56 protein-coding genes, 1 tRNA gene and 2 pseudogenes (2 of these 59 only partly in view) are annotated in these 56,900 nt (G+C 51.9%); 27 read left to right on the top strand and 32 right to left on the bottom strand.

Features of this window, described 5'->3' with window-relative positions; translation table 11 throughout:
* Window positions 1–357: the 5' portion of a hypothetical protein gene (locus CPH80_RS04380; RefSeq protein WP_096275790.1), read on the bottom strand. Its footprint begins 243 nt before the window's first position; 357 of the gene's 600 nt are visible here — the first part of the coding sequence; its start codon is at window positions 355–357; its stop codon lies beyond the left edge, outside the window.
* Between the two features lie 347 nt (window positions 358–704).
* On the opposite strand from CPH80_RS04380, the gene CPH80_RS21505 reads away from it, so the two are divergent.
* A complete protein-coding gene (locus CPH80_RS21505) occupies window positions 705–947 on the top strand; it encodes a hypothetical protein (protein ID WP_134035150.1) in 243 nt (80 codons plus the stop codon).
* Between the two features lie 220 nt (window positions 948–1,167).
* On the opposite strand, the gene CPH80_RS04375 is transcribed toward CPH80_RS21505, so the two are convergent.
* The 4 genes and pseudogenes from CPH80_RS04375 to CPH80_RS04360 form a co-directional block, all read right to left on the bottom strand.
* Window positions 1,168–2,529: a nucleotide-binding domain-containing protein gene (locus CPH80_RS04375; RefSeq protein ID WP_096275789.1), complete on the bottom strand. Its 1,362-nt coding sequence runs from the start codon at window positions 2,527–2,529 to the stop codon at window positions 1,168–1,170.
* A 2-nt stretch (window positions 2,530–2,531) separates the two neighbouring features.
* Entirely contained in the window at window positions 2,532–3,077 is a 546-nt protein-coding gene (locus CPH80_RS04370) for a Pycsar system effector family protein (protein ID WP_096275788.1), read from the bottom strand.
* Window positions 3,078–3,427: 350 nt separating this feature from the next.
* Window positions 3,428–4,138, bottom strand: a pseudogene (locus CPH80_RS04365) (transposase).
* Window positions 4,139–4,670: 532 nt separating this feature from the next.
* Window positions 4,671–5,078, bottom strand: a complete 408-nt coding sequence (locus tag CPH80_RS04360; protein ID WP_096275787.1) for a hypothetical protein — start codon at window positions 5,076–5,078, stop codon at window positions 4,671–4,673.
* 621 nt (window positions 5,079–5,699) lie between these two features.
* Between CPH80_RS04360 and CPH80_RS04350 the strand changes: the two genes are divergently transcribed.
* Window positions 5,700–6,380: an SOS response-associated peptidase gene (locus CPH80_RS04350; RefSeq protein ID WP_096275785.1), complete on the top strand. Its 681-nt coding sequence runs from the start codon at window positions 5,700–5,702 to the stop codon at window positions 6,378–6,380.
* 353 nt (window positions 6,381–6,733) lie between these two features.
* Here the strand turns inward: CPH80_RS04350 and CPH80_RS04345 are convergent, their stop codons facing one another.
* Window positions 6,734–8,266 (bottom strand): relaxase/mobilization nuclease domain-containing protein, encoded by a 1,533-nt coding sequence (locus CPH80_RS04345; protein WP_157746847.1) that lies wholly within the window; start codon window positions 8,264–8,266, stop codon window positions 6,734–6,736.
* The gene (locus CPH80_RS21500) at window positions 8,263–8,661 is read right to left on the bottom strand and encodes a plasmid mobilization protein (RefSeq protein WP_157746846.1); all 399 of its coding nucleotides are present in this window, start codon (window positions 8,659–8,661) and stop codon (window positions 8,263–8,265) included. Before CPH80_RS21500 ends, CPH80_RS04345 begins: the two co-directional genes overlap by 4 nt.
* A gap of 464 nt (window positions 8,662–9,125) precedes the next feature.
* On the opposite strand from CPH80_RS21500, the gene CPH80_RS04335 reads away from it, so the two are divergent.
* The gene (locus CPH80_RS04335) at window positions 9,126–10,145 is read left to right on the top strand and encodes a hypothetical protein (RefSeq protein ID WP_096275782.1); all 1,020 of its coding nucleotides are present in this window, start codon (window positions 9,126–9,128) and stop codon (window positions 10,143–10,145) included.
* Between the two features lie 68 nt (window positions 10,146–10,213).
* Here the strand turns inward: CPH80_RS04335 and CPH80_RS04330 are convergent, their stop codons facing one another.
* On the bottom strand, window positions 10,214–10,750 hold the full coding sequence (locus CPH80_RS04330) for a hypothetical protein (protein ID WP_096275781.1): 537 nt from the start codon (window positions 10,748–10,750) through the stop codon (window positions 10,214–10,216).
* 2 nt (window positions 10,751–10,752) lie between these two features.
* Window positions 10,753–11,095 (bottom strand): annotated as a pseudogene (locus CPH80_RS04325) (ATP-binding protein); the annotation flags it as partial.
* A 493-nt stretch (window positions 11,096–11,588) separates the two neighbouring features.
* On the opposite strand from CPH80_RS04325, the gene CPH80_RS21960 reads away from it, so the two are divergent.
* Window positions 11,589–12,347: a PEP-CTERM sorting domain-containing protein gene (locus tag CPH80_RS21960; protein ID WP_096275780.1), complete on the top strand. Its 759-nt coding sequence runs from the start codon at window positions 11,589–11,591 to the stop codon at window positions 12,345–12,347.
* Between the two features lie 119 nt (window positions 12,348–12,466).
* On the opposite strand, the gene istB is transcribed toward CPH80_RS21960, so the two are convergent.
* The 10 genes from istB to CPH80_RS04265 all read right to left on the bottom strand — a co-directional run bounded on the left by istB (window position 12,467) and on the right by CPH80_RS04265 (window position 22,781).
* On the bottom strand, window positions 12,467–13,225 hold the full coding sequence (gene istB / locus CPH80_RS04315) for an IS21-like element helper ATPase IstB (RefSeq protein WP_096275779.1): 759 nt from the start codon (window positions 13,223–13,225) through the stop codon (window positions 12,467–12,469).
* An 11-nt stretch (window positions 13,226–13,236) separates the two neighbouring features.
* A complete protein-coding gene (gene istA, locus CPH80_RS04310; protein WP_096275778.1) occupies window positions 13,237–14,778 on the bottom strand; it encodes an IS21 family transposase in 1,542 nt (513 codons plus the stop codon).
* A gap of 156 nt (window positions 14,779–14,934) precedes the next feature.
* Entirely contained in the window at window positions 14,935–16,623 is a 1,689-nt protein-coding gene (locus CPH80_RS04300) for a DUF262 domain-containing protein (protein WP_096275777.1), read from the bottom strand.
* Window positions 16,620–18,440, bottom strand: coding sequence for a DUF262 domain-containing protein (locus CPH80_RS04295; RefSeq protein WP_096275776.1), 1,821 nt, complete (start codon window positions 18,438–18,440; stop codon window positions 16,620–16,622). Before CPH80_RS04295 ends, CPH80_RS04300 begins: the two co-directional genes overlap by 4 nt.
* Window positions 18,441–19,287: 847 nt before the next feature.
* A complete protein-coding gene (locus CPH80_RS04285) occupies window positions 19,288–19,503 on the bottom strand; it encodes a hypothetical protein (RefSeq protein WP_096275774.1) in 216 nt (71 codons plus the stop codon).
* 109 nt (window positions 19,504–19,612) lie between these two features.
* Window positions 19,613–19,711 (bottom strand): hypothetical protein, encoded by a 99-nt coding sequence (locus tag CPH80_RS23135; protein WP_319823053.1) that lies wholly within the window; start codon window positions 19,709–19,711, stop codon window positions 19,613–19,615.
* Entirely contained in the window at window positions 19,674–19,865 is a 192-nt protein-coding gene (locus CPH80_RS23130; protein ID WP_319823051.1) for a hypothetical protein, read from the bottom strand. Before CPH80_RS23130 ends, CPH80_RS23135 begins: the two co-directional genes overlap by 38 nt.
* Before the next feature lie 392 nt (window positions 19,866–20,257).
* Window positions 20,258–20,344, bottom strand: a tRNA-Leu gene (locus CPH80_RS04275).
* 239 nt (window positions 20,345–20,583) lie between these two features.
* Window positions 20,584–22,146 carry a c-type cytochrome gene (locus CPH80_RS21955; protein ID WP_096275773.1) on the bottom strand — a complete coding sequence of 521 codons (1,563 nt, stop codon included), beginning with the start codon at window positions 22,144–22,146 and terminating at the stop codon, window positions 20,584–20,586.
* Window positions 22,146–22,781, bottom strand: coding sequence for a class I SAM-dependent methyltransferase (locus CPH80_RS04265; protein WP_096275772.1), 636 nt, complete (start codon window positions 22,779–22,781; stop codon window positions 22,146–22,148). Before CPH80_RS04265 ends, CPH80_RS21955 begins: the two co-directional genes overlap by 1 nt.
* A gap of 176 nt (window positions 22,782–22,957) precedes the next feature.
* Here CPH80_RS04265 and CPH80_RS04260 point away from each other — a divergent pair, with 176 nt between their 5' ends.
* Genes CPH80_RS04260 through cydC form a run of 4 tightly spaced genes read left to right on the top strand, consistent with a single transcriptional unit; the run spans window position 22,958 to window position 28,720 of the window.
* On the top strand, window positions 22,958–24,394 hold the full coding sequence (locus CPH80_RS04260) for a cytochrome ubiquinol oxidase subunit I (RefSeq protein ID WP_096275771.1): 1,437 nt from the start codon (window positions 22,958–22,960) through the stop codon (window positions 24,392–24,394).
* A gap of 2 nt (window positions 24,395–24,396) precedes the next feature.
* Entirely contained in the window at window positions 24,397–25,398 is a 1,002-nt protein-coding gene (gene cydB / locus CPH80_RS04255; RefSeq protein ID WP_096275770.1) for a cytochrome d ubiquinol oxidase subunit II, read from the top strand.
* Window positions 25,399–27,111: a thiol reductant ABC exporter subunit CydD gene (cydD, locus tag CPH80_RS04250; RefSeq protein ID WP_096275769.1), complete on the top strand. Its 1,713-nt coding sequence runs from the start codon at window positions 25,399–25,401 to the stop codon at window positions 27,109–27,111.
* Entirely contained in the window at window positions 27,104–28,720 is a 1,617-nt protein-coding gene (gene cydC / locus CPH80_RS04245) for a thiol reductant ABC exporter subunit CydC (protein ID WP_096275768.1), read from the top strand. Before cydD ends, cydC begins: the two co-directional genes overlap by 8 nt.
* Window positions 28,721–28,730: 10 nt before the next feature.
* Here the strand turns inward: cydC and CPH80_RS04240 are convergent, their stop codons facing one another.
* Window positions 28,731–29,972, bottom strand: coding sequence for a saccharopine dehydrogenase family protein (locus CPH80_RS04240; RefSeq protein WP_096275767.1), 1,242 nt, complete (start codon window positions 29,970–29,972; stop codon window positions 28,731–28,733).
* Between the two features lie 168 nt (window positions 29,973–30,140).
* On the opposite strand from CPH80_RS04240, the gene CPH80_RS04235 reads away from it, so the two are divergent.
* Both CPH80_RS04235 and CPH80_RS04230 read left to right on the top strand, forming a co-directional pair.
* Entirely contained in the window at window positions 30,141–30,482 is a 342-nt protein-coding gene (locus CPH80_RS04235; RefSeq protein ID WP_096275766.1) for a hypothetical protein, read from the top strand.
* Between the two features lie 12 nt (window positions 30,483–30,494).
* The gene (locus CPH80_RS04230) at window positions 30,495–30,989 is read left to right on the top strand and encodes a hypothetical protein (protein WP_227520349.1); all 495 of its coding nucleotides are present in this window, start codon (window positions 30,495–30,497) and stop codon (window positions 30,987–30,989) included.
* Here the strand turns inward: CPH80_RS04230 and CPH80_RS04225 are convergent.
* The 3 genes from CPH80_RS04225 to CPH80_RS04215 form a co-directional block, all read right to left on the bottom strand.
* Window positions 30,986–31,828 carry a putative RNA methyltransferase gene (locus tag CPH80_RS04225; protein ID WP_096275765.1) on the bottom strand — a complete coding sequence of 281 codons (843 nt, stop codon included), beginning with the start codon at window positions 31,826–31,828 and terminating at the stop codon, window positions 30,986–30,988. The genes CPH80_RS04230 and CPH80_RS04225 overlap by 4 nt on opposite strands.
* A 107-nt stretch (window positions 31,829–31,935) precedes the next feature.
* A complete protein-coding gene (locus CPH80_RS04220; RefSeq protein WP_096275764.1) occupies window positions 31,936–32,877 on the bottom strand; it encodes an electron transfer flavoprotein subunit alpha/FixB family protein in 942 nt (313 codons plus the stop codon).
* Window positions 32,878–33,627 (bottom strand): electron transfer flavoprotein subunit beta/FixA family protein, encoded by a 750-nt coding sequence (locus tag CPH80_RS04215; RefSeq protein WP_096275763.1) that lies wholly within the window; start codon window positions 33,625–33,627, stop codon window positions 32,878–32,880. It abuts the gene before it with no gap.
* Between the two features lie 527 nt (window positions 33,628–34,154).
* Here CPH80_RS04215 and CPH80_RS04210 point away from each other — a divergent pair.
* A complete protein-coding gene (locus CPH80_RS04210; protein WP_096275762.1) occupies window positions 34,155–35,807 on the top strand; it encodes an electron transfer flavoprotein-ubiquinone oxidoreductase in 1,653 nt (550 codons plus the stop codon).
* Between the two features lie 149 nt (window positions 35,808–35,956).
* Here CPH80_RS04210 and CPH80_RS04205 read toward each other — a convergent pair whose 3' ends face one another.
* From CPH80_RS04205 to CPH80_RS04180, 6 genes are all read right to left on the bottom strand, one after another.
* On the bottom strand, window positions 35,957–36,418 hold the full coding sequence (locus CPH80_RS04205; RefSeq protein WP_096275761.1) for an FKBP-type peptidyl-prolyl cis-trans isomerase: 462 nt from the start codon (window positions 36,416–36,418) through the stop codon (window positions 35,957–35,959).
* A gap of 93 nt (window positions 36,419–36,511) precedes the next feature.
* Complete coding sequence (locus tag CPH80_RS04200) at window positions 36,512–37,078, bottom strand: DUF1285 domain-containing protein (RefSeq protein WP_096275760.1); 567 nt, start codon at window positions 37,076–37,078, stop codon at window positions 36,512–36,514.
* 11 nt (window positions 37,079–37,089) lie between these two features.
* On the bottom strand, window positions 37,090–37,542 hold the full coding sequence (gene sixA / locus CPH80_RS04195) for a phosphohistidine phosphatase SixA (RefSeq protein ID WP_096275759.1): 453 nt from the start codon (window positions 37,540–37,542) through the stop codon (window positions 37,090–37,092).
* A 25-nt stretch (window positions 37,543–37,567) separates the two neighbouring features.
* Window positions 37,568–38,635 carry an NAD(P)H-dependent glycerol-3-phosphate dehydrogenase gene (locus CPH80_RS04190; protein WP_096275758.1) on the bottom strand — a complete coding sequence of 356 codons (1,068 nt, stop codon included), beginning with the start codon at window positions 38,633–38,635 and terminating at the stop codon, window positions 37,568–37,570.
* Between the two features lie 63 nt (window positions 38,636–38,698).
* A complete protein-coding gene (locus CPH80_RS04185; RefSeq protein ID WP_096275757.1) occupies window positions 38,699–39,190 on the bottom strand; it encodes an STAS domain-containing protein in 492 nt (163 codons plus the stop codon).
* A gap of 14 nt (window positions 39,191–39,204) precedes the next feature.
* Complete coding sequence (locus CPH80_RS04180) at window positions 39,205–40,425, bottom strand: PP2C family protein-serine/threonine phosphatase (protein WP_096275756.1); 1,221 nt, start codon at window positions 40,423–40,425, stop codon at window positions 39,205–39,207.
* 113 nt (window positions 40,426–40,538) lie between these two features.
* Here CPH80_RS04180 and CPH80_RS04175 point away from each other — a divergent pair, with 113 nt between their 5' ends.
* Window positions 40,539–42,023, top strand: a complete 1,485-nt coding sequence (locus CPH80_RS04175; protein WP_096275755.1) for an HD domain-containing protein — start codon at window positions 40,539–40,541, stop codon at window positions 42,021–42,023.
* Here the strand turns inward: CPH80_RS04175 and CPH80_RS04170 are convergent.
* Complete coding sequence (locus CPH80_RS04170) at window positions 42,013–43,056, bottom strand: NAD(P)/FAD-dependent oxidoreductase (RefSeq protein WP_096275754.1); 1,044 nt, start codon at window positions 43,054–43,056, stop codon at window positions 42,013–42,015. The two genes, CPH80_RS04175 and CPH80_RS04170, sit on opposite strands and share 11 nt — an antisense overlap.
* 67 nt (window positions 43,057–43,123) lie before the next feature.
* On the opposite strand from CPH80_RS04170, the gene CPH80_RS04165 reads away from it, so the two are divergent.
* From CPH80_RS04165 to CPH80_RS04120, 10 genes are all read left to right on the top strand, one after another.
* Window positions 43,124–44,080 (top strand): acyl-CoA desaturase, encoded by a 957-nt coding sequence (locus tag CPH80_RS04165; RefSeq protein WP_096275753.1) that lies wholly within the window; start codon window positions 43,124–43,126, stop codon window positions 44,078–44,080.
* Window positions 44,077–44,544, top strand: a complete 468-nt coding sequence (locus tag CPH80_RS04160; protein WP_096275752.1) for a nuclear transport factor 2 family protein — start codon at window positions 44,077–44,079, stop codon at window positions 44,542–44,544. Before CPH80_RS04165 ends, CPH80_RS04160 begins: the two co-directional genes overlap by 4 nt.
* Window positions 44,541–45,341, top strand: coding sequence for an SDR family NAD(P)-dependent oxidoreductase (locus CPH80_RS04155; protein ID WP_096275751.1), 801 nt, complete (start codon window positions 44,541–44,543; stop codon window positions 45,339–45,341). The genes CPH80_RS04160 and CPH80_RS04155 overlap by 4 nt, the downstream gene beginning before the upstream one ends.
* On the top strand, window positions 45,338–46,603 hold the full coding sequence (locus tag CPH80_RS04150; protein WP_096275750.1) for an NAD(P)/FAD-dependent oxidoreductase: 1,266 nt from the start codon (window positions 45,338–45,340) through the stop codon (window positions 46,601–46,603). The genes CPH80_RS04155 and CPH80_RS04150 overlap by 4 nt, the downstream gene beginning before the upstream one ends.
* 2 nt (window positions 46,604–46,605) lie before the next feature.
* Window positions 46,606–47,490, top strand: a complete 885-nt coding sequence (locus CPH80_RS04145; RefSeq protein WP_096275749.1) for a DUF1365 domain-containing protein — start codon at window positions 46,606–46,608, stop codon at window positions 47,488–47,490.
* Window positions 47,478–48,752: an SAM-dependent methyltransferase gene (locus CPH80_RS04140; protein WP_096275748.1), complete on the top strand. Its 1,275-nt coding sequence runs from the start codon at window positions 47,478–47,480 to the stop codon at window positions 48,750–48,752. The genes CPH80_RS04145 and CPH80_RS04140 overlap by 13 nt, the downstream gene beginning before the upstream one ends.
* Window positions 48,749–49,270 (top strand): DUF2878 domain-containing protein, encoded by a 522-nt coding sequence (locus CPH80_RS04135; RefSeq protein WP_096275747.1) that lies wholly within the window; start codon window positions 48,749–48,751, stop codon window positions 49,268–49,270. The genes CPH80_RS04140 and CPH80_RS04135 overlap by 4 nt, the downstream gene beginning before the upstream one ends.
* The gene (locus tag CPH80_RS04130; protein WP_172898582.1) at window positions 49,267–50,013 is read left to right on the top strand and encodes a hypothetical protein; all 747 of its coding nucleotides are present in this window, start codon (window positions 49,267–49,269) and stop codon (window positions 50,011–50,013) included. The genes CPH80_RS04135 and CPH80_RS04130 overlap by 4 nt, the downstream gene beginning before the upstream one ends.
* Before the next feature lie 93 nt (window positions 50,014–50,106).
* On the top strand, window positions 50,107–50,919 hold the full coding sequence (gene xthA, locus CPH80_RS04125) for an exodeoxyribonuclease III (protein ID WP_096275745.1): 813 nt from the start codon (window positions 50,107–50,109) through the stop codon (window positions 50,917–50,919).
* 18 nt (window positions 50,920–50,937) lie between these two features.
* Window positions 50,938–51,567 carry a TetR/AcrR family transcriptional regulator gene (locus tag CPH80_RS04120; RefSeq protein WP_096275744.1) on the top strand — a complete coding sequence of 210 codons (630 nt, stop codon included), beginning with the start codon at window positions 50,938–50,940 and terminating at the stop codon, window positions 51,565–51,567.
* 6 nt (window positions 51,568–51,573) lie between these two features.
* On the opposite strand, the gene CPH80_RS04115 is transcribed toward CPH80_RS04120, so the two are convergent.
* Window positions 51,574–51,990, bottom strand: a complete 417-nt coding sequence (locus CPH80_RS04115; RefSeq protein ID WP_096275743.1) for a phasin family protein — start codon at window positions 51,988–51,990, stop codon at window positions 51,574–51,576.
* A 339-nt stretch (window positions 51,991–52,329) separates the two neighbouring features.
* Here CPH80_RS04115 and CPH80_RS04110 point away from each other — a divergent pair, with 339 nt between their 5' ends.
* From CPH80_RS04110 to CPH80_RS04090, 5 genes are all read left to right on the top strand, one after another.
* A complete protein-coding gene (locus CPH80_RS04110) occupies window positions 52,330–52,767 on the top strand; it encodes a YeeE/YedE family protein (protein WP_096275742.1) in 438 nt (145 codons plus the stop codon).
* A gap of 4 nt (window positions 52,768–52,771) precedes the next feature.
* A complete protein-coding gene (locus tag CPH80_RS04105; RefSeq protein WP_096275741.1) occupies window positions 52,772–53,242 on the top strand; it encodes a YeeE/YedE family protein in 471 nt (156 codons plus the stop codon).
* A gap of 87 nt (window positions 53,243–53,329) precedes the next feature.
* Complete coding sequence (locus CPH80_RS04100) at window positions 53,330–53,758, top strand: TIGR01244 family sulfur transferase (protein WP_096275740.1); 429 nt, start codon at window positions 53,330–53,332, stop codon at window positions 53,756–53,758.
* A gap of 45 nt (window positions 53,759–53,803) precedes the next feature.
* Window positions 53,804–54,913: a ferrochelatase gene (hemH, locus tag CPH80_RS04095; RefSeq protein ID WP_096275739.1), complete on the top strand. Its 1,110-nt coding sequence runs from the start codon at window positions 53,804–53,806 to the stop codon at window positions 54,911–54,913.
* An 89-nt stretch (window positions 54,914–55,002) separates the two neighbouring features.
* On the top strand, window positions 55,003–56,046 hold the full coding sequence (locus CPH80_RS04090; protein WP_096275738.1) for a fatty acid desaturase: 1,044 nt from the start codon (window positions 55,003–55,005) through the stop codon (window positions 56,044–56,046).
* Window positions 56,047–56,093: 47 nt separating this feature from the next.
* On the opposite strand, the gene CPH80_RS04085 is transcribed toward CPH80_RS04090, so the two are convergent.
* Window positions 56,094–56,900 carry the 3' portion of a histone deacetylase gene (locus tag CPH80_RS04085; protein WP_096275737.1) on the bottom strand. 327 nt of this gene lie beyond the right edge of the window, so only the last 807 of its 1,134 coding nucleotides appear in the window; its start codon lies off the right edge, out of view — the gene reads right to left on this strand; its stop codon occupies window positions 56,094–56,096.

Here is a 56,900-nt window from a genome sequence, read left to right as displayed (position 1 = left end):
GTGAATACCCGAAGAATAATAACCAGGCTTTGTTTCAATATCCGTTAGTTTCTCAAGAGTACTAATGTCAGTGAATTTCTCGTCGATATTGAGGTGTAGAGATTTACCGGATTGGATAGAGTGAGTGCCACCAATGTTAAGTTCGAGAGAGGCTTTTTTAGACTTGGAAAGGTTGGTGTCTTGATAAAGATCAAAGGTAATCGGATCACACCAAATGCTCTTTACCTTTATCCATTTGGTTCCATCAAAGGCCGACTCTCCTGTCTCAGAAACACTATACATGCTTGCCACCATATTTGAGGTGTTTGCAGCACAACCAACTAACAAAAGAATCATAACAAAAAGCAACGATCTCATTTTAACTCCCATGAATCCTAACGCGGAGCGCACCGGTGGCCTTTTTGGAGCGAAGCGGAGAAAAGGACATCCGAGTGACGCGTATTGTGTACGCCCAGCATGGGCATGAACTAATGGGGTGAAAGTCCCCTGTGGGAAGATCACCGATCAGCCGGTTTTAACCGATTGAACGCTAACCACTAGCGCATGGCAAGGGCCAATCCGCGAGGCACGGTCTGGAGGAAGCCGCTAGTAAAACTGCGAGCTGATGAACAAGAACATCATATGAGGCGTAGGCCGGAGGCGAGTTGACACCAGACGACGAAGCCGCGTGATCTGACGGCCACCGTAAATGATGCAGTTGTGCGATGAAAGTTCATGCTCTTATCTGGGGCGGTCCGACGCATCGGGATCTGCTCAACGAGCGATCGGTCAATTACCAGTCAGGCCACTGGTCGATCAAGCCTGGGCGCAGCCGTTGCCATCGGCGGTTGCGAGCGAGCGAGGTGGACACCGATAGCGCCGATGGGGGCAACCCCGCCGGTGATTTAGCAGAAGTCAGCAGGCGGCATAGCAGCCAAACGCCCATCGGGATGGTTGGGACAGGGTGAAGGCCTGAACCCGAAAATCAATGAGGAGTCTGTGCAGTTTAACGATTCCATATCCGACCGGACTGAGGAACGTTGGCGCAAAATCAGAAGCCATCATTGGGGTAGGGGGAGGTAATCAGCCATCTTACTCTGAACGTTTTCGGGAAACGCCCTGTGCGGATCCGCATGCAGGGTGTTGTGGGGGCTGGGGGTTAGATACCCCCGGCTACCCGATTATATCTTACTTGATCATAACTCCTATCCAATCGCGAAATATCAAAGCTCCATTGGAGTCATAAATATCACATTTCATGGTATGCAAGCCACGATAAAGCGTAGATTCGGATAGCTCAACTTTAGATAAAGGAGCAAAAGACTTATTGTATTGACTGACTCTCTGTTTTTTTAGGTATTTAACCACTCCTTCTTGTTCAATGTCTCTTTCATCTTCAGGGACTGCTGCTCCATGATTCACTTTTTTGAAAACTACTTTAAGAGGAAAACTCAACCTATTATTTGTTCTAGACCCGGCTTCAAATATTAATGAAACATGAGGCTCAAGGAATCTAGAAGCAGATATATATTCTATTTTCTCGTTATTTTTTACCGTAAAACACCTGTAGTCCAATTCTGTGTGATCTTTTACAGAATTACCACTAATGCTTTCTCGAAAATTTCTAGGCAATGCAGAAAACTCCAAGCTCTTATCGTAAGATAATATCCTCATATTATAATTTAATGGATCACCCTCAGAATTAGTGATATTAGGGGTGACAGTTGGGAGGTTTTCTCTTTCACCTTCCTTTCCTCTCATTTTAATTTTACAATACTTCTCTGGCCAGTTTACAAAATCCAATAAACCTTGCCCGAGCATTGTTTGATTTTTTCCGGCTAAACCTTGAAGTTTCGAAGCCATGTCCACCGGTAGACCTGTTGCGGAAACTTCCCCAACGTTTTGATAGCCGTAACTTCCCCATAATATTTCATGATCATCACCAAAATCACAACCAACTCTAAAGCCAAAGTCTTTAGAGTCTAGTCCTTCGCGTTCCATCCAAGGCTTAATGCTTCCTTCTAAAATAGCTCTTAATGTAATGGAGCAATTTATTGCATCAGCAACTGCATCTTCCTTTTCAATGTGATTTCCACCAAAAAAAGCCATGACAGCATCGCCCATTAGTCTATGGACATGACCATCGAATGAACGGATGACTTCGACACAAGCTTGAATTACGGAATTTTTAAAAATAAAAACAAAATCTAGTGGGTACAGAAGAGAAAGACGAGTAGACCCTTTAATATCTACAAATAAAGTACAAGCGTAATGGTTAAGCGTATTAACAGTGCCTTCAAGAGCTATAAAGTCTGGATGTGTTCCAATGGCTGATTCATTTACGCCCTTTTTTCCAAAGTGAGGACGTATCTTTTTTTGAAGAAAAAATTCCTCCTGAGGCCCAGATGGTAGCGTATTTAGCGACCCTTTTATTGGATGGGAATCCGAAGATTCTATAGAAAGAGACTCTGACTTGTTTGTGACTGTTGTTGTGGATCGATTTTTAACAGAATCGTATAAGTCCTCAAACATTCGTTCAAAATTTGCCATTTTTATTTAGATCCTTCTAATATAAGAAGTAGCAATGATACCGCGAATAGTGGTACGACACCGTAAATCGTTATTTTAATCGCGAATTTCAAAACTCTAAATTTTTCGTTAATAATATCAGCTACGATATATGTCTGTTTGGCAAGATCTTCGACAAGATCTTCGGCCGTGGCGTCTTCTATTTTTTTAAAATATCCATCTGCACCGTTTTCACAAGTTGCAACATCCCCAAAGAAAATTAAAGACTTATCGCCATCATGAGTTTTAGTGTTAGGAAAAACTGTCCGTAAAAGATTTACAGCAGAAAAAAGTGAAAAAGCAATTGTTAATGCAGAGAAAATGATTACAGTATAATAGATGTAATTGCACCCCGATGGTTCTGGCGATATAGACATAACTCGAATTGTCAGACCATAAATAATTACGCCAAGAAACGACATCATTAGGCCAACTTTGAAATTTGTCGTTGCAACGTAATGGTCGTACCTTTTTAGAACATCGAATAAAAATGCTGACTTTTCTGTCAAGGTTTCATTTCCTTCGCTCAAATCTATCTCCTATCTCTTGGGTAACTCGGGAATATAACACCTAAGCATTTAATGGTTGTGCGCAGCATGACCATTAAATGTCTGTTGGACTAAGCCGCCAACTCCGCAGCTATCGAACGGTGCCTAAGGATAAAGTAATTTGGAGGCGAAGCCTGAACGGTATATCTGGGGCCGGGCTCGAAGCAATGCCGGCGGGGTTTGGTCTCATTCGATCCTTCATGAGGCGGTTCCTTGTTGTGATGCCCCTCAGATTACCTCTCAGGTACCCGTTTTTCCAGCCTTCGGCCGCAGAGAGATCCAGCTCACTAAGAACTGTAGGTTTCCCCCGGCGGATCAAGAAGGCCGTGAAGCTAACCCGTCGGCACAGCCGTTATTCTGAACCGTGGAATCTGGCGAACCATACGCACCAGGCCATCATCACATTCTGGGCAGGGCCAGCATCGCTGGGATGTTGGACTCTCCGCTGTAGCTTCTGATCGGGGCAGCTGCGAGAGGCAGTGCCGGATAACAGCCAGTTTGCGTCGTCGTGTTCGGTTGCTCAGGTAGCCAAAATGACGGATGCGCATGAAGCCTTTGGGCAGGATGTGCATCAGGAACCGCCGCACGAACTCCTGTCCTTCCAGTCATTGGGTCTTAATCCGGGAGCCATCATGGTAATCCTTATATCGGAACGAGATCCGGTCACCGTCCATCGACAACAAGCGCCCGTTACTGATGGCGATTCGGTGAGTGTATCGAGCGAGATAATCTACCACGCTCTCGGCCTGGTTCAGGCAGTGTCGGGTGTAGACAACCCATTCCTGTTGCATCAGGCCGTTGAGTACGCCATCAACCTCACCGCTGTGGGTAACCCGGTGCAGTTCGCCGGCGTTCACCGCCGCTCTCAGCATCGACACCATTCGCCCTCGAAAACGTCGGGACAAAGCCCGTGCCGGAAACAGGTAATGGCCTTTTGCCTTGTGCCAGTCACCACTGCCGGTCAACACTCCGCCGGGGATCAGGCAATGCACGTGAACATGACGGCTCAGGTTCTGTCCCCAGGTGCGGAGCACCGCCGTCATGCCCAGTTCGCCGCCAAGGTGCCGGGTGTTGCGCCCAAACTGGTTAAGCGTGTCCCAGACTGCGGCGAACAGACAGCGGTAGATCACGTCGGGATGGAGCTGAACCCAGCCGTTCAAGGTGTGAGGTAGCGTAAACACCAGATGTCGGATTGAACCGGTGCGGCTTCAACCTGAACTCCACCGGTTCAACAGTCTTTCTCAGACACCTTTTAGTTTTGAGGTGCAGGCCAAGCTCATCATGCTCATTGAGTCTGGATCGAAGATCACTCTAAGGAACCGTCTCTCTGAGTCAATACATAGCCGCAGGTGAAGAAATTCACAATTAGTCAGCTCAATGAAATGAAGCACTAGGACTTTTAACAAGTGAAAGCACAACGACGCCCTTTTCATTACACTTTTGACTCCGTTCCACTTCTTTTCACTCTGGTGAGAAGTGCGTCATGGTTGTCCTCTGAAATAATCAGGTGACAACTACCCTACGCTGACACATAGGGTTCCTGTCTAAACTTGACACTAAAGAGAGCTACAGGGTTCAGTCGTAATAACCTTCTAACTCGAAGGCTCCTATTGTTCGACTCAAGAACGCAGAAAGCTCCTCCGCCTTCATTTCAAGCCCTTTGATCAATACGTCACGCTCACCTTCTCGAGTGTTATCGCGCGTTGTTTCCGTAATGAACCACCCAGAGGAATGCCGGGTTACCGTGACAAACGTCGCCATCGGGATGCCGTTATAAGACGAAGCTATTCGAAACGGAGATTTCGTCACGGAGAGGGACAGGCCTTTCCAGTGGCATTTCGGCAAAATCTTTTGAAGCCGAGCTTCACTTTGACGTACTGCTTCTTCAATGAAGTCTGCATCCAGAATTCTTGCTGAACACTTGTGTTGACTAACAGCTAATGTAGCGTTAATTTTTTCGCGGTTTTGTACGTTGATTTTCAATTTTTGTTACCAGTCTTACAACCATCTTAATAACTTTATTTAAAACAATCAATTAGAAACCTAGTATATTCCCCTTAAAACCGTTAAAAATTGTAAAACCTTTACACATCTTGCAGGTACCCCCAAAGCGAGAGTTCACCCAGGTCTGACTAAACAACGCATAAATACACGGCCTCGCTGACCGCATAACAAGTTCCATCTACTGACCAGAGTGGTTACGTCATTCATTTTGCGCGATTATGGGACAAGACGACCTTATGTCACTGTCTTCCGAGACCGAATGATGGAAGTCGTATTGGGATGTCACCTGGACTGGATAGTGCTCAACAGGAGAAATGCGTACAAATTTAGCTCAGGAGAGTTAACAACATGGGGCGCAAATACTAAACGAAACGGGATCTACTTGAAGGCCTGAATGCCACGAAAGCGTATCAGGATGAATTGACAGAACCGCTCCCGAAGGAACTGGAGCCTCTGGAAAAGCTGAGGGGATCTGTAAAAAATTTCAAAAGGCCGCTCGATGGTTTCGAGGATGAATTCTTCGGTTCAGCAGAACGCTGTACAGACGAATATCTTCAAGAAGGAGATCAGCCAGAACGGGGCAGATAAAGGAGGTGAGGTATGTGCGGACGGTACAACGTAATCGACGATCCATTGGTCCAAGGATTACTGGAAATCCTGGGCATCCCCATTCGCGCACAAACCCGCCTCAACATAGCTCCAGGCGCAAAAGGTCAGATCGTCTACGAAACCAATCAAGGCCGAACCCTGGAAGATGCAATCTGGTCACTCTTGATAGAACGCAAACCTGACGGCACCGGATACCGCCCTTCCGCAAAATACAGCACCTTCAACGCCCGATCGGGAAGCCTTGGAACCAGTCCACTTTGGAAAAAACGCTTCCATTCACAACGAGCCATTATACCGGCCAGCGGTTTCCATGAATGGACCGGAGAGAAAGGACATAAACAGTGTTACAACATACACCCGACCAACAACGCGATAGCCTTTGCGGGACTATATGAGCTTTGGGATTTTGATGGCGAAGTTGTGCCCTCGTACACGATTATTACCCTGCCATCACACCCCAGATTCAGCCATATACACCCAAAAAGCATACCGCTGATGCTGATGTCGGAAGACTTCGATATGTGGCTAGACCCTCATCTTACAAACACGGACCCACTACAGCATCTGCTCAAGACTCAGGTAAGGCAACCAATCTCAGTAGAGCCCATCAGGTCACCAGTTGACCTAGAGCCCACAGAGCTGGGGGAAGAGATAACAGCTGATAACGGTTGAAAACGAACCAGCGTAAGCTTTCTCTTACGCGACCTTCAGAGATCGCCGCTAGTGCACCCTTACAGAATCCGTACACTGGTTGTGAGCCATTTGGTCAGGATGACTAAGGCTCACCGCCGGCAGGGATGCCAGGCAAACGCGACACCTGCATAGTGGTGTGACCGGTCAGGGAGAGACCTGCCATTTACCTACCACTCGACTCTTAAGCGTAAGCGCGGATACTCCTCAGCAACAGGCATTATCTTTTTGCTGTCGTGAGTTCTACCCCGTTACTGCGGACACTTCTAAACAGAGGCACACTGTGCCAAAGGAGTGTTCATGTCCAAACGCAGGAAATTCAGTCCAATTGCAGATCAAAGATTGAGGTCCATGTCATTGTCGAGAGTATCGCCATCGCCCGAAATTTTTGGTTTGATCCATTCGCCGTGTTCGGCCAGAATCATTTCACTCGTCTCGATTTTGATCTTCTCCAATTCCTTCCTGTCTGGCTTGTCGCTCGCTAATATTGTCCAGGCTTGATCCGGATCGGTGTCGTCTTGAATTAGATCCATGCCGTCTGGGACTTCGTTGTCTCGGGTTTGAGTTGCCGGAGCTGCCCAGCCTCTATCCGTGCCAAATAGCAACGCAAGAAGGTCCCGGACGAGCTTGAACATTTGATCGTGCATCATCTCCTCGTGCCGCTCTTTTCCACTTTTCAGCAACTGCTCAAACCCAAACCGGACATGGTGAACCTTGCCGCGCTTGTAAAGTCTGACCTTGATTTTTGAGCGCTTGAGGGCTGCAAATTGGATCCGGTTGATCGGCTGGAATGCATCAGCACGAACCAAAGTACCCGGAGCGGGTGGAAGACCCAGGGCGGCGTTGTGCTTGTGCAGATCGTAGGTGATGCCCTCCTTTTCGATAAGATTCCGCCATGTCAGCCGGGTCGCTTTCACTTTTGAGCCAGATATCCAGGCCTTCGATCCATGGGCTTGATAGCTGATCCCCTCTGGCTCGCCAGCCTTGTTTGTTCGAACTTTAACGTCAACCCCTACCGCCCGCAGAGCACTCACCAGCTCGCCCATATTGCGCGGTTTTTGCTTGCCCCATGCCTCGTTCACCCTTGCCCGGATAACCGCCGCCCAATCCTTCCGTGGGCCATTCAGCATGGCTTCGTTTGCCTCTTCGCGATTACCGCCCAGGTATTTGAATTGCTCTTTTTTGATGTCAACGCCCCATGAGTCCTCTGGGTTCGCGACGATTTGCAGGCCAAACCTTTTCTCAAGCTTGCGCATGGCTTCCATGCCTTTTGCATAGTCGTTGCTGCCATCGACCAAAGGGCCGCCCGGTTTGAGCTGAACTCGGCAGGTTAGGATGTGCAGATGCTCGGACGAGGTCTCACGATGAATGAAGCCGCAGTATTTGCAAAACTCGTCATAGCCCATGGAATCCATATATTCCTTCAAGACCTCACCCCATTGCTCTGGGGTTAGGGTTTCGCCTGGGGCTAGGCTTATGATGTAATGCCCGAACAATTTCTCACCTTTCCCGCAGTGCATGCTTGCGGCGGCTTCGAACTCATTATCTAAGTCGCTGAAGTCTACTGCGGGGGCACTGGCAGCGGTTTTGCCTTTTGTGACACTTGAATTGCCACTGTTGGCACTCGAACTGCCACTGCTGGCAGTAACTTCTGGAATGGCGTTCAGAATGTCATCTATGCCTTCAATGATGAACATCGGCTCGGGCTCTTGGGCTTGCGCTGGTTGGTCGATGAATTTGAGGTCAGAGGTCATGGTTCCTTTTATGAAGCCCAAACTCTCAATCGTGTGCTCGTGCCCTATTCCGCCTGCTGCGTAATTCAGACGCCCGTAGGCGCTGGAGTCGAACTCCTTTTTTTTGTGGATCATTTTGCGGGTCCTTTTGTTGCGAGCAATTTGTTCACTTTTTGGTTTAGCTCGTTGACAATTTTCGCGGTCATTTTTGCTTGATCGACCCATTCGCGAGGATAGCTCTCCCCCGCTGCAAGGTGCGCCACTATTGCGTTTGAGTTGCGGGCCAGCTTTGACACGGTCATCAAGTCGCCTGGAGTTATTGATGTCTGGGCGTTCCTGTTGCTCAGCACTCTGCAAAGATACCTAGAAGTGAATTTGAAGCCTTTGTCGGTGGCTTGCTGCTTGATACCCTCTGCCTGGGCTGGGGTGAAGCGGAGCCTGATGACAACCGTTTTTCGGTCCTCTGGGGCTTTTGGTGGGCGTCCGCCCCTGTTCTTTACTTGCTTATTTGCTTTCTTGATTGGTTGCATAATGCACCTTTATTATTTTTATTATATGGTTTTGTATTGATAGCGCAGAACCCGAAGGGTTTGAGCATCCAGCGTTTTCGAGAGCCTGCAAACACCGGGAGGGGTTTCCAGGCTCTCGAACACATAGCTGGCTCCATTTTCTTACTCTTTAATTGCCCTCATCTCTGTGCTTATTCTGCTGATCTTTTCGGGGTCCAGAGTTTTGAAGGCATACATATATATTCGCATATATATTATAATTCGGTAATCTTTTACCGCTGCAAAGTTATACATGCCGGGCTGGTGCGTATTTTGTTCATTGCGCAAAGCATCACTATACAGCGGGCGATTTTAAAGTCGCAGGGTGCTGGTTCATGGTTTGCAGAGTGTCGTGTGATGCTTACTTGTGCGATATTAATATTTACAAACCCATAAATTAATCTATAATTATAATATTGACGTATTTGGAATTTATAGAATATTAAATGGATCAAGATATGACGGACGGAAAAAGACAGAAAGGACGCCCGAAACTTTCAGTTCTTGAGAAATCAAAAAGTCGGGCCGCTCGTGATTATCGCGCATATCTTCACACCTTCGGATCAGAATTTGATGACGAGATCGAGCGCAAGCGGGTCCAGTTTTACGAATCAGACGAGCAGATGGGACGCCCTCCCCTGTCTTTAAAACAACATCAGGAGAAGGCTCGGACGGTTTGGGATGGCTCATGGACTGCCTATGTTAAGCAATGCGAGGTCGATAGCGTGGAGCCTGAGAGCCCCAAGGATTTGGAAAAACACAAGGCCAGAGACAAGGCGGGGCGGCGGGGCAATGATCGAATTGTTTATCTCTTGAAGTATGCCAGGCAGCAAAAACGAAAGGCAGAAAATGCGGAGGCGGTTCCAGACTTAGACTATAACGAATCCCTAAAAAACACACGCGGGCGGGTTCCAATGACGAAGCTCGAGAAAGTTGCACACTACAATCAAAAGGCAAAATCGGCGGAGCTTGAGATTGTTGAGCTGATTGCGAATCTCCCAAAGTCGGAACAGCTTTATTATAAAATTCATGACTTTAAGATCGAGCGACGCCAGACGTTAATGTGCATAACAAATCCAGGCAACCCGCAAGCACTAACGATGGCACTTTCTGCGGAGCAGGCAACCCAAAACATCATGGAGCTGGACACTGCCATCGGAGCGCTCGAAGTCGAACGACATGAAGCAATAAAAAAAGAGACGCCAAAAAAATCAAAACCAAAAAAGATGACACCGAACGAGATATCAGAAAAAGCTCGGGCGATTTTGTCCAATGCTCACGAAAACGCTTCCGACGAAATGAGGACGCAAGCGGATCAGGATTTAAAAGAAATGCAGGACAAATCGAAAAGACTGGATGAGTTACTGAATAAAGCCAGGGCTGACCGACTGCGCAAAAGGATACAAGAGCAAGAGCAGGAATTGATTGAAATGGGAATCGACCCAGCCAAGGTCATGAACGGCTAATCAGGTTTGTATTTGCTCGCCCCATCGGGGCGAAAATGGGCCAGTGCTGCTGTTACCCCCCCCCATTTTTAGCGTGGTGGGGAAAACTGAAGTATCTCAGAAAGTTTCGCCGGGTTGCCGCCTTTAAAGTCGCCCTTGGTGTTTCTAAACGCTTTCTTCTCCGGAAACACCTCATCTGGGTCATTTTCACTACCGTCACCAATCGCTATTGAATTACCTTGGCCCCACATCGATTCATGCAAAAAGTGGTTGTACCAGAGTAGCTGAGATCGCAGGTCTGGCGCTTTTTGGTTTGGCGAGTAATGCCCACGCTTTAGGGCAAGGACTGTCGAAACGTCGGTGCCCGAGTCAATAAGATCGTTCAAAAAACGGCGAAAGATATCGTTTCGAGGTTTTCCTGAAATGGGCGATCCTCGAATGATGGACTTCCATTCATCGAACTTATAGTTCTCGTAGTACAAAGGCGTCTTTCGTTGCCAAAAATCACCATAATGAAGCAGGAGTGCGTAAACCGCTGAAGGTTGCCACCCATTCCACCTGAAGCCTGCCACCCGGACCGGCGCAAGGCTGCCACCCATCGGAGCGTAGCGACGCGGGGATTTCATTGTTACTCCGAAGCTGTGGTGCCCGTCAACTTTGCTTGTCGTTTTCGCATGGATTCACCCCTGAGATTGATCTTGTAGGCGTTGTGAACCAGCCGATCCAGAATGGCATCCGCCAGAGTGGCGTCACCGATGACGTCGTGCCATTCCTCGATAGGGAGTTGGCTGGTGGCGATGGTGGAGCGACGGCCGTAACGGTCTTCCAGCACTTCCATCAAGTCTCTTCGGTTCTCTGCACTCAGTTTCATAAGACCCCAGTCATCCAGGATCAGCACATCGACTTTGGCGAGGTTGGTCAGGAGTTTGAGGTAGGCGAATGTACTGAGCGGTGTAGCCTTCCCGGCAAGCGTCCAAAAGTAGGCGTACATTTAGGACCTGCGCCACGACCCAGATACTTGAGCTGAGATTGGCTCCAGCTATATGTCCGTTAAACTACTTTTGCGACCTTCAACCGGTGTCAATTTTTTTACACTGGACTACTTCGCTTCGTTAGCTTCTGGACGTCAGATTGGAGCTGTAATATCCGAAAGTGCCATTTTCAGCCGTCGCATTTGGTGTCAGTTTTTTACAACCATCAGAGCCTAACTATTTTAACCAGGATAATGGGTTTCACTCTGATAAAAATAGTATTTATGCCTCAGTTTGGCACTCGAAGTCGCCATTTCACGCATTTAAGGCCATATTTCACTGCGGACATTAAGCGAGTGTCAGGTAATTTAACAGTTAGATATTATAACTTTAAGATAATCTCACTAAATAATTGAATTATATCGTTTAATTTATGTTGGCTTAAATTATGCATTCTGACATAGGCTTAATTTAAAACTATTTGGGGTAAAATATGAAAACTTCTAACTTATTTGGTGCGGTTCTTGCGATGTCGTTTGTCAGCTCTTCGGCGTTTGCATCCGTTATTACCTTCGCTGACGTTACCTTTGATTCGAACAACGGCCCGACTTCCGCGGTTCTGAGTGGCAAAACGAGTCTTTTCGGATCGGGCGCACGTGACACCTTTGGTGACAACAATAAGTCAGTGGGCTCGCTTGCGGCTTCCGATGAATTTTTAGCAGGCAAGGCTGGGACACAAGCATTTTTTGCTGCTATTGGCAATGATAAAGAAGTCGGTCGCGTAACGCTTAAGTTTGGGGAGACCCCTTTCACATTCTCCAACTTTACTGTGTTTGAGAATGGTGGGTTTGATCCAGCTGGTCCTTTTGCAGAGGTGTTTACCGCACAGTTACTGCTTGATGACGGTTCGTCTACAACCCGCCAGTATCGCACGGCTAGCAGCTTCGAATTGTATGCGCCAGTTGGCAACGCTGATACGAGTGTAGCAGGGGCGGCAGCCACGACATTTAGCGCACTTGATTTCGGGATTACGTCAGACAGTTTAGTAAGGGAGTTGATCATCGAGAGCGTGCTTTTTAGCCAAGCATCAGATTTTGGCGTGTCCTCTGCCTTCGGTGCAGGTGATTTTGACCCCGACATCACCTATGTAGCGCTGAACACAAGCTCTACTGAAGTTCCAGAACCTTCTACCCTCGCCTTGTTTGGCCTCGGACTCGCTGGCCTTGGCTGGTCCAGGCGCAAGAAAGCGTAAGCAAAAAAGAACAGTGATTAGCCCTCTTCGTGAGGGCTTTTTATTGCCTGAGATTTGAGGTGACTGATGCCCCTTCATGGCACATTCCGAACACCACCGGGGCTCAATGCCCCGGCTGGCTAGACTTCTGTCCTATTGGACGGAATAAAGATTACCTGCCGTTTTCGCATGGATTCACCCCTGAGATTGATCTTGTAGGCGTTGTGAACCAGCCGATCCAGAATGGCATCCGCCAGAGTGGCGTCACCGATGACGTCATGCCATTCCTCGATAGGGAGTTGGCTGGTGGCGATGGTGGAGCGACGGCCGTAACGGTCTTCCAGCACTTCCAGCAAGTCTCTTCGGTTCTCTGCACTCAGCTTCATGAGTCCCCAGTCATCCAGGATCAGCACATCCACTTTGGCGAGGTTAGTCAGGAGCTTGGGGTACTGGCCATCTCCTTTGGCGATGGTCAGTTCTCGTAGCAGCCGAGTCAGACGAACGTACTGGGCGGTGTAGCCTTCCCGACAAGCTTTGTGCGCCAAGGCACAGGCCAGCCAGGTTTTGCCAACGCCGGTGGGGCCGGTGACGAGCACATTCAGGTGTTCCTTCACCCATTGGCAGCTTGCCAGGGATTGGATTAATCCCTTATCCAGGCCGCGCGAGTTCCGGTAATCCAGGTCTTCGAGAACGGCGGTGTGTCGCAGTCCAGCCCGGCGCAGCCGGCTGGTCAGGCGTCGGTTATCTCGTTCGGTCATCTCCCGATCGACCAGCAGTCCAAGGCGTTCCTCGAAGCTCAGTTCTGTGATGTCAGGCGTGGCTGACTGATCAGCCAGTGCGGCGGCCATGCCTGTCAATTTGAGGGCATGGAGTTTGTCCAGAGTCGGATGTTTCAGCATGTCAGGTTCCCTCAGTGGTAGTAGGCTGGGCCACGGATATTGTCGTGGGTATCGGGTAAGGCCAGCTCTTGCTGTTCTTCCAGGGGCTGCTGGTCCAGGCGATGTTTGAGGATGGATTCAATGCTTTTATAGCGGCAGCTTCCCAGCATCAGGGCGCGCTGGCAGGCGGCTTCCAGTCGTGCTTCGCCGTAGCTCTTTCCCAGCCGGAGAATGCCCAGACAGGAGCGGTAGGCCTGCTGTGGGTGTTTGCGGGCACCCAAGGCGGTGCGGATGAGCTTTTCCGTCGCGGGTCCGGTCTTGGCCGCCCAGGCAATCAGCCGTTCCGGCGACCACTCACCCGCCTGCCGATGGGATTCGGGCATATGGGCGGAGATGGTGGTATGCCGCCCCTTCTGGTCAGAGCGACGGTGGCTGGCGATCCGGTTGCCCCGGTAAAAACACTCAATGGTGTTGTGGGTAATCCTGACCTCCACCTCCTTCTTGATCAGGGTGTAGGGTACCGAGTAGTAGTGCCCGTCGATGGCCACGTGGTAGTCGATGTTCACCCGTGCCTTCTTCCACTCTGCGTAGACATACGGCTCTGCCGGTAGCGGCTGTAGAACGGGCTTGTCCAGTTGTTCGAAGTGGTCACGCCGGCAGCCGGGCAGCTTTCGGAAGGGGCGACGATTGAGCTTTTCCAGCAGCTCACGGAGGGTTGCATTGAGCTGCCCCAGGGAGAAGTGCTGACGGTGGCGCAGCGCCGCCAGGATCCAGCGTTCGACGATCAGCACACCGCCTTCCACCTTGGCTTTATCTCGGGGCTTTCGGACCCGTGTAGGGACAACGGCCACGCCGTAATGGGCGGCCATGTCCTGATAGGTTGGGTTGAGGTCTGGCTCGTAGCGGTGAGCTTTGGTCACACCGGATTTTAGGTTGTCGGGGACCACCAGTTCAGGCACTCCCATGAGGAATTCGAAGGTTCGGATGTGGGAGCCAATCCAGTCTGGCAACTTCTGGCTCCAGGTGGCTTCGGCGTAGGTGTAATTGGAAGCGCCCATAACCGCCACAAAGATCTGCGCCTCGTGGATCTCTCCGGTAGTGCGGTCAATGACGGGCACGGTCTGGCCGGCGTAGTCCACAAACAGCTTCTCACCCGCTCGATGGTCCTGGCGCATCACCAGATCCAGCTTGCCCTGCCAGGCCCGGTAGCGCTCGCAGAACCAGCTGTACTGATACCCCTCTGGGTTTGCCTGCCGGTACTCCTGCCAGAGCAGGAACAGAGTGACGTATTTACCCTTCAGTTCATCGTGAATCTGCTTCCAGTCCGGTATGCCTCGGACCTGAGCCGGCAAGTCTGGGGGTGGCGGAAACAGCATTTTTTCTAGGCGAGCCTCCCCCAGATCCTCCGGCAATGGCCAGTTCAGACCGGCTTCGGCTAAACGCCGAAGATACTCGCTTACCGTGGGGCGGCTGACGCCGCAGGCCGCCGCAATCTGTCGGTTGCTTAGCCCTCGCTCCCATTTGAGGCGAAGGACTTCTTTGATCTTACGCATGGATAACCTCTTCGCAGGCATCTGGTCTTCTCCGGATGAAAAGACTCAGAGTACCGTTAAGTTATCCCGCGCCGGACGGTTTCGATGGGGTGAGTCAGACAGCCTGCCGGGGTGGCAGCGTTGCCGTGGAATCAGTGGCAGCTTTCGCGTGGAATGGGTGGCAGGCTTCGTCTGGAATCAGTGGCAACCTTGGTCTGGAATACGCAGCAGGAGACTTTGAAGCTCCTTATTGCTAGAGGATGAACCGGGGAAGCACTGAAAAAACGCGTTTTTAATAGAGTTCAACTTATCGAGTGATAAATCAGCATCAAACGTTACGAGGTGAGTGATGTTAATTGCACCGACGTCGGACCCATCTAAATTCAACGGATGATCTTCAATTTCCCAAATGATAGATTCGGCTTGACGCCGCTTTTCAGTATCATCAATTGCCCTCAACCAGTTTTCCCGCTGGTACTCTTCGTGCAACTCGTCACTAGTAACGAAACCTTCGCCCAGAAGATTTTCAACGCTGTCCTTTACCTGCTGTGCTGCTCGCACGTTATTGTGGAATCGAAGGTAGAAAGGTCTCAGATTCCGATATAGACACTCCAAACCCACACCTCTATCCAATGAAGCTACAACCGAATGTAATACCCCCCAGGCTAAAACCATGCGATTGGTCTCGGAGGAGAATACTTCAGGCCTATGGTGGTCAATGAACCAATCGGTTGAATCCAGGTTCCAGAGTGACCAAAGCTCTTTCAAACATTTTTCGATCCAATCTGAGTAATCGTATAAAGCTTCGAATTCTGCCCTATGATGGTCGAGGAACTCTAGGGCCTTGACGTATTTCTCAATATCATTCAGGTCGAGGATACTCGAAAGCACAGAAAGAGAGGTTTGCCGATCCCGTCGCTTTTCAGACGCGATGTATTGTCTGTCTCTTAGAAGGTATTGTTTCAACGCCGCGACGCAAAAAATGAACCCGTTGAATCCCTTGTCAGCATTGAGGCTCCTTTGCCTTGCACCAAGTTTTCGGTGCTTCCAAAAAAGATCCTGCCATTGCTCCCACTTCTTGCCCCAATCATTCTTCTGCGAGTCTGTCGCAATATGCGAGAGCAGTTCCGCCTTCAGGTTCTCATTGCTTTGGACTTGCTCTCCACGAGCATTCAAATAAATATAAAGGTTTTCACCTTGTGCGCTGATATTGGTATCGAAGTACCAGAACTCTGTTAGGTTCTGGACATACTCAAAAAACTCCGCTTCTGAAAGTTCCGCCGAATCAAGCCAAGAGGATATTGACTTCAGATTATTGAGCATCGTCCGGATACTGGCATCTTCGCTATAAGCATCGAGATACCATGCTTGGTCTTCTATCTCGACTTCTGGATTTTCAAGCACCAGTTGCACGATGGCCCCGAGAAAGTAACTGGTTGCATCACGAACCCGGTAATCAAGCAGGGGGTGCCCTGCTCGGCAATAATGTTTCGTGAAAGTACCTTCCTGACCACACCGGCTAGCCAGGATCAATAGCAGGAGGTACAAGCTTGTTATCCGCTGTTGTCCGTCGATCAGGAAATATCGCCCTTGGTACTGCTCGTCACTGTAGGCGTAGATGAAGCCGATGTTCGCCGAGAAATTTCGCTTGCGGAAAAAGTCCTCAAAATCTTTCTGTAAAAGTGCGCCAGAATCGCTTTGGATGTCGACATTGATCTCTGGGATGCAAGCATCCTGAAATTTACAGAACTCTTCGGCGATCGAAGAAAAAAAACTAAGAAGCTGGTCTTCTTGCCAAACATAATCCCGCTGTATTTCAGGAACGATAAGCTGGTCGATGTACCTGTTAACGAAAAGCTCTTTGAAGCTGTACTTACCTGCTCTCATAGCTCTTCTCTTTCCGTAATAGCCCGCAATGAGTTGCCAATGTGCCTTGAATGGACAGCGATATCGCGCGCAGTCCAGCTCTCTAGGTCATCAGTTAGTCCACCAATCATCTTGGAGAAAACATCAAAGGTGTGCTTGGGAACAAAGCTACCAGCTTGAATGCCACGCAGGATAGCCTGCCGCTTTTCATGGAAAAATCCATTACCTAACGCGCTGTTGTCCTTGCGAGCCAAAAGGCAAATATTGCCAATTTTGTTGATACAGTCTGTAGCCTCAAGCGCGTTCTCGTATACCTTGCGCTGATCAGTGTCCCTTTCCTTCAGTCGAAGCACTTCTTCCACGTCTTCACTGATAAACTCTGAGCTACTCGATTCAAGAAGCAATTGCCGAATATTATCTTTTTGATTTTCAGACAATACTTTCCCTTTTCCTTCGGGAGTTTGTGGGAAAACATGCTCCAAAGACCAGTCTTCTTTGTAAAAGACCTCGAAATTGAAACGTCCCGAATGGTCGCCTCCAGGGAACACACTGAGGGCCAACAAGACCGCATGAATTCTCTCGTCGTCTTCCCCATACCTGAGCGACTCAACAGCCGCTAATTCATCTTTTTTCACGCCCAATTTGGACAATACGCGTCCGTCTAGCCATACACGTAAAGCTGTTTTGGTTGGGTGTTCGAGGCACGCCTTGAGAAAACTGAGCCCAGTGCCTCGGCTGTTTTTGACAAAACGACAGAAACCAATTCTTCTATAGAAATCATTGTTTTGGAAAAAATCCGACAATCGCTGCTGGGCGCTGATCAGGGCTTCAAAGGCATGACTGGCGTCGTTGCGCTGATTGAAAAAATCAAAGAGTGGGTTGCCAGGTTTATTCTGTAAGAAACTCGGACTCGACGTATCTTGCAGAACCATTGCACAAAGCGTAAGTAGCTGGTGCATACCATCATCAGCCTCACCAAAATAAAAGCGGCAAATATCTGATCGCCGAGCCCAGCTCTGTATGTGCTCCCAGTCTTTTCCCAATCCAAGCCGAACTTCCATGACTTCTCTGAAGTGGCTGTCGGCATTGTCAACGCGTTTCCGGCCGGCGCGAGTTATCAACAACCCCTTGATTAACTCTACTTCGGTAAGAGGGACTTTGTTGCTATTAAGATTTCTGAAAACCGTTTCACTCTCGATGTGTGGTTCGACAGAGTTGACAATGACCTTTACCGATTCCTTTATATAGTTATCAAACGCTTTCAGAGACTCGGCCTCTTCAAGGTGGAATTCCCGAAACTCGTCACACTCTCTAAGCGCCCCATGTAGGTAGAAAATGTCTTGGCGGTCCAACTCAGGAAAGTCAGAAATAAGCTTATCCCAACTCAAATCAGCGAGTTCAAGTACACGTTTAGAAGGATAGATATTCTTGTCAAAAAAGTTCTCGCGAACCGCATAATGGAGCTTGCCGGTTGTGGGATTCGAACGCTCGACAGTTGCTTGATTTAACCGGGCGCTGATTACCGATAGCAGAATTGAGAGGGTTGTGAGGCGCTGTTGGCCATCAATCACCTCTAGGCAACTGATCTCATTCCCGTTCTTTTCTAGCCTCTTCCGCTTAACAGTGATGTATTGGAGATAGTACTCCGACTCTTTCTTCTCGAATGCGGATAGAAGGTCCGCAAGTAAAACCGGCACAGGGCCACCCGGCTCTGAGGACCATTTGTAGCCCCGCTGATAGGCGGGGATGTGGTAGCAACTTGCCTCGTATTGAGAAAGGCAGCCAGAGCTAGTTTCTGCGTTGAATACATCCTTGAGACTAAAAATGAGTTCCTTCATATCAAACCAGCGCTTCTTATTTGTTTTTAGGCTCGACTACCCCTTGGGAAGTCAGGATTGTGAATTTTATGTTTCAGTGTTTCCTCAAAATCGTAAAGTTCCTCAACCGAAAAATCTGGATTTTCATCAAATTCAAAGCGAAAGTCATCAATTGAACCGGTCGTAGCGTAGTTCTCTAACTCAGGCTTGTCCGCAGAAACTCGTACAAGTATCGTTCTGTGCCCAAATCGTTCAAGAGTTTGAACCTCAACATTTGCCAGTAGCTAACCACTGATGAGTTCATTTTGACCTCAATCGCGACATGCTTATCGTCTTTGTATCCGATGAAGTCATAACGTCCTGGATGCCCACCAGGAAAAGATTTATCACGATTTCTAGCCCTGATAGCTTCTCGATTTTCTTCCTTAAGTTTCTCCGCCTCCGGAGTGTTGAGCCCAGCTTTCCTTATATCATCGCCAGAATACGGTAAAGTATTTTCCTCATTGTGTCGGCTAGACACTCGGTCTATATATCCCTGAACGAGCGCGTTGTCTCTCATAAAGCCGCCTCGTGGAATAACTGATCCCTCATTGTCGATACTGAGCAGTGCATTGAATCTGCGGGAGCAGTGAAATGCCACTGAGCAAGCGTTCATCTCCCCTATTTCACCACCATATTTGATGTTTGGAACCTCGGGATAACTACTGCTCAAATTCAATTCTGAGAATAAGTTGTCGGGATTGGCACAAGGAACTTGGTCTGGGCTGTTGTCTCACATTCCACAAATTGATTGTCGTTTGCATGTTTGGGCTAGGTAACTTACTTCCAGTGCTGATAGGTCAGCCCAAGGTGGCAGGTCACCCCTGATTCAGCTGTTGTCTGAATTCTGCTGCATTGCCGCTAGATTAGCGGTAGCTGAACCTATCCAATAATTGTGTATTTTCGGGATTTCCTTGGCCTTGGGCAGCCGGACTTTATGGGTTTCCCGCCCATACTCAACCAATTCATAACCTTCATTAATCAGTTTGGTTTTCGCAGCTTCTTCTCCGATAGCTCCGATTGTCTTTGCTGATAGTTTCTGCACTATTCATCTCAATGTTTAAGGAATAATGCCGTTTTGTGCGTAAACCGCTGAAGGTTGCCACCCCGACCGGAGTGTGGCTCCCAGCCACCGGAGCGCTTCGACGCAGGGTTTATCTTCTTACTCTGAAGCCGTGGTCCCCGTCAATTTTTTTCTGCCGTTTTCTCATGGAGTTACCCCTGAGATTGAACTTGTAGGCGTTGTGAAGCAGGCGATCCAGAATGGTATCCATCAGAGTTTGCGTCACCGATCACGTTGTACTTTTCCTCAATGGGGAGCTGGCTGGAAACGGTGGTGGAACGACGGCCGTGCCGATCTTCCCGCACTTCGAGCAAGTACCTCCGGCTCTCAGCGCTCAGTTTCATGAGCCCCCAGTCATCGAGGATCTGCACATCCACTTTGGCGAGGTAAGTCCCTCAGCTGTTTAAAACCGTCCGTGGAAACGGGGTAAGGCCCCGCTCTCTTGATGCAGGACGAGATGAATCGTATGCACTGATGGGCCAGTTAAGTGAGTAAAAGTTGGTTGAGGTGGTCTCTAAAGCGTTTGACGTATCTCGGTTAAGCTATTACGAAAATCGTACAGGCGATCCGCAGTAGTAATCGAATTAGTGATTTAGCGAGGCGATGTGAACCGGATATTCCGCAAGAGCCGAAGTACGGCAGGGGCTGAGAATCTCAATCTCTAGGAGGGTCAGTTGTGACGTTTCGATTCTTGAGAGAGCCTTCTGCATGATAAACTCCCACAGTTACTTAGAAATGGTGCTCGGGGCGGGAATCGAACCCGCACGACCTGACGGTCTTCAGATTTTAAGTCTGATGTGTCTACCAATTCCACCACCCGAGCGAATTCTAAAACTTGTAGCAATGGTGTAGAAACGTTATTAGCTGTTTCATATACCACCAACTCAAGCCCTTGTTTCCATTACACTTATCTCTATAGAGTTAAAGGCTTTTAAGTCTCTTGTGTCTACCAATTCCACCACCGGAGCATTCGGGGAGGTTTTGAGGGCGAGAATTGTATAAGGCCTTACGCCATAACGCAATTCAAAACGCCGCCAGTTGGTGGACTGACGGCGTTTTGGCTTATTTGCTGGCAACGCCCGGGTTTTCGCCGTAGTTGTCGTGATTACCTAACCGCTTGCCGCCGACTTCCTTGCCATAGAAACCGTCGTGGTTATGGAACGTTTTAGCGGTGCTGTTCAGAGAATCCTGATTGCGACGGCGGGGATCTTGTGGGCGTTCGTGGCTATTAATGAATGCAGCCACATCCCAGGCATCCTGATCGCTCAGTGAGTTGGGTTTGCCCAGTGGCATGTTGGCTTTAATGAAGCCCGCAGCGGTATTGACACGGTGCATGCCGGCGCCCCAGTTGTAAGACCCATCACCCCATAAAGGCGGGAACACAACCTGCCCTGCTACTTCCTGGCCGAGACCATCATCACCGTGGCACACAGCGCACTGCTGGGTGTAGAGCTTGCCACCGCGCTCCCGGTCATAACCACCGTTTGGTTTTTCAAGCGTTACGTAGCCGCGGCCAGGCAGGGCCTGGTTGATCGGCGCGCCGGTAGATAACCAGTGTAAATAAGTTTCCAGTGCTACTAGGGTGTCACTGCCGGTTTCTGGGGCAATGCCATTCATGGAGTAGGTAAAGCAACCCTGAAGGCGCTCGCTCAGGGTGTTCACCTTGTCATTTTTGCCTCGGTACGCGGGATACATGCCAAACGCTGCCCACATGGGTGCGGAACTGGCCATGCGTCCCGCATTCAGGTGGCAGTTAACGCAGTTCTGGCCATTAAACACGTTTTCGCCACGTAACTGCTGGGTATTTACGAACAGGTCGCGGCCTTGGCGCACCATGTCGCCGTACTGGTTGTCGGGTATATCCCGGTCTTGGGGCGGTGTAAACGTGCCATGTCTTTCAGAAGCCGCCGGAAGCTGTTTCTGGTTCGCCATTTTAGGCTCTGGATCCTGTACCAGCGTATAACTGGCCAATTGCTCTGGCAGAGTTGCGTAATATTCGGTAATGGCTGTGATTTGTTGTTCGCTGAGCCGTTCTGCAACGACTTTCATCAGGTTATTAGGGTCGTTATTGCGACTGCCGTTGCGCCAGGCAACCAACTGGGTTTTCAAGTAGCTGGCGTGTTGTCCCGCCAGTGCCGGGAATGATTCTCCAACACCCATACCGTTAGGGCCGTGGCACTGGTTGCAGGCGGGGATGTTGTTGCCCCAGTCTCCGCGCACCGCAAGCCATTGGCCTTGGTTGCCTGGATCAGGCGCCTGAGGGGTAACAGCCGAGGCCGGTGACTCAAGGCTCTGATAGTAAGCTGCTACCGCCTGAATGTCGTTTTCAGATAACGCTGAAGCAAAAGGCTTCATGATAGGGTTTTTGCGCGTTCCTTTGGCATAGTCATGAAGCTGCTTACCCAGATATTCGGCACTTAGGCCTGCGATGTCCGGGAACCCGGCAGCACTGTTACCTTTGCCTTCAGGTCCGTGACAGGTAACGCAAGCTAAAGCACCTGCCCCATTGCCCTGTGTCGCAATGGTTTCTCCACGTTCTATACCTCCAGCGGCAACCGCTACACCGGTATTCAGTGCAACGGGGGCTGCTAGCAGGAATAGGACGGCTCTCATGGTTTTCATCATCAGTGGCTCCCGGCTTCGGATTTACGTGCGATTCCTTTATAAATATAGCCGGTAATTTTCGGGGCTTTCGGAATGTAGAGGTTTTCTAGCTCCTCCAGCTCAAATCCGGCGTGGCGGATCAGGTCTGCAATATGCCGGTTCAGGTGGCAGCCGCCTGCAAGTTTTTTCCAGCCCGGATTCACGCGGTGCTGCCATTTTCGGGTGTTTTCGTGGGGAGATTCGCCGTGTTCCAGGAACAGGAGCTCGCCTCCGGGCTTTAGTACGCGCTTCATCTGGAGCAGCGCCTTATGCCAGTCGGGTATGGTGCACAGGGTGAAGGTAAGCAGAACGGTATCCACGCTGTTGTCTTCCAGAGGTATTTGTTCGCCCGGCAAGCCTAGCCACTCCACATGGATTGGCGAACGCTTGAGATTGGGCTGTGCTTTGCGTCGCATGCCTTCAGAGGGCTCAAGGCCGTAGATCATCTCGACAATTTCCGGGTTGTAGAATTCCAGGTTAATACCCGAGCCCATTCCTACTTCTAGAACGCGACCTTTGGCGAGGGGCACAAGCTGGCTGCGCAGTTTCATAACCTGGCCCAGTGAGCAGGCACGGTCTATGATGTGTGGCAGGATTCGTTCTTCGTAAAAGCTCATGCTTTTCACCATAATTGTTTTAAATCAATGGGTGCGACAATCTGCCCTATCGGATTTGTTACCATATCCAGTAGCATGTCTTTTATCTGCCGGTAATAACAATCTAAGCTAAGGCAGTGGCTGAACGGGTTTGCTGGGCTCGTTTATTGTGACGTTATCATTACCGGAGTGTTCCTATGGAACTAGATCCTCTCATCCTATCGCGAATTCAGTTCGCGTTTGTCGTGTCATTTCACGCCATTTTTCCGGTGTTCACCATCGGTCTTGCTTCCTATATTGCGGTACTTGAGGGGCTTTCCTTCAAAACAAAAAACCCAGTATGGATAAAGCTGTCTTCGTTCTGGACTACGGTGTTTGCCGTTGTCTTCGGGATGGGCGTGGTTTCCGGCATTGTGATGTCGTTCCAGTTTGGAACCAACTGGAGCAACTTTGCCCAGGCATCGGCCAACTTTCTCGGCCCCATGCTGAGCTATGAGGTAATTACGGCCTTCTTCCTCGAAGCAGCTTTTCTCGGCGTACTGCTGTTCGGTCGGGATCGCGTTCCGCCAGGTGTGCACCTGTTCGCCGCGATTATGGTGGCGACCGGTACCTTTATTTCTTCGTTCTGGATTCTCTCCGCTAACAGTTGGATGCAAACCCCTGCCGGTACCGAGCTGCGGGATGGCGTTTTTTATGTAACGTCTTGGAGTGAGGCTATATTCAACCCGTCATTCCAGTACCGGTTTGCCCATAAAGTTATTGCGTCTTTCCTTACCGGTGGTTTCGTGGTCGCTGGTGTCAGTGCGTGGTACCTGCTGAAGGGCCGTGAGGTAGAGGCCAACCGCAAAGCTCTGTCGATGTGCCTTTGGTTATTGTTAATCCTTGCACCCATGCAGCTTGTGGTCGGTGATATGCACGGCATTAACACTCTTGAGCACCAGCCAACAAAAGTAGCAGCAATGGAAGGCAACTGGGAGACTTCACGGAACGTTCCCCTGCTACTGTTTGCCATTCCGGATAAAGAAAGCCAGAGCAATCTGTTTGAAATCGGTATTCCAGGCCTCGCCAGTCTTATTTTGACTCACGACTGGAACGGCGAAGTACCTGGTCTTACGGAGGTTTCGGCGGAAAAGCAGCCACCGGTGGCCATTGTGTTCTGGTCGTTCCGGGTTATGGTTGGCCTTGGGTTGCTGATGATTCTGTTCGCGTTTACGGGACTGGTTCTGCGGGCCGGTGATCGTTTCTGGCGCACTCGCTGGTTTCTTCAGGGCATGCGTTTTATGAGCATTACACCTTTCATTGCGGTAACCGCCGGCTGGTTTGTGACCGAGGTTGGCCGTGCGCCGTGGTTGGTGTACGGCATGATGACCCAAGCGGAAGGTGTAACTCCCTCGCTCACCGGCGGTATGGCCCTGTTCACGCTTATTGGTTACGTGGTTGTTTATTCATTAGTGTTCTCGGCGGGCGTCTACTACCTGATGCGCGTGCTCTATGTTGGGCTTGAAGATGAAGATGAGGACGACGATGAACCCGACCAGTTTGAGCGGCCGAAACGGCCCCTATCTGCGAGCCATGTGCCCTTTGAATTGCACGATGATTCAAAGACCAACCCAGCTAATCAAGGAGGCCATTGATCATGGAACAGTTTGATCTTGTATTGATCTGGGCATTCATCATCGGTTTTGGCGTCATCATGTATGTATTGATGGACGGCTTCGATCTGGGCGTGGGAATCCTGTTCCCCTTCGCCCCGTCGGAGCAGGATCGCGATACGATGATGAACTCGGTTGCGCCTGTATGGGACGGCAACGAAACCTGGCTGGTGCTCGGCGGTGCTGGGCTCTTGGGGGCATTCCCTCTGGTCTACAGCATTTTGCTGCCGGCGTTGTACATTGGCGTGTTCCTGATGCTGTCTGGTCTGATTTTCCGCGGCATCGCGTTTGAGTTTCGCTTCAAGGCACGCACCTCACGTTATCTGTGGAACTGGGCCTTTGCCGGCGGTTCAACCGTGGCAGCGTTTGCACAGGGTGTGGTAGTGGGCACCTACATTCAGGGGTACGAAACTGCCAATGGCGTATTCACAGGTGGCGCGCTGGACTGGCTCACCCCCTTCACCGTTCTCACGGGTCTTGGGTTGCTTGCAGGTTATGCGCTACTGGGGTCAACTTGGCTGATCATGAAAACCGAAGGTCGGTTACAGGAATGGGCTTATAAGATTACCCCGCCTCTGCTCGCAGCGGTTCTGGTGGTCTTCGGTATCATCAGCGTGTGGACTCCGTTCATTGACGATATGGTGCAGGAACGCTGGTTCAGCAACTTGAGTGTAATCTGGGTACTGCCCGTACTGACCTTGCTGTGTGCGTTTCAGATTTTTCGGTCAGTGCGCAATCGTTCAGAAGGTATGCCATTCGTGGCCACCATGGGGCTGTTTATAACCACCTATCTGGGGCTGATAGTCAGCCGTTGGCCTTATGTGGTGCCACCTGACTACACCCTGTGGGACGCAGCGTCGGCTTACAACTCACAGATGTTCCTGTTGATTGGTTTGCTGATTGTGATTCCTTTTGTGCTGACTTACACAGCCTGGACCTACTGGGTTTTCCGGGGCAAGGTACGAGCTGGCGAGGGCTATCATTAAGTGGCCGAAACGCAGGTCGAGAGCGGCGCTGTAAGGCGTTGGCTATCGGGGCTTGCCAGCGGCAACCGGCGCTGGATTCAGGGCACGGTTGCGGCCGGCACCTTGGCTGGCGTCGCCACCATCATCCAGATGGTGTTTCTGGCGCGGATTGTTCACCTCGGTGTAATTGAGAAGGCGTCAGCCGCTGTGCTGGCGCCGCTCTTTATCGGGCTTGTTCTGGCCGTTGTTTTTCGCTCAGTTGCACAGGGTGCACAGACCCATCTGGCCGCAATGTGCAGCGAACAGGTACGTCGCACTGCCCGCCGACAGATTCACCAACACTGGCGCAACAGCGGCCCTCTCGTACTTGGGCAAACGTCTGCTGGTAGTCTGGCGCGGGAGTGGATTGACCACGTTGACGCCCTTCACGGCTACTTTGCGCGCTTCCTTCCACAGATGATGCTGTCGCTTGTTGTTCCCCTGATGATTCTGGTGTTTGTATTCTATCTGGACTGGCTCGCCGGCATTTTCCTGCTTCTGTCTGCGCCGCTGATTCCCCTGTTCATGGCGCTTGTGGGCATGGGCGCAGAAAAACTGAACCAGCAACACTTTGAGATCATCAGCCGGCTGTCTGGTCAGTTCCTGGATAAGGTTCGAGGGTTGACGACATTGCAGCTGTTCGGGCAAACCGAGCAAGCCGCAGAGGTGATTCAGCAGCGATCAGATCATTACCGCAGGATTACGCTGAAAACCCTGCGTATCGCATTTTTGTCATCGGCGGTTTTGGAGTTTTTCGCTTCCGTGGCCATCGCCGTTATCGCCATTTATATCGGCTTTGGTCTGCTGGGGTATATCTCCTATGGGCCATCTTCGGATTTGACTCTTTTTTCCGGCCTTTTGATTCTGCTACTTGCTCCGGAATTTTTTCAGCCGCTGCGAACGCTCTCCCAGTACTATCATGACCGCGCCGCAGCTCTTGGCGCCGGTGCGGAGATTCTGGCAAGGCTTGGTGGTCAAGAGCCTGTCAGTTCCGCCGAGAACGCCGACGACGATGTTGGGGTTGAGTCTTTAGCCAGTGAGCCGATCACGGGCAGCGAGACACTTGCGCTGAGCTCTGTGTCGCTGGCCTTTCGATCAGGTCACGAGATTCTGAACAACGTATCGCTGACTATCGTTAAAGGTGACGTAATCGCGCTGACCGGCCCCTCGGGGGGTGGTAAATCCACGCTCTTACATCTTCTGGCGGGTTTCCTTACGCCAGACAGCGGCGAGATTCACGTGTTTGGTAAGCCGGCGGGTAGCTTTGCCTTTGGCTGGCTTGGCCAGAACGGCTTTCTCGTGCACGGCACCTGGGCGGACAACCTCCGACTCACGACACCAGATGCTTCGGATGTGGCTATCGAAACCGCTTTGAGGAATGTGGGTCTTGGGCCCTTGTTGGATAGCCGTGAAGACGGCATTTTGAGCAAGGTTTCAGAAGATGGCCAAGGGCTTTCCGGCGGTCAGGCCCGACGCCTCAGCCTGGCCCGTATTTTCGTGGCCGATTACGACGTAATTCTTCTGGATGAGCCCACGGCCGGCCTCGACACCGACAGTGAAATGTTTGTACTGGAAGCTTTGCACAAGTTTGCTCTGGCCGGCAAAACACTGATCTTTTCCACCCATCATTACGCTCTTCTGGCTCTGGCCAATCGGGTACTGTTGATTTCTGGTGGGGAGGTAAAGGATGTCTGAACTAAAACCCTGGTTGAAGTTGATTTATGGGCGCCCCGGAAGGCTTCTTATTGGCGCATTGCTGATGCTGGCCGCCCTACTCTCGGGGCTTGGGCTGCTTGCTTTATCTGGCTGGTTTATCACAGAGACAGCACTGGTTGGGGTTCTACTAGCGGCCAGTTTACCGGCCACCATCAACTTATATGTGCCCGGCGGCGGTATCCGGTTTTTTGCGGTGTCTCGCACGGTGTCGCGCTATGTAGAGCGGTTGTACAACCACGATACGGTGTTGAGGTTGCTAACGGATATACGCGTGGCACTGTTTCGCAAGCTGGCCTCTGCCGGGCGTGGCCAACGGCGCGAACTAACGGGCGCTCAGTGGCTTTCTAGGCTGACTAGCGATGTTGATGCGCTGGACACCCTGTATCTTCGCCTGATCGCTCCGGCGGCATTGGCTGCTTTCGTGACCTTGCTTGTGTGTGTTCTGGCTGCGGTGCTTTTTGATATCCAGGTTGCTGGCGGCGTCGCCCTGATACTCGGGGCAGCTTTTTTGATCGCGACCTTGGCTACCTATGCGCGCACCGTAAAAATTGCCTCCCGCCAGAGCGACCAACAGGAAACCCTGCGGATGGCGGTTATTCAACACTTGGAAGGCTTTGCTGAACTCACGGCAGCCGGTCGCACAGGTAAGCACGGCGCGTGGCTTCTGCGCCAGGCGCATCAGGCATCGTCGGCACAGGTAAAAGCGGATTCTCGCATTGGCTGGCATCAGGCCGGTTCGCATTTACTGATTAATATATCTGCGGTGTTTGCGCTCTGGGCTGGCTTTGAGCTATTTCGCTCTGGGGTGATTTCCGGCCCGGTGCTGGTTTTGCTGCCGATTGCCCTGCTCGGGCTCGCAGAAGTCTACAGCGCGCTGCCCGATGCCTTCGGCAAGCTGGGAGCCACACAGGCTTCCGCTGCACGCCTGAACCGGGACTGCCGAGATGCAGACGCCACAGATTCCTCGGCCACGTTTAGCCTACCTCCGGGTACCGCCCTGGTGGCTAACGACCTTGCGGTAAAGTATCCCGAGCACGCGCCGCTTTTTACGAACTTTAATCTGCAGGTGAGAACCGGAGAACGAGTGGGTATTCTGGGGCATTCCGGGAGTGGAAAGTCGTCGCTTGCAGATTCGTTTGCTGGGCTTTTGGATCCTTCAAACGGCGCCTGCACCCGCCTTCCATGTGCTTATCTCACTCAGGAAACCGTATTGTTTGAAGATACATTGCGGGCAAACCTGCTGCTTGGGTTTCCCAATGCAACGGATGCAGATCTTTGGAGTATTCTGGAGCGGGTTGATCTAGCGGAACGGTTCGCCTCAGAGAGGAATCAACTAGATACCTGGCTGGGGAGTTCGGGTAGCCGGCTTTCCGGTGGCGAGGCTCGGCGTGTTGCCCTTGCGCGGGTGCTTCTGAGCGCAGCTCCTTTGCTGATACTGGATGAGCCATTTACCGGCGTTGATGCGGCCACACGAGAGAAGATCACACGGCAAATGGATGCTTGGCTGGAAGGCAAAACGGTGATTAGCCTTGCACACGGGCCGGATGCCCTTCCTGGCACCGACCGTGTCATTCAGCTCGGGGGCTGAAGCTGTGCTTTTAGCGGGTTTCAACCACCTCGAACGTCAGCCCGGCTTTGCTGGTTAGGCGTTCCAGCAGCTTGCCATCCAATAGCGATGCGGGCGTCCAGAAGCCACCCGGCTGATCCGCAGGTACATCGAACGCCAGGCACATGCCGGCTTCGCCAAGCATTTTTCTGGTTGAGCCGTAGCCTGGGTCGGCATCGCCGGTCACTTTCGTGATGATGGTTTTGCCGTCCTGCGTACGCCCAACAAAGCGCAGATCATAGAACCCTGCCTTCTGAGCATCGGGATCCGGACCGTCACCGGGCTTGGGTACAAACTTTTCCACCAACCAGCGCGTAGGTTTTATGGCGGATGCCGTAAAGAAGCCTGCCAATGCAGCTGTAATCCCGTAAGCCGTAAGGCGGCCCTTGGTGCCGCTACCCGCCATCATGGCTTCATCATAGGTGAATTCTTTACCGTAACGGGCGTTCTGCATCGCGTTAGACCGGTGCACCACGCGAGTATTGATCGCCCCCATAACAAACGGCGCCAGCCACACGTTAAATGTTTTGTCGAATTCGGCCCCTTTCAGGCTTGGCTGGCGCACCTTTGAGCGGTGCTCAGAAGGGCAGATAGAAAACGGGTTGGCCAGTTCTTTACGCAGTTTCGGATCGGCTGCCGCCTCTTTGGCTACGTTAATCATTGAAGCAACGGTGCCACCTGAGATACCGCCCTTGGCAACCTTCACGCGCATACGAACGTCTTGGCACGGCTCACCAAAGGTCTTTTCTGCCTGTTGCTGCAGGAACCACACGCCCATATCCGACGGAATGGAATCAAAACCGCAGCAGTGCACAATTCGCGCGCCTGTTGATTTTGCTTGGTCTTCGTAGCGCTCAACCATGCGGCGTATCCACTGAACCTCACCCGTTAGGTCGCAGTAGTCGGTGCCAGTCGTTACGCAGGCTTTTACCAGAGGCTCGCCAAATAAAGCGTAAGGGCCGACGGTAGAGATAACCACGCGGGTTTGATCGCACATTGCCGTTAAGGCCTGGTCGTCGGTGGCATCTGCGAGGATCACTGGCAAGTCGCCAGAAGCGGTTCCCAGATCAGACTTCAGCGAGTTGAGCTTGGCTTCTGAACGCCCGGCGATAGCCCATTTCACTTCACCGGCCACACCGTAAGATTCAAACAAGTAGCGTGTAAGTAGCTGGCCAACGAAGCTGGTGGCGCCGAAGACAACGAGATCGTAAGTCGTTTTTGCTGGTTTTGTCATGGTCTGTCCTTCCATAAAGGCATGTAATAGGCCGATCTTAACAGCTTTGAACCCGCAGTCTAACTTCGCACACTAACAGCCCTGCCGACGTCGGCAGGGCCAATCGCACAACCCGGTGTATAGGGCACACTGACAAATACCGATCAGATGAATTCCCGGAGACATGAATTGACCACTTTCCTCCTTATTCTCAGTGTGTTTCTCGCCATTTTTAGCGGCTTTCTGTGTTGGCAGGTATTGGAACAGCACAAGATCATCGCCCGCATGATGGCCCAGTCGATGGAGGGTGACCAGATATCCGCTCTGGACAAAGAGCCGGATATGGTTCTTATCCTAAAGGTACTCAACCCGATTGCGGTCGCAAAACGGGAATCGCGCTCTGCTCGGGTAATGGCAGACAAACTCCCCGTAATGGTTCGCAAAATGGTCTACCAAGGCGTGATGAAAGAGCTGGAAGAAGAGCTTGCGGAGCGAGAAATCGAAGTGGACATGCACATTGAGTATCGCTAAGAGGATTGCACTGTGACTATTCAGCCCGCCATAACACTGCTCTTGTTGGTGATTGCATTCGGTAGCCTATGCTATGCGTTTTGGCAGTTGCAGCGTTCTAGGACACTTATGCGGATACTCAACTCGCACCACATCGCAGCCAACAGTGCCGTTCAGAGACGACGCATGGATCTTTATGAGATCCGCAACCGGGCTAAGCTACTTGAAGACACGGTGTCTGGCAGTGCCAGCGCGGTCGAAAAGATGCACAGAGCCATTTCCAATACGACGTTCAGCTTGGTTGATCATTTCACGAAGGATGACGAGTTTCGCCAGAGCGCGCTTAAAGCCCGGAAAACCCACGATCAGGCCAGCAGGCAGGTTTACCATGCAGTGCGAACCACCAATAAAGCGATTCACATCTTGGCAGACACATTGTTTATCACAAAAGCAGAAAAACGGGTGGTACTAAAAAAGGTCCCTCCGAAAACCCACCGGAAAAAGATCAGTAGCCCAAGGGTTCGTTAATCCTTTCTGAGGCGCCTGATCGTGACTTCTACCGTAACGTTTAGTGATTCGAGCTCTGCGGCGCGGGCCAGGCCCTCCGCGTTAGCGCGATAAAGATGCGGTGTCATGGCCAATAAATCCTTGATGGCGGCTTTGTCAGGAAGGGCCAGATTGTAGCAAACAACGGATGCTCCCAGGTTTGTGAATCCATCTGGGGCAGTTCCCTGGGCTTTTTTAGGCTCTTTTAGTTCTGGATAAATGATTTCACGCAGCTCTTTAAGGTGGTTTGGCCCGGCATCCATCTGAACAACCTCACCACCGGGCCTGAGCACCCGGGCAAACTCTGCGTACACGGGAAAACCGAACAGGCACAGTATACGATCCAGTGTTTCGGGCAATACAGGCAGGTTGGCATTGCTGCCCACAACCCAAGCTGACTTTTTGTACTGTTTTGCGGCTGATAACACGGCCGACTTGGATATATCCAGCCCTATCAGGGCGAGCGTCGTCTTTTGCGGTGCGCTATCGGCCAGATAACGCATGTAGTACCCCTCCCCGCATCCCGCATCCAAACAACTGATGGATGGTTCACTGAAACCTTCAGGGAATACGGCATGGCAGAGCGCCTCGGCGATGGGTTGATAGTACCCCGTACTCAGGAAACGTTGACGCGCTGCGACCATCTCTTTGTTGTCGCCTGGATCTTTAGAGCGCTTGTTCTGTACCGGTAGTAGGTGAACATACCCCTGGCGGGCAATATCGAAACTGTGGCCGGCATCGCATTGCCAATTGTGGCCCTTTTTCTGCAGCGCAGAACCGTCGAGTGGGCAAGCAAGAGCTTCAAACGCGCTGATGGTCATTCAGATGTATCCGGGGTTGTAGGCGTGTTACACGTATTGGCTGACAGTTTATGGTGCGGCAACAAAAAAGACACCCGAAGGTGCCTTTTTTGTTGCCTGAGAGAAAGTTACAGAACTTTCTTCAGCTCCTCTTCAAGTTCCGGTACTGCTACAAACAGGTCCGCTACCAGGCCGTAATCGGCAACTTGGAAGATCGGCGCTTCTTCATCCTTGTTGATCGCAACGATCACCTTGGAATCAGACATACCGGCCAAGTGCTGAATGGCACCAGAAATACCAACCGCTACATACAGATCAGGGGCAACAATCTTACCGGTCTGGCCTACCTGCATGTCGTTTGGCACAAAGCCAGCATCGACAGCTGCACGGGATGCACCCATACCAGCGCCCAGCAGATCAGCAATCTTCTCCAACATTTTGAAGTTTTCGCCGTTCTGCATGCCACGACCGCCGGAGATAACAATACCGGCGCTGGCAAGTTCAGGACGATCAGATTTAGCTTTCTGCTCGCTTACAAAGGAAGAGAGGCCCGCGTCTTTTACAACGTCCAGTTGCTCAACCGAAGCCGAACCACCTTCAGCGGCCACCGGATCAAAACCTGTCGGGCGAACGGTTATAACCTTGATGCTGTCGTTGGCCTTAACCGTTGCGATAGCGTTACCGGCATAGATCGGACGAGCGAAGGTGTCTTCAGACTCAACGCGGATGATGTCAGATACCTGAGCAACGTCCAATAGCGCAGCAACGCGCGGCATGAAGTCTTTACCTGTTGTACCGGCAGCGGCCAGAATGTGGCTGTAGCCTTTGCCCAGCTCAGCAACCAGCTCGCCCAGGTTTTCACCTAGGAAGTGGCCGTAAGCTGCGTTATCGGCAACCAATATCTTTGCAACACCTTCAGCTTTTGCTGCGGCTTCTGCAACGGCACCGCAATTTTCGCCGGCAACAAGCACATCAATATCGCCACCGATGGCCTTGGCAGCCGCTACAACGCTAAGAGTAGCCTGCTTAAGGCTGCTGTTGTCGTGTTCAGCAATTACAAGGATGCTCATTTAGATCACCTTCGCTTCGTTCTTCAGTTTATCGACCAGCTCGGCAACGTCGGCCACTTTAACACCTGCCTTACGGGCAGCCGGTGCTTCCACTTTCAGAGTGGTCAGGCGTGGGGTGATTTCAACACCTAGGTCAGCCGGGCTCATGACGTCGAGTGGCTTTTTCTTGGCCTTCATAATGTTTGGCAGAGACGCGTAGCGTGGCTCGTTCAAACGCAAGTCTGTGGTTACTACCGCTGGCAGATTCAGGGAAACGGTCATAAGACCACCGTCTACCTCACGGGTGACATTTACTTTTTCGCCATCAACAGCCACTTCTGAAGCGAAGGTGCCCTGACCCATTCCAGTCAGTGCAGCCAACATCTGGCCAGTCTGGTTATTATCAGAATCGATGGATTGCTTACCAAGAATGACGAGCTTTGGCTCTTCCTTCTCAACAACGGCTTTAAGCAACTTAGCCGCCTCAAGAGACTGAACTTCTTCGTCTGCCTCAATGTGGATACCACGGTCAGCACCCAGCGCCAATGCAGTACGAATCTGCTCTTGGCACGCCTTGGGGCCTATGGAAACCACTACGATTTCGCTAGCAATACCCTTTTCTTTAAGGCGAACCGCTTCTTCAACAGCGATTTCGCAGAATGGGTTCATTGCCATTTTGACGTTGGCGAGATCAACACCAGTGTTATCCGGCTTGACGCGTACCTTTACGTTGTAGTCGATTACTCGTTTTACAGCGACCAGAACCTTCATAGATTCCTCGTTCTTCTACGATGGGTTAATGACTCTCAATTAAAAACACTCTACGACTGGCCCGTGTGGGCGGATTACAGAGCATTCTCAATTGCTTCGTCTCGGCGCAAGATACCGCATATGGGTATACAGGCCAAACACTACAAACAGCGGCCTCACACAGGGGCCATCCGTCACGGCGCACTAATACTGAAGGCAAAGATAAAATGGGTCAATAGTCCTGTGAGACGCCCCACCCGTGTTTTCTGAGCCAATCAGTAGGTACTGCCCGTGCTGTTAATAGCATTAATACGCTGAGCAATAGATTCAGCGCTTTGAATTACAGCACAAAACTACAATGCCAAAGCTTCGTGCAAATTTCAAACAAACGTTTGTTTGAATCATTAAATACGCTATCCTCTGAGTGTATATAGCTGGAGTATTCAGCTGTGAGTAGTCGTCTGGGAGCACTTTTAGCGGTATGATGGCGCTCTAGAAACTAAAGCCTGCGGGCATATAATATTCATTAAATGTGTGAGGAGACCAACGTGGAACGCGAATCGATGGAATTTGATGTTCTTATCGTCGGCGGCGGCCCTGCTGGCCTGTCGGCAGCTTGCCGTGTTATGCAGCTGGCACAAGAAGCCGGCGAAGAACTGACCGTTTGTGTGGTAGAAAAAGGTTCTGAAATCGGCGCTCATATCCTGGCCGGTACGGTATTTGAACCCACTGCCCTCAATGAACTCTTCCCCGATTGGAAAGAGAAAGGCGCACCTCTGAATACCCCGGTTACCCGTGATGATATTTTCCTGCTGAAAAACCAGGAAAACGGAACCAAGATTCCGAACGCATTTGTTCCCAAGAACATGCACAACCACGGCAACTACATTATTAGCCTTGGTAACCTGTGCCGCTGGCTTGCTGAGCAAGCAGAAGCCTTAGGCGTTGAAGTTTACCCAGGCTTTGCTGCGGCCGAGACCATTATAGAAGACGGCCAGGTTAAAGGCATTCTTACGGGTGACATGGGCGTCGCTGCCGATGGTTCAGAAAAAGACGGCTATATGCCAGGCATGGAACTGCGTGCCAAGTACACCCTGTTTTCAGAAGGTTGTCGTGGCCATTTGGGCAAGCGCCTGATCAGCGAATTCAAGCTGGATGAAGGCAAAGATCCCCAGCATTACGGCATCGGCATTAAAGAACTGTGGGACATCGACCCGGCTAAACATGAGCCAGGCCTAGTTGTGCACACAACCGGCTGGCCCCTGAGTGAAACCGGCACTACCGGTGGCTCTTTCCTTTATCACCTTGAAAATGGCCAAGTGTATGTGGGCTTGATTGCTGACCTTTCTTACAGCAACCCGCATATGAGCCCGTTTGATGAATTCCAGCGTTTGAAGCTTCACCCAGAATTCAGCAAATACCTGGAAGGTGGCAAGCGTGCATCCTACGGTGCTCGTGCATTGGCCAAAGGCGGATACAACTCTCTGCCAAAAATGAGCTTCCCGGGCGGTCTCCTGCTGGGATGCGATGCGGGCACGATGAACAGCTCCAAGATTAAAGGCTCCCACACGGCTATGAAGTCTGGCCTACTGGGCGCAGAAGCGGTATTTGAAGCCTTGAAGAATGGTCAATCTGGTGAGGAAATTACCAGCTTTGCTGATCGTTTCGAAAAGAGCTGGCTCTACAAAGAGCTATATGACGAGCGCAACTTCGGCCCTGCAATGCACAAGTTTGGCAACGTCATCGGTGGCGCAATCGCCTTCTTTGAGCAGAACATTCTGCGCAGAAGTCTGCCTTTCACCCTGCGCGATCTAACGCCAGACCACGCCACAATGAAGCTTGCGTCTGAATGTAAAAAGATTAGCTATCCTAAGCCGGATAATAAGCTGACATTTGATCGCCTGACCTCGGTGTTTGTTTCCAACACCAACCACGCGGAAAATCAGCCGGTTCACTTGAAGCTGACTGATCCGGATATCCCGATCAACGAAAACCTGCCAAAGTACGATGAGCCCGCTCAGCGCTACTGCCCTGCAGGGGTTTACGAAGTGGTTGAGAAGGACGATGGCAGCGGTAAGCGGTTCCAGATAAACGCTCAGAACTGTGTTCACTGCAAGACGTGTGACATCAAGGATCCTGCACAGAACATTACCTGGGTAACGCCGGAAGGCGGCGGTGGGCCAAACTACCCCAATATGTAGATTGGCAAGCTAGTCCCGCGCATTGAGTTAATTGATGCGTTGAAAGCGGAGGTGCGGTTAAAACTGCACCTCCGCTTTTTTATGGGTGCCATTTTTCAGGCATAAAAAAGGCCCCCGCAGGAGCCTTTCTAAAAACGGCTTATACACTCTTAGTGAGCGTGGCCGTGTTCCTGTTCTTCATCAGTGGCGTCGCGCGCTTCAAGGACTTCCACATCGAAGTGCAACGTTTCGCCAGCCAACGGGTGGTTCGCATCAATTGTGACGGTTTCTTCGTTGACTTCCATCACACGAACTACCTGGGGGCCGTCCGGAGTTTGTGCTTGGAACTGCATGCCTGGCTCGATGCTCTCTACACCTTCAAAGGCGGTACGCGGAACAGGCTGAACCAGTTCTTCGTTAATTTCGCCGTAGCCTTCAGCCGGCTCTACAGAAACCTTTACCTGGTCGCCTACGTTTTTTTCGTTCAGTGCACTTTCAAGTCCACCGATGATAGCTTGTGCACCTTCGAGATAAGCCAGCGGCTCGCGACCTTCTCCACGAGAGGAGTCCAGCTCTTCTCCCTGGTTGTTGGTGAGCGTGTAATTGATGGTGACAACGCGAGGTTGGGCCATGTGATCTCCTTGAGTGTCGCAATGACTGTATGTTTGATTAAAAGTAATATAGTGCGTTTTCCACCGTCATTTCTGGGGGCGCCCCACGGCTTTTCAACCGCCCTGCCCAATTTTATAGAAATTTCCGTGACTAAATACGCCCAGTACAGTGTTTCCATCGATAGTCTGTTCAACAACATGCTCTGCTAGATCATAATAAGCTGCTGTTGTAAGCCGGGCGTCAACTCCGTGACGTACCCGTATAATTGGCCGGGGTTGCCCAGAGTCTTCGTAGCTACCTACCTCGAGCGGATGCTCATTGCACACCTCAAGCGTTTCACCCACGTTGGTTGTCAGCTTTATGATCTGCTGCTCGCCGGTGCCCTCTACCTTAAGAGAGTGAGCAAGCAGTGGCGTGTCTTCTACCTGAATCCGCCACTTCTCTACCGGTGTTAAGAGGTAGTACTGGCCGTCTTCTTCGCGCCGAAGAATGGTAGAGAACAGCTTTACTATCGCTTCCCTGCCCAGGGCCTCGCCTTTGTGGATCCATTGCCCGTCACGGCTTATGCGAAGATCCATATCGCCCGAAAGCTCCGGGTGCCATTTTTCAAGCGGAGGCCGGCTGAGGTTCTTCGTGGTTTTCTTCACTTGCTCGACGAGATTTTCCGGGTTCTGGCTCATAACTCTCCTCCCTAAACTGGGCAAAACTGGGTTTTCAAGTCGGCACAGCCGGGACCGACCACTGGCAAATCGAGAACAACGGCCTGAGCAGTCATGAACGGAATGCCGCGCCTGTGCCCATCAACTAGCAGGGTGGACAGGCAGCCGACCAAAGGCATATGAGAAACCAGCATCAACGGCGAATGCTGGTTTTCAAGGAGGGCGTTCAGGCATAACCCAGGGTCATCTTCAGGCGTGATGAAGGCTTTTTCTTCTACGGGGCAGTTGAGGATTTCCGACACAATGGCCGCTGTCTGCCTTGCCCGCACATAGGGGCTGGTCCAGATTTGCTCTGGCCGCCAAGGCGACGCGGCAATTTGCGCTGCGCATTCCGCCACTTGGTGACGGCCAGCTTCGGTGAGCGTTCGTTCCTGATCCAGCGTGTGCCAGCCGGCTTCGCCGTGACGCATGATAAGCAAGTGCACAGCTCACCTCCCTGGAGTTAGTTCGTTATTCGGCGATGGTCCGCGGCAGGATGAATTCAACGTCCGAGTTCTGTACAGACATCATCAAACTGTTTATCACTGCACTGATGGATGCATCTCTGTAGAGAATTTCATAAAGACCGCGCACCAGTGGCATGTAAATGCCGATAGCCTCGGACTTTTCTTTCACCAATTCGAGGGTGTAGATCCCCTCCGCTACCTGACCCAGTTCTGCGACTGCATCGTCGAGTTTCTTGCCCTGCCCAACCGCATATCCAATTCTATAATTACGGCTTTTTGATGAGGTGCAAGTAACGATCAAATCTCCGACGCCCGCCAGCCCCATAAATGTCATGGGATTGGCACCGAGACTGACAGCAAAGCGGCTCATTTCCGCCAGCCCGCGCGTAATCAGCATGGCCTTGGCGTTTTCGCCCATATCCAATGCCGATGCAAGGCCGGCCACAATGGCATAGATGTTCTTGAGCGCGCCCGCCAGCTCAACACCGTAAATATCCACGTTGGCGTACACACGAAAATACTCGCAGCCGAGCAAGTCCTGAACCGTGCGCCGCACGTCGAGATCCTGGGCGGCAATAACGGTTGCCGTAAGATCCCGATTTACAATTTCACTAGCCAGGTTTGGCCCGCTCAGCACGCCAATACGGCAGCGGGGTATTTCTTCTTGGAGAACTTCGCTCATCAGCTTAAAGCCATGAGCTTCAATACCCTTGGTGAGGCTGACAACAATCTGTCCTTCGCGGAATTTGCTGCTGTTTTCGCGTATAACTGAGCGAAAAGCCTTACTCGGGATAGCTACAAATACAATTTCAGCTCTATTTACGGCGTCTGCAAGATCGGTGGTGGGTTGGATGTCCCCTTTGATCTCTATACCGGGCATATAACGGCTGTTTATCCCGGTTGTGCGAATTTCGTCGGCTTGGCCTTCGTCACGCATCCAGAAATGAACCCGATGGCCATTCTCTCCGAGTACTTTTGCCATGGCAGAACCGAAGCTGCCTCCTCCGAGAACCGCTACATCGCGTACCGGCTCTTTGGCCTCGTTCGCTAGGGGCTCATTTTTTTCGGGCATAATTATTCCGTCTGTTTTGAATCAGGTCTAAATCTGCAGACTCGTGATGCTAGGCGCTGCGGCTCAGCCGGGCTCTTCACATTCCAGGGCACGCACCAGATTCTTGAACTCTTCCCGGTTTTGCTGGTTTAGCCCCATAAGAACTTTATGAGCATCTAATACCTTTTCACGAACGTCTTGCTCGCTAGCCCTCAACACGGGTATTTCTTCCAATTCTTCAATTCGTGAGGCAGGCTCACGGACAATAATGAAGATCTTGTCGAAACCCATAGAGGTAATGACACGGGTGATATCCGGGTTGTTAGAAATCAGCGTAGGTAAAAAGTGGCTTTGCTTTTGGGCCGCCATGGCGATCTTGGCGAGCAGGCCGAGGGTGGTGCTATCGATGATTTCAGTTTCGGTGAGATCAATCACCACGGTCTTAAATTGCGGATCCAGGGTGATGGAGTCAACTAGATTGTCCAGCGTACAACAAAGGTTGAGCCGGATTTCTCCAATAAACTTCAGGACGTAAATGCCCTGTTTTTCAGCCTGCAAGATTTTATAACCAGCCATGTCTCACACTGCCACTATTTCAACGACGAGTTGTCTAACACTGGAACTATATCAGTAACCGTCACAATACCAATATCGTCCGGTAACTCTGTGATCTCGTCGAGATTGAGAGCCTCGCTAAGAGATGCGACAGTGTGACGACCTCCAGATACGAGTTCAAGTAGTCTCTGCTCCTTTTCATCAAGACTCTTTTGACGGATGACTTCGAGAATGCCATCTGAAAACAGAATCAAGTGGAAGGGTTTGTCCAGAGGAACCTTGTACACTTCCCACTGTGGTGACTCAAAAAGTCCTACGGGAAGGCCGCTGCCCTCCAAAAAAGCGGTTTCGCCATCTTCAAACGACAATACTGGCATCGGAAAGTGGGCGCCTACCGCATACTCTAATGTACGCTCACTAAGGGAAATGATGCCAACAAAAACGGTTACGTGTTTACCCAGACCGGTATCGAGCAGTTCTGAGTTAATTCGCTCAAGAAACCGATCGGGATAAAGGATATCGTCGCTGGACCCACGGCGGAAGTTACGCTGTAAGCGATTGCTGAGATTTTTGAGGAGTACGGTCACAAACGCAGAGCTGGCTCCATGGCCGGATACATCGGCAATGTAGACCAGTGTTTTGTCTTCCGTGAGTCGAAAATAGTCGAGAAAATCGCCACTCAAATACAAAGACGGTTTGATCAAATGATCAATATACAGGCCGCCAGTGATCTGTTCTTTTTCCGGCAGCATGCGCAACTGCACCTTGCGCCCTGCTCTCTGGTCCGCACGCAGCTCTGCAATTCCGTCTCTCAGGTCGCGGTTGGCTTCTTCAAGCTCTTGCCTGTAAAGCTGATTCAGACGACGCACGCGCACCCTTTCGAGCAGCTTGCGAATAACATCACCCAAAGCGCTTTTATTTTGGCCGCAAGGTTTGAGCAGAAAATCGGCAGCCCCTGCACGAAGCGCGTCGACGACGTGTTTGCTGGATTCGGTGGATGAGCAAGCAACGATAGGCGTGAGCGATTCTGACTCTTCCAGACGATCTGCCAAGCTCTCGATTTCGGTGGGCGAGAGGTCTGCAAAGATTACGTCGGGCATGTTATCGTCAATAATCGCGCTTGCCTCAGCGAGATCGCGACAGCCTGAGACGTAAAACCCTTTCGTTTCTAGGTAGCGCGCAAGATCGGCGCGAGCCTTCTCGTCGGCATCAATGATCAGAATACGAATTAGTAGGCGCTCGGTGCGCGAGGTCATGGCTACTGCCCTAAACTACCAGCGATAAACGAAAAATGGCGTGTCAAAACCTATTTTGGCATGCCCCTGTGATATAACAAGGCCAGTTTGGCGAAATCCGGAGATTCCTGCGAATGAGAAGAGCGGTAAATGACCTGTTAGGTGCTTATGACAAGCTGATCATGGATCCGGTTCACGGTGCGATCCCGCTATATCGACATGAGATTCAGGTGATTGACCACCCTCTGTTCCAGCGGCTGCGCAACATCTGCCAGAATGACATCCTAAGCTTGGTTTTCCCAGGTGCGACTCACTCCCGCTTTCTACACAGTATTGGTGTGATGCATGTGGGCACCCGCATGTTCCGCTCGATGATTGATGCCTATCTGCGCAAACGTCAGCTGAGTGAACAGACCGATCTGAGCTTGAGCCAATTGGATGCCATAGATTACTTGGCTAAAACCATCCGCCTCGGCTGTTTGCTTCATGACGGCGGTCACTCCAGCTTCTCTCACCAGTTCACCCAGGCACAACGTATTCGTGAACTGATGTCCCGGCCCGGTCGGTTTGCAGAGTTGTGGAAAGGCGTTGATTATTCCGCTTACCATAGTGAAGAGCCGGAAGAATTGGAGCATGAACACTATTCAGTGCGGGTTGCCCATGATGTACTTTGTGCGGTGGATCTGGAAAGCGCGGGGATTGTCGCCCGGGATGTCATCGGCATCATGGAAACCACAGATGTAGCCCCCAGCGAAACCTTCTGCCGTCATGCCCGAACGTTTTGGGGCTTCATTGCCGGCGAGGATGCAGAAGCCGAATCACTGATCAGCAAAAACATTCCGCGCCTGGTGCTGGATCTGCTCGCCTCCATTGTATCGGGTGAAATCGATGCCGACCGCGCCGATTACATGCTGCGGGACGGGTTCCACTCATCCGTTACCATTGGCGGATTTAACCTAGACCACCTGCTAAGCAACCTGCGTTTTGGCTGGGATGAGTCAGAGCCTTGGTTGGGGCTGGCGATTACCCAAAAAGGTCTAGGGGCGTTGGAGGACTTTGTTTACAGCCGCTATCAAATGTATCGCAAGGTGTATGCACATAAGACTGCTTTGGGATTTGACTGGCTTTTGCGTGAGGCCATCAACGAAGTTCTGGAAGACCCAGAAAGCTTTGAGTGGATCGATACCTGCCTGAGCAACATGCAGTACTTCGCCGAGCTTACCGATAGTTTCTTCTGGGAAGCCTTCCGAAAGGTGGCACGTCGGCGGCCGGAGAGCTTTTCTTTTTGCATCGTTAATCGCGTAAAACTGAACCATCTCGATACCCGTGAAGATCTCTCACCCAGCGAAATTGCCAGCCATAGCGCCTGGCTGGCCGAGGCCATGGATCTGAACCCGGCCCACGTGGTCACCTGCTCCATGCGCGCCCGCTTCTCCAACATTCAAGACAATTTTAACGGCATCAAGGTGCTGATTCGGGACCCGGTACACCGTACCCGCTCGCTGAAACAGATCACCGATGTGAGTGCCTTTTTCAGCAAATTTAGCGACGGAACCATTACCCACTTCTACACCCGCCCAGACAGCACAAAAGATACCGGGCCAAGCATTACCTGCTAACCGGGTTTTCCGTGCACGCAGACACTAAGCTGCAGGCGCTGTCGAAGGCGCCTTCAACCCTGCCACCGCTGAGCCAATCACCCGCAATACCAATACCCTGCTTTGGAAACCACAGGTGGCCGGGGTTGGCACCGCCTTCAGAGCGGGCGTACAGCCAGCGGTGCGGTACTGTGTCCGTAACGGCCACTTGGGTTCCCGTCAGTTCCCGAAACGCAGCAACCATCTCTTTAGCGACCTGTTCTGGCGGAGTTTCTACATTCCTCTCAGTCCATTGCGGATTCGCATGCAGAACCCACCAAGCGCCCTTGCCTTCCTGAGCTACGTTTTTGCGGCCCGGTTTGCTGGAGTTGTTGGCTGCCCAATAAAGCACCGGATGTTCACAGCGCATGCCTTCGTGCCGGGGCCAGGGGTTTTCTTCAAAATGCGCGGCTACGGCCCAGCATGGCAGCACCCGGCTTACGGCATCATCAAGCTGTGCAGCCAGTTCAGGCAGATTACTCTGGGCAAGCAGGTCTCGCGCCTGGGCAGGCGGAGCGGTAATAATAACCTGATCGAATTCACCCACCTGCTTGCCATGGGTATCAGACAGCACCCAGCCCCCGTCAAATTGAGCTAAGCTTTCAATGCGGGTTTCCGAAACCACGGTTGCGTGGGCGGAGAGCGCGCGAGAAATGGCGGTCATTCTGGGGGTGCCGACGTAGCGAAGCTCGTCGGGAAATGCCTGCCACTGGCCATCGCTGCTGTGAAATCCGAACTGGCCGTCCCAGATAGCAAAGCTGCTATCGCCTGCGAACTCCGTAAGGAACGGCAGGAAATCCGGATTACGGGAGGTGAAGTACTGAGCGCCTATATCAGCAGAGCCTTCGCCCACTCGTTTTGCTGCAAGCCTGCCACCTGGGCCCCGGCTTTTTTCAAACACCGTTACTTCGTGCCCCTGCTGTTTCAGCTTAATAGCTGAAGTCAGGCCAGAAAGGCCTGAACCAACAATCGCAATGCGGCGTATATCAGTTGTACGGAACGTCTCATTAAACATGGTCTATGGTGCATCCAAGTGCTGTGGTCAGAGCGTACAAACCATCAAGTGAAAGGGCAATCAGGGTATGACCCGAGTGCAAAACGTGTTTATCAATATTCTGAGATGGTTCGATTCCGACGCCGGTTCGGATCACATAGATGTAACTTCCCGAGCCTTCAATGTTGTGCGCGTCATTCCGTTTCTGGCGCTGCACCTGGCATGCCTACTGGCCTTCTACACCGGCGTAAGTGCGGTTGCAGTCGGATTCGCCGCCTTCTTTTTTTGGGTGCGAATGTTTGCCATTACCGGATTCTACCACCGGTACTTTGCACACAAGACGTTTAAAACCAGCCGCCCTGCTCAGTTCATATTTGGAGTGCTGGGTGCCAGCGCCGCTCAACGCGGCCCGCTTTGGTGGGCTGCACACCACCGGCACCACCACCAGCACTCTGATCGGGAACAAGATCTGCATTCCCCTCATCAAGAAGGCTTCTGGTGGTCACACATGGGCTGGTTTACCTGCGATGCCGGCTTTGCGACCGATGAAAAGCGTATACGCGACTGGCTGAAGTTTCCCGAGCTAAAGCTTATCAATCGTTTTGACTCACTGATACCTGCTGCTGCAGCCATTCTGATATATGGCTTGGGTGAAGCGCTTGCAGCTTGGGCGCCGGGGCTTGGCACTAACGGTTTACAGATGCTGATTTGGGGCTTCTTCGTCTCTACCGTGGCGCTATTCCATGCAACAGTTTCCATAAACTCGCTTTCCCATGTGTGGGGCAAGCGCAGGTTTGAGACTCCCGACGACAGCCGCAATAACTTCTGGCTCGCTTTGCTGACCTTCGGCGAAGGCTGGCACAACAACCACCATCGCTGGCCCCAGTCCGTTCGTCAGGGCTTTCGGTGGTACGAAATTGATGTGACATGGTACGGGCTCTGGCTGTTGTCAAAGCTGGGCATCATCTGGGATCTCAACCCGATACCTCAGCGTATTCAGGAAGAAACCCGTCAACTTGACCTAATAAGGAGGGCGCAGAAATGACAACCGTCCCAACAATTGAAGTGGGCCACCCGCATTCGGCGGTGCCCGGCACACTGGAAAGATTTAGGTGGCTCTTTAACGAGCTGGATAAAGGCAACCTGAACAAATTGCCCGACGTGTACAGCGAGGACATCCAATTTCAGGATCCGCTGGGCGCAGTGGACGGTCTCGATGCGTTAACACGCTATTTTGCGGGGGCATACACCAACGTTATTTCCTGCCATTTCGTCTTCGACGATGCAGTGGTTCAGAACAGTTTTTCCACGATTCCTTGGGTGATGCACCTCCGACATAAACGTATTCTGGGTGGGCGCGAGATTCAGGTAGCCGGCATCAGCCACGTTGAAATCAAAAACGGAAAAATCTGTTACCACCGAGACTACTTTGATGCCGGTCAGCTCTTGTACGAAAACCTGCCGGTGATTGGTAGTTTTATACGTTGGGTTAAGGGTTACGCGGGATGAGTGAACGCCTCGATACTGTATCTAATATCTGGGTTACCGGCGCCAGTTCCGGCATTGGAGAATGCGTAACTCGCGCCCTAGTTAGGGGCGGGCACACGTTGGTTGTTACCGGGCGTCGGCCAGAGCCTCTTGAGCAAATAAAAGCCCTTGCACCAGAGCGCATTACACCTGCCGCAGCGGATACAACCAGCAAGGACGATCTGCAGTCGATTGCGCCCGCTCTGGAATTCCACGGCGATCTGAACATGGCTATCCTCAACGCCGGTACTTGCGAATATCTCGATATCGCGAATTACAGCAGTGATGTGATTGAGAAGAACATACAAACTAACGTAATTGGTACAGCCCGTTGCGTTGAGATCGCGCTGCCGGCGTTGCGCCGAACCCGCGCTAAAGGGTTGCCCGCCACTTTGGTTATTGTGGGCTCGTCTGCCTGGTGGTTCCCCTTCGCCCGTGCAGAAGGCTACGGCGCCTCAAAAGCTGCACTGGCTTATTTTGCACATAGTTTGCGGGCAGATCTTGCGGCCGAAGGCATTGATGTGGTGCTGGTTTCTCCTGGCTTTGTAAAAACGCCACTGACCGAGCGCAACGATTTCCCAATGCCCTTTCTGGTAACAGCTGAAAATGCTGCCGAGCGCATCATTAGCGGCCTTGCCAAGGGCCATAACGAAATCGCTTTCCCAAAACGCTTTACATGGATTCTGAAATGTCTGAGTGCCCTGCCCCAGTCATTGATTGATCGAATGGCCGCCTCCATGGCCCGCAAAGGCTCCAGCGAACAGGAAACAAAGGAATGAGTAACGAACGTCAGCGTATTGCTGTCATTGGCGCCGGTGTGTCTGGCCTAACAGCAGCATGGCTTCTCGCTGAAAAGCACGATGTCGAAATCTTTGAAGCCGGCGATTACGCCGGTGGCCATACCAACACCGAGTATGTAGAGGCAGGTGGGCGCACCTGGCCGGTGAACACCGGCTTTATCGTATTCAACGACTGGACTTACCCAAATTTCATGCGCTTGATGGAGCGCCTGGGCGTGCCTTCAGAAGTCAGTGAGATGAGTTTCAGTGTGGATTCCAGCACGACCGGCCTGCAATACAACGGAACCAGCCTGAACTCCTTGTTCGCACAGCGTAAGAACCTACTGAACCTGCCCTTTTTGAATATGGTGCGGGAGATTCTGAGGTTCAATAAAGAAACCCGTGCAGACATGGCGGCCGGCAGGGTTCAAAGCACCGAAACACTGGGTGAGTACCTGAACCGTAACGGCTATTCCCGGTATTTCCGGAACAACTATATTGTGCCCATGGGTGCAGCCATATGGTCGGCGCCGGAAATCGTGCTTGAGCAGTTCCCGATACGGTTTTTTCTGCAGTTCTTCAATAATCACGGCATGCTGTCGGTGGACGATCGCCCAACTTGGCGCGTTATTTCCGGTGGTTCGGCACAGTACGTAAAGGCCATGATGGAACGCTTGGGGGGCAGCATGCACTTGAATACCCCGGTGCAAGCTGTAAGCCGGAGTGAGCGTGGCGTTACGGTCAAAACCGATGGCCAGATTCACGAGTTCGATCAGGTTATTTTTGGCTGCCACAGCGACCAAGCCCTAGCCATGCTAACCGACCCCAGCGATCGGGAGCGTGAAATCCTAGGCGCTATCCCGTATCAGAAAAACGATGTGGTACTGCACACAGACAGCAGTGTGTTGCCAGAAAACCGCAGAGCCTGGGCCGCGTGGAACTACTTTATCCCCAAGCACAGCACTGAACCAGTTTCTGTTACCTACAATATGAACACGCTGCAGAATTTCCACGATGCACCGGAAACTTTCTGCGTCACCCTGAACCGCAGTCACGACATTGCGCCAAATAAGGTGATCAAACGTTTCAGTTACGCCCACCCGGTGTTTACGCTCGACGCGGTTCAGGCTCAGGAACGCTACAGGGAAATCGGCAATAAAAACCGTACGCATTATTGCGGCGCCTACTGGTTCAACGGCTTCCATGAAGATGGCGTGCGCAGTGCGCTGCGGGTAACCAGTGATTTTGGAGTGGAGCTCTAACAATGGACAGCCAATGGCTACAAGGCTCAATCCGGCACCGGCGCCTGTACCCCGTTCGGCATGAGTTTGCATACCACACGGGCATGCTGGCGTTAGATACGGACGAGTGGCATCAGGTAGCCAACGTTAGCCCGTTCTTTTCTCTGGAACGCTTTAACTGGATGTCCCTAAAGCGCAAAGACTATTTCCGGCCCGAAGCCGGTGATCTGTCAGAAGCGGTGCGCGAACAGGTCGAAGCGGCAACCGGCTGGCGCCCAGACGGCGCAGTAGAGCTAATTACCCATCCCCGCTACGCCGGATACGTGTTCAATCCGGTTAGCTTTTACTTTTGCTACCGTGCAAGTGAAAGCGGTGCTAATGGCGACGTTCCAGCCGTCATAGTTGCGCAGATCACCAACACACCTTGGCACGAACGCCACGTTTACTGCCTGGAAACCACGGGAAGCGAGCCTAACTCTGCAGGCTGGCGCACCGAGTCGTTCCGATTCACCAAGCGTTTTCATGTTTCGCCGTTCAATGCCATGGCGCAGCACTACGAATGGACATTCAGTTTCCGCGGGCCGGAACTAAGAATTCACATGAACGTGTTGGAAGAAGGCAAAAAACATTTCGATGCCACGCTTGTAGTCCAAAGAGCTCCGCTTACACGTAAAACCCTCCATAGAAGCTTGCGCCAATTCCCCGTTGAAGCGCTCAAGGTTGCTGCCGGTATTTACTGGCACGCCATCAAGCTGAAACTCAAAGGCGCTCCGTTCTACACCCACCCGGATAAGCTCGCTGAAAGTGATCCTGCCCACAAACTGGGAAGCGGCGACCAGGGCGTAGACGTAACCCGCGTGGATGACTCAAACAAGACTCGAGGAAAAGTAAGCTCATGGAGAACATGAACACATCGGCCAACCGTATTGCCAACTCCCAGGAAACCGCGTCCCTGGCCAGTCGGGTTGCCAGAAGCCTTGTCATCCAGCAGCTCCGGCAGTTGGGTGAAGGCACGTTGACCATCCGGGAACCCGGCATGGACGATCTGGTATTTGGTGATGGCAACACCGGCCATCAACCTGCTGAGCTAATTGTTCATGATCAGAGTACTTGGCGGGACTTGCTGACGGGAGGTAGCGTTGGCGCTGCCGAAGCCTATGTAGCTGGAGACTGGTCATCCCCCGACCTAGTTGCTCTGCTCCGGTTTTTTACCCGCAATATCGACCGCATGAATGAGTTTGAGGATAAATTCAGCTGGATAACCAAGCCTGCACTCAAAGGGCTTCACTGGCTTAATCGGAACACAAAAGACGGCTCACGAAAGAACATCAGTGCGCACTATGATCTGGGCAACGATCTTTTCGAGACGTTTCTCGACCCTACTATGATGTATTCGTCCGCCATTTACCCAAGCGCGGAATCAACACTTGAAGAAGCCGCCGTTCACAAGCTGGATACCATTTGCCAGAAGCTGGATTTACAACCAGGCGACCTGGTAATCGAGATAGGAACCGGCTGGGGCGGCTTTGCCATACACGCGGCCAAACACTACGGCTGCCACGTAACCACCACCACAATCTCTAAAGAACAGTTGGAGCTTGCACAGGAACGTGTTCGCGCCGAAGGCCTGGAAGACAGCATTACCCTGCTGTTTGATGATTATCGGGACCTTGCTGGCCAGTTCGACAAGCTGGTATCCATCGAAATGATTGAAGCTGTGGGCCCACAATTTCTGGATAGCTACTTCAGCCAGATCAACGCACTGCTGAAACCAGATGGACTTGCCCTTGTTCAGGCCATTAACATGCCGGAACAGCGTTACCAGAGGGCCCTGAAAAACGTGGACTTTATCCAGCGCTTTATTTTCCCTGGAAGCTTCATTCCTTCGTTCGGTGCAATCCTGGAATCGGTGCGCAACGAGTCGAATCTGGTTCTCACCCATTCAGAAGATACGGGCTTTCATTATGCCCGCACGCTTCGCGATTGGTGCGATCGCTTTATGGCCAACCGCGAACAGCTCGAGTCCATGGGGTATGACCAGGCGTTCCGCAAACTCTGGCACTTTTACTTTGCCTATTGTGAAGCCGGTTTCAGAGAACGCGCTATCGGCGTATCACAGCTTGTTTTCGCCAAGCCCGGCAATAAGCGGCAGAACATACTGAGCGTATGATCACTTCAGAAACCGCCCGTAATGTGCTGAATTTCATTCTGTTTCAGATCGGTTGGTTTGCTTGCGCGGTTTACCCTGACCTACTTGGGCCGGTGTTAGTTCTGGCTTTCCTGCTTATTCACTTTGTGTTTGTGAGCCAGAATCGCTTTGCAGAACTTCAGTTTATTGCGCTAGGAACGGTTATTGGGTCTTTGCTCGACGGGCTCTGGTTCCGGCTCGGAATACTGGATAGCAGCAGTGGAGCAGTACTTATTACTCCGCTCTGGCTGATTGCGATCTGGGCTATCTTTATGACTACACTAAGCCACTCCCTGAACTGGATCAGTCGCAAAATCTGGCTGGCCTTTGTGTTCGCGCCATTTGCTGGTTCGTTCGCCTATTGGTCTGCTAGCAAAATCGGTGTCGTGGAACTTCCCAATCTCACTCTGTCACTTATCGCGCTCGCGTTCGGTTGGCTGTTGGTATTTCCGCTGCTGCTGTTTGCTCGTAAATCACTTTACCCGGAATTAGCATCGTGAATCGAAGCTCAGTGTGTTTATTAACGGCAGCGATTGCTCTGGCTACACCTGTGTCTGCCGACGTTTTTAAGTTTACCGGAACTGCTGAAAGCCAAGATGGGAAAGCGCTTTATGAGGAGCAACACACAATAGAGGGCTCCTGTGATAACGGCGCGTTCCGGCCACTGGAGCATCGTGTGATCTATAGTCGCCAAGCTGAAGGCGGAAATGAGACGTTCGCTGAAAAGAGCCTCGATTACAGCCCGTCCAACATTCGCCCCACAGTCATTTTCCAGCAACCGGATTTTCAGGAATCTTTGGAGATCTCTTACGCGGATTCGGGGTCTGTGAATGTTGTATGGCAGCAGCCTGGCGGCGATACAAAGCGCTCCAGCGTAGCTGTTTCCGAAAATCTGGTGGTGGATGCGGGTTTTGATAACTTAGTGCGTAGGAACTGGGAGAAGGTCGTCAGCGGCGAATCCGTAAAATTTCGTTTTCTGGCGCCAACCCGGGGAACGGATTACGCTTTCATTCTCGAACCCACTCAAAGCCAGGCTGTGAGGGCTGATCACGTGGTGCAAATCCGCCCGGACAGTATGTTGCTCAAGTTCCTGGTGGATCCCATTATCCTCGGCTACAACAATAAAGGCGCACTCACAGCCTATTCAGGCCTTACCAACGTGCGCGAGAACACTGATCAGAACTACACCGCAACCATCCGCTATGCCGCAAGTACCTATCCGGAATGTGAACTGACCCGTTGAACCTGTCCTCTTCGGGAGGGCAATACAGTGGTTTCAATGTGTTAAACTCCTGCCGGAACCAACGCCGGAGAGTTTTCAGGAGAGCTTTCAGCCATGATGTTTGTGTCTTTTAACGCCAACAGTATCCGTGTCCGCCTACACCAGCTAGAAGCCCTGATTGAAAGCCACAATCCCGATGTCATCGGCATTCAGGAAACCAAGGTAAGAGACGAAGAGTTTCCGGTTGAGGCCATTCGTGAGCTGGGTTACCACGTCCATTTTCACGGCCAGAAAACTCATTATGGGGTCGCCCTGCTTTCCCGCGAGGAGCCAGAACACATCTTTAAAGGCTACTCTGGAGATACAGAAGATGCCCAGCGCCGCCTGATTACCGGGCAATTCACCGTAAATGGTAAAAAGCTTACGGTTATTAACGGTTATTTCCCGCAAGGTGAAGGCCGGGATCATCCGGTAAAATTCCCGGCCAAAAAGAATTTCTACGCGGACCTTATGACCTACTTGGACGACCTAAAAGGCCAAGGTAGCCACGTGCTAGTCATGGGCGACATGAACATTGCGCCTACCGACAAAGACGTTGGTATAGGCCCAGACAACGCCAAACGTTGGCTGCGTACCGGGAAATGCGCGTTCCTTCCAGAAGAGCGGGAATGGCTCGGCCAGATTGAAAGCCGCGGCTATACTGATGTTTTTCGGCACCTTCACCCGGAAGACGCACAAACATTCAGCTGGTTTGATTACCGCAGCAAAGGCTTTGATAAAGACCCTAAGCGTGGCCTGCGCATTGATCTGATTATGGCCAACGACAGCCTACTGCCCAAAGCACGTGAAGCCGGAGTGTCCTTAGGCTTTCGCGCGATGGAGCGGCCATCTGATCACTGCCCAGTTTGGGCCAGTTTTGAACTCTAAGGATTGACTGGGCGCCACATGACAAAAATAAAAACCCGGGATCGCATACTCATCACTAGCCTGTCTCTTTTCAACAGCCAGGGCGAACCCAACGTAACCACCCTGCTCATCTCGGATGAGCTGGATATGAGCCCTGGTAATCTGTATTACCACTTCAAGAGCAAGGGCAGCATCGTAGAAGAGTTGTTTACGGCATTTGAAGCGGAAATGCTGGACTTGCTTGCGGTTCCGGAAGATGTGGATATTAGCCTGGATCAACAGAGTTTTTTCCTGCACCTGTTATTCGAAGCTGTGGCTCGTTACCGGTTTCTATACCAGGATCTGGTTAACGTGTTGTCCCGCTATGAACGTTTACAAGTGCGCTTCAAGCGGGTCCTGCTGAAGAAAACAGCGGCTTTCCGAAGTATTTGTGAAAGCCTGCGACGCCAGAACATGATGAGTATTGAACAGAGTGAGTTGAACTCGTTGTGTGAGCAACTAACTCTAACAGCCTGTTACTGGAGCGCCTTCGACACACTCTCTCATCTTGATGATCGTGAGTCTGTCGACCCCGGCCGGGGTGTGTACCAGATGATGCATCTGATGCTGCCCTATTTCGCGCCCGAGCAGCAGGAGCATGCAAAACTGATCAGCCAGGACTATCTGTAAAAAACGTTACTCTTCTTCGTCTCTACCATTGCGGTTTCTCAGCCCGGACAGCTCAGCTTCTAACGCTTCTATTCTGCTCTCAAGCGCTTCGATATCTTCCTTACGGTGAATGCCCAGCCGACGTAGTGCTCCTGATACTCGCTCATCAAACAAGTGCTCTAGCCTGTCCCAAGTGCCCGTTGCCCGCTCACGTACACCCCCAACGCGATCTTCCACTGAGCGGATCTGCTTCTCCACCACGCCGCGAGTTCTGTTTTCCAGTTGCTCACCTTCCTGCACCAGGCGATCAAAAAAACGGCCGGTATCCTCTTCTGCCTTAGTAAATGCACCTAAGCCAGCAAGCCAGATTTGACGGGCTGAATCCTTTATTTTTCCTGCCAACTGCGGATCATTCTCGGGCTTCTTGTCGTTTTCATCTGACATATAACAACCTCTGGGAAGCGAAAGTGCGCTTAAGGTGCCATTATATTACAGCTCGCAACTAAATTCAGTCGCCCTGAAAGCCGCATAACCACAAGCTTCAGTATTAAGGATGCGTTGCATATGACAAAATGATATTAACGAAAAGCGCTAGAAGCTTGAAGTGTTCAAAATATAGGCAATACTTGCTTATACTGGAGTCCCTGCTGACGCCGGTTTGTCTGGAAGTCTTTAATGGATACTACTCGCACGCCTCTGCCCGGCATTCCCGCCGGGCTTTTTTTGGTATTATATCTGCCGATTATATGCTTATACCAAAACTAGCTTTAGAGGAGCTTCTGAATGATTGATATTGCCTGGAGTAATTTTACTCCCTGGACCGCACTCACCGGCGGTGTGTTGGTCGGCCTCGCTGCCGCGAGTTTTCTTCTGCTGAACGGAAGGATTGCCGGAATCAGCGGCATTCTGGGCGGTTTTCTGGCCCCCACTGCCGGTGACATTAGCTGGCGAGTTGCTTTTTTAGCCGGTCTTATCGGTGCTCCCGGCCTGTGGATGCTGGTCACAGAGTTGCCACCTATCGAGATAGAAGCGGGATACCCTGCACTCATTATCGCGGGCCTTCTTGTGGGAGTTGGCACTCGTTACGGCTCAGGTTGCACCAGTGGTCACGGCGTTTGTGGCCTGTCGCGGTTATCTCCTAGATCACTGGCGGCAACCCTAAGCTTTATGTTCGCCGGCTTTGTAACCGTTTTCATTATCCGCCACGTTCTAGGAGTGTAATTTCATGAAATCTTCTATTGCGTCATTATTTGCTGGTTTGTTGTTTGGTCTGGGGCTTATTGTTTCCGGCATGGCAAACCCTGAAAAAGTTCTAGGCTTCCTCGACATTGCCGGCCTGTGGGATCCCTCTCTTGGTTTCGTAATGGGCGGGGCTGTTCTCGTTGGTGTATTTGCTTTTGCCATTGCACGAAAGAGAACCCTGTCGTTTCTCGGCCTGAACATGAAAATGCCTAGCCAATCTCATGTAGATAAGCGCCTGATCATCGGTGGTCTGCTTTTCGGTATTGGCTGGGGTATCGCGGGCATTTGTCCTGGTCCCGGCCTGGTAGGTTTGGGTGCGGGCGAAATCAAATCGGTCGTGTTTGTAGCTTCTATGGTGGCCGGCATGGGAATATTCGAGCTGATTGAGCGTAAGCGATCTAGTGTTCGTTCTGGTGGGCCCGGGGACGGCTGGGGCACCACCGCTAAGGGCTGAGTTGATTGACATTTTATCCTTCTGACAGATGCCATTGGCTGTGCCATGATGGCATCGTATTTTTACCGATTCCGGAGACGAAAACCCATGGATATCCGAAAGATCGATGACACACTTTCCGTCGCGCCCCAGATTACCTACGGCGATGTGGCAGAGGCCGCGAGGCTTGGCTTCAGAACGCTGGTGGCCAACCGCCCAGATCACGAAGAGTTTGGTCAGCCGGCCATGGCCGATATACAAGCCGCCGCCCTTGAAAATGGCATGACCTGGGTGTATATGCCTGTCGAATCTGGAAATGTGTCTGACGCTGACGTTGATCGTTTTGGTGCAATGATCCAGGATTCTGACAAGCCCGTATTAGCTTTCTGTCGCTCCGGAACCCGCTGTACTGTGCTTTGGGCGCTGAATGCTGCCCGCACCATTCCCGCTAAGGATGTGTTCAGCAAAGCCAGCAGTGCCGGATACGACATCAGCGGCCTTGCTCCGCGCATGGCACAGCAGTCTGATAACCAGTAATCATCGCTTAGTTTCAAACGATTAACGCTCAGGATCACCCCTCCCATGCAATATAAAGGTTCAGAGAACTTCAGGCACAACCAGCCGGAAAGGATTGGCGTGCTGGTAACCAACCTTGGTACACCGGATGCCCCGACCCCATCAGCTTTACGCCGTTACCTGGGGGAATTCCTCGCCGATCCGAGGGTCGTCGAGCTACCTCGCCCACTGTGGTGGCTGATCCTGCATGGCATCATCCTCCGCATTCGCCCCAAGCGCAGTGCAGCGGCTTATGCGAGTGTATGGCAGCCCGAGGGCTCACCATTGCTGATCCATACGGCAAAACAAGCTGAGGGCATTCAGGAAGTTTTGAAAAAGAAATATGGCACTGATGTGGTTGTTGGCTTTGCCATGCGTTACGGCAATCCGTCCATCCCAAGAGTGCTCGATGAAATGCAGCATCAGGGCGTGCGAAAACTAGTGGTACTGCCGCTTTATCCGCAGTATTCCGCGTCCACATCGGCATCTACCTTCGATGCCATCGCCAAGGACTTCGCAAAGCGCCGATGGCTGCCTGATTTGCGTTTCATCTCACATTATCCAGATTACCCGCCCTATATTGAGGCCATGGCTCAGCATATTGAAAGCCATTGGTCGAACCACGGGCGCAAGCAAAAGCTGGTGCTGTCCTTTCATGGGGTACCGCTGAAATATTTGACCAAGGGCGACCCTTACCACTGCGAGTGCCATAAAACGTCAAGACTTCTGGCAGAGCGGCTTGGGCTGACAAAAGAAGAGTACATGACCACGTTCCAGTCCCGTTTCGGCAAGGAAGAGTGGCTCAAGCCCTATACTGACGAGACGCTTAAAGCGCTTGCGGGGCAAGGCGTTAAGTCTATTGATGTGTTCTGCCCGGGATTTTCGTCTGACTGCCTGGAAACCATTGAAGAAATTGATGAAGAAAACCGCGGTTACTTTATGGAAGGCGGCGGCGAGGGGTTCAGCTACATAACCGCCCTGAACGCCACACCCGGGCACATTGATGCCCTGGTGCAGCTGATAGAAGAGAACCTGCAAGGCTGGAAATCTCCAGACAACCAACCCAGAACACTGGCCGCGCGCCAGACGTTTGCGGACGAACAGAAAAACGCCATCTATCCGGGTCGCGATCTTTGAAACGAAAGAACGTTCGGTAGCGTACGGTTGCAATACGAGCCCTGATGTAGACTTGGTGTTCAAGACCCCGGATTCGAGGCAAAAGCACCATGAGCACACCATCAGCATCGAGCTCCGAGTTCACCACTGACCCCAGATCCCTGAGGCAGACGCTCAGAGCATATTGCAAGCCACGCCTGGCACGCAGTATTGCGGAGCTCCTGATCACCGCACTCCCCTTTGCGTTGATCTGGGTTCTGATGTGGCTGGCGGTCAGTGCCGGATACTGGCCCCTAGCCCTGGTGTTGGCCGTCCCTGCCGCGGGATTCTTGGTACGACTGTTCATGATCCAGCATGACTGCAGCCACAGGTCGTTTTTCCATTCGCGGCGCGCCAATAACTGGGCGGGCCGTATCATCGGTGTGCTTACCCTGACTCCTCATGATTTCTGGCGTCATGCCCATAACCTGCATCATGCCAACTCCGGCAATTTGGACCGGCCGAGCGTTGGCGGGCTCGACACCCTCGCCGTGCGCGAATTCCAGGCCCTGCCGCGGTGGCAGCAATGGCGCTATCGCCTCTATCGCCACCCTCTGGTGCTATTCGGTTTCGGACCCATGTACACTTTTGTGGTGGACTACCGGCTGCCGTTCGGCTTCATGCGTGCTGGCTGGATGCCCTGGATCAGCACTCTGGGCACCAATGTGGCCATTGCGGTTCTGGCAACCGGCGCAATCTGGCTTGTCGGACTGGGACCTTTCCTGATGGTCCAGATCCCGATCACGCTGCTGGCCGCCACCATGGGGATATGGCTGTTTTACGTTCAGCACCAGTTTGAGACTACCTACTGGGAACACGACGAACACTGGGACGTGCATGACGCCGCGCTGCAGGGCAGTTCCTACTATGTACTGCCGGATATCCTGCGCTGGTTCAGCGCCAACATCGGCGTGCACCATGTTCACCATCTAGCCAGCCGTATCCCTTCCTACCGCCTGCCCGAAGTGTTGCAGGACTACCCCGAACTTCAGACATTCAGCCGGGTCACGCTGCGCGAAAGTATCGATTCAGTACACCTGGCGCTCTGGGACGAGGACAAACGGCGGCTGGTTTCCTTCAGGGAGGCGAGCCTCGGATCAGGAATCAAGTGTTAAGAAGGTCAGACCTCACATTTCACGGAACGAGATGGGGGTGACTCAGCTTAATCACTACCTATGAATTCGGCATGGAACACCGCTGCATCGGACACGGCCGCACAACCGGGGTCGTCCGCTAGGACGTTAAGCGCACTCAACGGTTTCCCCGCCAGCGCCTCGCTTACAGCATACGCGCTGTCAGCCAAAGCCTTGGCGTTGTAGCCGCCTTCCAGCATCAGTACCAGGCGGCCATCACATAGCTCGTCGGCCAGGTCGCTCATGCGCTGAGTGACGGCGGCATAGCCGGTTTCATCCATGTTGCAGACCATGTCAAGGTAATGGCAATCGAAGCCACTCGATACCAGCAGAATATCAGGCCGGAATGCGCGTGCCGCCGGGCGCACGACCTGTTCAAACACCTTCAGTAGTGCGGCGTTGCCAAAACCCGTGGGCAGTGGCACGTTGAGATGGTAACCGAGGCCCGCTCCAGTTCCGGTTTCAGCCAGCAGTCCGCTGCCCGGGTAGAACGGTGCCGCGCAGTGGCTATCGACCACCAGCACGCTGGGATCGTCATAGAAAATGGCCTGAGTGCCGTTGCCGTGATGCATGTCCCAGTCCCAGATCATGACCCGTTCGTTGCCGAGCGCTTTGCGTGCATGCGCCGCGGTGACCGCCAGGTTGTTATAAAGACAGAAGCCCCGGGCACGATCGGCCGGAGCATGATGGCCCGGCGGGCGCACGATGCAGAACGCCCGCTGGGCCTCACCGGCGGCGATAGCTTCAATCGCGCTGATTCCCGAACCGGCAGCCAAGCGAGCCGCTAGCACGCTGCCTGGCGATACTGCGGTCGTATCCTTGGCCAGCCAGCCGAA

This window comes from Marinobacter sp. LV10R510-11A, assembly GCF_900215155.1.
Taxonomy (GTDB): Bacteria; Pseudomonadota; Gammaproteobacteria; order Pseudomonadales; family Oleiphilaceae; genus Marinobacter.
This window is presented reverse-complemented; position numbering and strand designations above follow the sequence as displayed.

What these genes read in the sequence shown, in the direction of transcription:
- CPH80_RS21505 (WP_134035150.1), top strand. Translation starts at nt 705, where the DNA reads ATGAAAGTTCATGCTCTTATCTGGGGCGGTCCGACGCATCGGGATCTG.
- CPH80_RS04375 (WP_096275789.1), bottom strand. Translation starts at nt 2,529, where the DNA reads ATGGCAAATTTTGAACGAATGTTTGAGGACTTATACGATTCTGTTAAA.
- CPH80_RS04350 (WP_096275785.1), top strand. Translation starts at nt 5,700, where the DNA reads ATGTGCGGACGGTACAACGTAATCGACGATCCATTGGTCCAAGGATTA.
- CPH80_RS04345 (WP_157746847.1), bottom strand. Translation starts at nt 8,266, where the DNA reads ATGATCCACAAAAAAAAGGAGTTCGACTCCAGCGCCTACGGGCGTCTG.
- CPH80_RS21500 (WP_157746846.1), bottom strand. Translation starts at nt 8,661, where the DNA reads ATGCAACCAATCAAGAAAGCAAATAAGCAAGTAAAGAACAGGGGCGGA.
- CPH80_RS04335 (WP_096275782.1), top strand. Translation starts at nt 9,126, where the DNA reads ATGGATCAAGATATGACGGACGGAAAAAGACAGAAAGGACGCCCGAAA.
- CPH80_RS04330 (WP_096275781.1), bottom strand. Translation starts at nt 10,750, where the DNA reads ATGAAATCCCCGCGTCGCTACGCTCCGATGGGTGGCAGCCTTGCGCCG.
- CPH80_RS21960 (WP_096275780.1), top strand. Translation starts at nt 11,589, where the DNA reads ATGAAAACTTCTAACTTATTTGGTGCGGTTCTTGCGATGTCGTTTGTC.
- istB (WP_096275779.1), bottom strand. Translation starts at nt 13,225, where the DNA reads ATGCTGAAACATCCGACTCTGGACAAACTCCATGCCCTCAAATTGACA.
- istA (WP_096275778.1), bottom strand. Translation starts at nt 14,778, where the DNA reads ATGCCTGCGAAGAGGTTATCCATGCGTAAGATCAAAGAAGTCCTTCGC.
- CPH80_RS04300 (WP_096275777.1), bottom strand. Translation starts at nt 16,623, where the DNA reads ATGAGAGCAGGTAAGTACAGCTTCAAAGAGCTTTTCGTTAACAGGTAC.
- CPH80_RS04295 (WP_096275776.1), bottom strand. Translation starts at nt 18,440, where the DNA reads ATGAAGGAACTCATTTTTAGTCTCAAGGATGTATTCAACGCAGAAACT.
- CPH80_RS23130 (WP_319823051.1), bottom strand. Translation starts at nt 19,865, where the DNA reads ATGAAACTGAGCGCTGAGAGCCGGAGGTACTTGCTCGAAGTGCGGGAA.
- CPH80_RS21955 (WP_096275773.1), bottom strand. Translation starts at nt 22,146, where the DNA reads ATGATGAAAACCATGAGAGCCGTCCTATTCCTGCTAGCAGCCCCCGTT.
- CPH80_RS04265 (WP_096275772.1), bottom strand. Translation starts at nt 22,781, where the DNA reads ATGAGCTTTTACGAAGAACGAATCCTGCCACACATCATAGACCGTGCC.
- CPH80_RS04260 (WP_096275771.1), top strand. Translation starts at nt 22,958, where the DNA reads ATGGAACTAGATCCTCTCATCCTATCGCGAATTCAGTTCGCGTTTGTC.
- cydB (WP_096275770.1), top strand. Translation starts at nt 24,397, where the DNA reads ATGGAACAGTTTGATCTTGTATTGATCTGGGCATTCATCATCGGTTTT.
- cydC (WP_096275768.1), top strand. Translation starts at nt 27,104, where the DNA reads ATGTCTGAACTAAAACCCTGGTTGAAGTTGATTTATGGGCGCCCCGGA.
- CPH80_RS04240 (WP_096275767.1), bottom strand. Translation starts at nt 29,972, where the DNA reads ATGACAAAACCAGCAAAAACGACTTACGATCTCGTTGTCTTCGGCGCC.
- CPH80_RS04225 (WP_096275765.1), bottom strand. Translation starts at nt 31,828, where the DNA reads ATGACCATCAGCGCGTTTGAAGCTCTTGCTTGCCCACTCGACGGTTCT.
- CPH80_RS04220 (WP_096275764.1), bottom strand. Translation starts at nt 32,877, where the DNA reads ATGAGCATCCTTGTAATTGCTGAACACGACAACAGCAGCCTTAAGCAG.
- CPH80_RS04215 (WP_096275763.1), bottom strand. Translation starts at nt 33,627, where the DNA reads ATGAAGGTTCTGGTCGCTGTAAAACGAGTAATCGACTACAACGTAAAG.
- CPH80_RS04205 (WP_096275761.1), bottom strand. Translation starts at nt 36,418, where the DNA reads ATGGCCCAACCTCGCGTTGTCACCATCAATTACACGCTCACCAACAAC.
- CPH80_RS04200 (WP_096275760.1), bottom strand. Translation starts at nt 37,078, where the DNA reads ATGAGCCAGAACCCGGAAAATCTCGTCGAGCAAGTGAAGAAAACCACG.
- CPH80_RS04190 (WP_096275758.1), bottom strand. Translation starts at nt 38,635, where the DNA reads ATGCCCGAAAAAAATGAGCCCCTAGCGAACGAGGCCAAAGAGCCGGTA.
- CPH80_RS04185 (WP_096275757.1), bottom strand. Translation starts at nt 39,190, where the DNA reads ATGGCTGGTTATAAAATCTTGCAGGCTGAAAAACAGGGCATTTACGTC.
- CPH80_RS04180 (WP_096275756.1), bottom strand. Translation starts at nt 40,425, where the DNA reads ATGACCTCGCGCACCGAGCGCCTACTAATTCGTATTCTGATCATTGAT.
- CPH80_RS04175 (WP_096275755.1), top strand. Translation starts at nt 40,539, where the DNA reads ATGAGAAGAGCGGTAAATGACCTGTTAGGTGCTTATGACAAGCTGATC.
- CPH80_RS04170 (WP_096275754.1), bottom strand. Translation starts at nt 43,056, where the DNA reads ATGTTTAATGAGACGTTCCGTACAACTGATATACGCCGCATTGCGATT.
- CPH80_RS04165 (WP_096275753.1), top strand. Translation starts at nt 43,124, where the DNA reads ATGACCCGAGTGCAAAACGTGTTTATCAATATTCTGAGATGGTTCGAT.
- CPH80_RS04160 (WP_096275752.1), top strand. Translation starts at nt 44,077, where the DNA reads ATGACAACCGTCCCAACAATTGAAGTGGGCCACCCGCATTCGGCGGTG.
- CPH80_RS04155 (WP_096275751.1), top strand. Translation starts at nt 44,541, where the DNA reads ATGAGTGAACGCCTCGATACTGTATCTAATATCTGGGTTACCGGCGCC.
- CPH80_RS04150 (WP_096275750.1), top strand. Translation starts at nt 45,338, where the DNA reads ATGAGTAACGAACGTCAGCGTATTGCTGTCATTGGCGCCGGTGTGTCT.
- CPH80_RS04145 (WP_096275749.1), top strand. Translation starts at nt 46,606, where the DNA reads ATGGACAGCCAATGGCTACAAGGCTCAATCCGGCACCGGCGCCTGTAC.
- CPH80_RS04140 (WP_096275748.1), top strand. Translation starts at nt 47,478, where the DNA reads ATGGAGAACATGAACACATCGGCCAACCGTATTGCCAACTCCCAGGAA.
- CPH80_RS04135 (WP_096275747.1), top strand. Translation starts at nt 48,749, where the DNA reads ATGATCACTTCAGAAACCGCCCGTAATGTGCTGAATTTCATTCTGTTT.
- xthA (WP_096275745.1), top strand. Translation starts at nt 50,107, where the DNA reads ATGATGTTTGTGTCTTTTAACGCCAACAGTATCCGTGTCCGCCTACAC.
- CPH80_RS04120 (WP_096275744.1), top strand. Translation starts at nt 50,938, where the DNA reads ATGACAAAAATAAAAACCCGGGATCGCATACTCATCACTAGCCTGTCT.
- CPH80_RS04115 (WP_096275743.1), bottom strand. Translation starts at nt 51,990, where the DNA reads ATGTCAGATGAAAACGACAAGAAGCCCGAGAATGATCCGCAGTTGGCA.
- CPH80_RS04110 (WP_096275742.1), top strand. Translation starts at nt 52,330, where the DNA reads ATGATTGATATTGCCTGGAGTAATTTTACTCCCTGGACCGCACTCACC.
- CPH80_RS04105 (WP_096275741.1), top strand. Translation starts at nt 52,772, where the DNA reads ATGAAATCTTCTATTGCGTCATTATTTGCTGGTTTGTTGTTTGGTCTG.
- CPH80_RS04100 (WP_096275740.1), top strand. Translation starts at nt 53,330, where the DNA reads ATGGATATCCGAAAGATCGATGACACACTTTCCGTCGCGCCCCAGATT.
- hemH (WP_096275739.1), top strand. Translation starts at nt 53,804, where the DNA reads ATGCAATATAAAGGTTCAGAGAACTTCAGGCACAACCAGCCGGAAAGG.
- CPH80_RS04090 (WP_096275738.1), top strand. Translation starts at nt 55,003, where the DNA reads ATGAGCACACCATCAGCATCGAGCTCCGAGTTCACCACTGACCCCAGA.